The organism is Pseudomonas sp. 21615526, from assembly GCF_013386245.1.
Classification (GTDB): Bacteria; Pseudomonadota; Gammaproteobacteria; order Pseudomonadales; family Pseudomonadaceae; genus Aquipseudomonas.
Window position 1 is genome coordinate 1 of sequence record NZ_JACAOM010000070.1, and the last position, 55806, is coordinate 55806.

Here is a 55806-nt window from a genome sequence, read left to right on the forward strand (position 1 = left end):
GGTCAGCTCATAGTTGGGGGTGTCGTCGCTGAACGGGATTGGCGGGAACAGCATCCAGCCGCCGTCCTTCTTGATCAGGTTCTGCACGTATTCACTGCGGTAATCCGCCTGGAACGGCAGTTGCCCGCCGAACTCCTGCTCGGTGTAGCGCTTGAACACCGGGAAATACAGCTCATTCTGGTAGCTGAGCACCAGGGGTTTGTCATTGGCGATCAACTCGCCGCCGAGGGTCAGGATAAACAGGCCGATAAACAGCCACAGCGACCACCAGCCGCGGCGGTTTTTCTTGAAGCGTTCAAAGCGCCGACGGGCCACGGGAGAGAGCTTGAGCATCAGGCGTTCCTCGCGGCGAAGTCGATACGCGGGTCCACCAGGGTGTAGCAGAGGTCACCGATGAGTTTTATCAAAAGGCCAAACAGCGTGAAGATAAACAACGAACCGAACACCACCGGATAATCCCGTGAAACTGCAGCTTCGTAGCTCATGCGACCGAGGCCGTCGAGGGAGAAGATCACCTCGATCAGCAGCGAGCCGGCAAAGAACACCGCGATAAATGCCTGGGGAATCCCCGAGATCACCAGCAGCATGGCATTGCGAAACACATGCCCGTAAAGCACCCGGCGTTCACTCAAGCCTTTGGCCCGGGCGGTGACCACGTACTGGCGGGTGATTTCATTGAGGAACGAGTTTTTCGTGAGGATGGTCAAGGTGGCGAAGCCGCCGATCACCAGGGCGCTGACCGGCAGTACCAGGTGCCAGAAGTAATCGGCGATCTTGCCGACGGTGCTCAACTGGTCGAAGTTTTCCGAGACCAGCCCGCGCACCGGAAACCAGTTCAACGAAGTGCCGCCGGCGAACACCACGATCAGGAACATCGCAAACAGGAACGCCGGCATCGCATAGCCAATCACGATCGCGGTGCTGCTCCACACATCAAAACTGCTGCCATGGCGCACCGCCTTGCGAATCCCCAGCGGGATCGACACCAGGTAGGTGATCAAGGTGGCCCACAGGCCGAGGGAAATGGTCACCGGCATCTTTTCGAGGATCAGGTCGGTCACGCTTTTGCCACGGAAGAAACTGTTGCCGAAGTCCAGCTGGGCGTAGCTCTTGAGCATCAGCCACAGGCGTTCCGGCGCGGGCTTGTCGAAGCCGTATTGTTTTTCGATGTCCTTGATCAGTTTCGGGTCCAGGCCACGGCTGGCCCGGGAGCCGCTGCTGAGGCTTTCGGCAGACGAGCCGCCGACGCCACCGCCGCCGATACCTTGCAGGTGGGCGATGGCCTGTTCCACCGGCCCGCCGGGCGCGGCCTGCACGATAACGAAATTCACCAGCAGGATAATCACCAGGGTGGGAATGATCAGCAGCAAGCGCCGCACGATATAGGCAAACATCAGCGGGCTCCCGGGCGTTTGGTCAGTTCGGCTTTCATCTGCTCGTTAGTGAGCGGTGTGGGGCTGATTTCCCACCAGGTTTCCAGGGCCTCATCGGTCTTGGCTTCCACGGCCGGGCGGCCGAAGCGGTTCCACCACGCGGCGGAGGTGCCCGGCGGGTAGTAGTTGGGGATCCACAGGTAATTCCATTGCAGCACGCGGTCCAGGGCGTGGGCGTAACTGAGCATCAGCGACTGGGTATCAGCCTTGACCAGGCCGTTGATCAGGCTGTCGACGGCCGGGTCTTTCAGCACCATGTAGTTGTTGGCGCCGGTATCAAACGCGGCGGCGGAACCGAAGTAGTTGTACAGCTCCATCCCCGGCGAGGTGGTAACCGGGAAGCCGGTGACGATCATGTCGTAGTCCCGGGCCATCAGGCGGTTGACGTATTGCGAGGAGTCAATGCGGCGGATGTTGAGGGTGATGCCGATCTGCGCCAGGTTGCGCTTGTACGGCAACAACAGGCGCTCAAGGCCGTTCTGGGCGTTGAGGAAGGTGAACTCCAGCGGCTCGCCCTCGGCATTCACCAGCTTGTCACCGTCGGGCTTCCAGCCGGCCTGTTCCAGCAGGGCCAGGGCTTGCAGCTGCTTGTCGCGGATCATCCCGGTGCCGTCAGTGGTGGGGGCCTTGAACACCTGGGTGAAGACTTCGTCGGGAATCTGCCCGCGCAAAGGTTCCAGGATCGCCAGTTCCTGGGCATCCGGCAGTTGGGTCGCCGCCAGCGGGCTGTTGGAGAAGAAGCTTTGCTGACGGATGTACATGTTGCGCATCATCTGCCGGTTGGCCCACTCGAAGTCCCACAGCATGGCCAGGGCCTGGCGCACGCGGCGGTCCTTGAACATCGGTTTTTGCACGTTGAACACGTAGCCCTGGGCCGGCTGCGGTGCCTCCTTGGCCAGGTGCGCGCGTTGCAGGCGGCCATCATCGAGGGCCGGGCCGTTGTAGCCGATGGAGTAGCCGGTGGCAGAGAATTCGCGGTTGAAGTCATAGGCACCGCCCCGCAGGACCTGGCGGGCGACTTCGGTGTCGCCGAAGTATTCCAGGCTCAGGTGATCGAAGTTGTACAGGCCACGGCTGATGGGCAGGTCCTTGCCCCACCAGTTCGGGTCACGCTTGAAGGTGATGGTGTTGCCGGCATCCACCTTACTGATGGTGTAGGGGCCGCTGCCGAGGGGAATCTCGTAGCCGCCGCCGTCGGCGAAGTTGCGGGTCTTCCACCAATGCTCGGGGAACACCGGCAGGGTCGCGACATCCAGGGGCAGGGTGCGGTTTTCGTTGCTGGAGAAATCGAAGCGCACCTGGCGCAGGCCTTCGACTTCGACGTGTTTGACGTCGGCGAACAGCGTGCGGTAGCGCAGGCTGCCCTGGGTCATCAGCAGGTCAAAGGAGTAACGCACGTCTTCGGCGGTGATCGGTTGGCCATCGGCGAAACGCGCCTTGGGGTTCAGGTAGAAACGCAGGGACAGACCGTCGTCTGACCGCTCCATCTTTTCCGCCACCAGGCCGTAGACCGTGTAGGGCTCGTCCAGCGAACGCAGGGCCAGGGGCGAATACAGCCAGCCGTCGACCTGGCTGACCCCGATGCCTTTGTCTCCATAAGGCAGTACATGGTCGTAGCGCCCGATTTCGATCGCCGAACGCCGCAGGCTGCCGCCCTTGGGGGCATTGGGGTTGGCGTAGTCGAAATGGGTGAAGCCGGGTTGGTATTTGGCCGGCTCGCCGTACACGGTCAATGCCGATTGCGGCGCGGCGATCACGGCGGTGCTGGCCAGCAACAGGGCCAGGGTGGAGCAAAACAGGGTAGAAAAAGCGACTCGCATTATCAGCCTTGGGCGCCGGGTGAAGAGGTAAAGGGATTTGTACGCTATGCGCGTACGCCTCGCCAGTCATCACACTGTCACAGATGCACAACGGCCCACCAAAGGGTGGGCCGTTGTTTAAACATTAGCGCGGACTGATCAGTCCTGACGGCTGGTTACTTCCAGCAGGTGATAACCGAACTGGGTTTTCACTGGGCCTTGCACGGTGTTGACCGGGGCGCTGAATACGACGGTGTCGAATTCCTTGACCATTTGGCCCGGGCCGAACGAACCGAGGTCGCCGCCTTGACGGCTGGACGGGCAGGACGAGTTGGCTTTGGCAACTTCGGCGAAGTCGGCGCCGCCTTCGATTTGCGCTTTCAGTTCGTTGCACTTGTCTTCGGTGGCAACGAGGATGTGACGGGCGGTGGCTTTGGCCATGAGGGGTATCTCCTTGGGTAAAAATGCTGAGCGTACCGGATTCAGGTGGTTATTTCCTGGCAAAGTTCCCCTGGGTTGCCTGGACGGTCAGGATCGGGCCATTACGCCGCTGTGGGTCAGCCAATCGATAAACAGCGCAAACAGCTCCGCCTGGGAGTTGATTTCAAGCTTGGTATACAAATGCTTGCGGTGCATGCGCACGGTTTCCGGGGAAATGCCCAGCACCTGCGCGGTGGATTTCACCGAGTGCCCGCGCAATATCAGGTGGGCGATTTCCCGTTCGCGCACGGTCAATACGCCGCTGCCAAAATGCATGAACGCCGCTTCAATCTGCTGATGCACCTGGGTCTGGGTGAAGGCCTCGTCGCTGATCACCTTGCACAGCCCGCCCGTGGTGCCGAAGCGGCGCAGCAGTTCGCGCACGATGGGTTGGGCGGTTCGTTGCAGTGCCAGTTGTTCGTCGCTGAACTGGCCGGCACTCAGCCCCTGGAACATGCACAACGAAATCTTGCTGTTGGGGCACAGGTCGACGATGTAGTAGCTCTCCTGGGCGCCGCCGCTGCGCAGGTAGTAGGTTTTGTAGTACTCGCTGTTGAAGAAATCGTCCGGGGCGATCTGCGCCAGGTGGTAGAAACCTTCGGCCAGGCCCTTGTCTACCGCGAGGCAGAACGGGTCCAGCAGGTAGCCCCGGGAGAAGTAACGGTTGATGATCTCTTCGTAGTGCGGCCGGGGGATGCCTTGCTGGTAGAGCAAGTGTGGCGCCTGGCCCTGGCGCTCCAGGCTGATCATCATCGATTCGATAGGGGTCAGCGCACTGAGGGCGCAGGCCAGGTGTTCAAGGAATGACGCTTCGTCGACGCTGGCGAAGGCGTGGGCCAACGCACCATTCCAGGCGTCAAGCACCTGGAAGGACGGGGCAGGGCAGTGATCGGCATGCTCGTTCATGCCGGCCAGTCTACCCGCCGGCCAGGGCCCCGGCAAAAGCACCGGGGCGCCCAGGCTCATCGGCCTTGATACTCGCCGCTCTGGCGCAGCTCTTCGGCGGTGTCGAGGATGCACTGGCGCAGGATTTCCACCACTTGATCCACCTGGGCATGGGTGATGATCAGCGGCGGCGACATCACATTCAGGTGGCCAATGGGCCGTACCAGCAAGCCTTTGGCCTGGGCCCGCAGGTGGATCTTCTCGCCGATGTTCACCGCGTCCGGCAGCAGCGCCTTGGTGTGTTTGTCGGCGACGAACTCAATGCAGGCCATCAGCCGCTGGCAGCGCACATCGCCCACCAGCGGCAGGTTGGCCAGGGTTTGCAGGCGCTGTTCGAGGTACACGCCGACGTCTTCGACATGGGCCAGCAGGTTCTCCCGCTCGATGATCTCGATGTTCTTCAGCGCCGCCACGCAACTCACCGGGTGGCCGCTGTAGGTGAAGCCGTGGGTAAAGCAGCGGCCCTTGCCCGGCTCGCCGATCACTTGCCAGATGCGATCCGAGAAAATACACGCGCCCAACGGCAGGTAGCCGGACGTCAGGCCCTTGGCGGTGGTGATGATGTCCGGTTGCATGTCGAACACTTCCTGGGAGGCGAAGAATTTTCCCAGCCGGCCGAAGGACGTCACCACTTCATCCGCCACGTAGAGCAGGTCATAACGTTGGCAGACTTCCCACATGCGGCGGTGGTAACCCTTGGGCGGAATGATCACGCCGCCCGAGCCCATGATCGGTTCGGCAAAGAACGCGGCCACTTTGTCGGCGCCGATGGTCAGGATCTTGTCTTCGAACTCATCCACCAGGAAATCGAGGAACTGCGCCTCGCTCATGCCCTGCGGCGCCCGGTAGTAGTTGGGGCACGAAATGTGGTGGAACAAGTCGCTCATGAAATCGAATTCCGGCGCGCGGTCGGCGGCCTTGTTGCCGATGGACATCGTGAGGAACGTCGAGCCGTGATACGCACTGAAGCGCGAGATGATGTGTTTCTTCTCATGCTTGCCGCGACTGTTCTGATAGAACTGCACCAGACGATAGGCGGTATCGACAGCCGTGGAACCGCCGGTGGTCAGGAACACATGATCAAGATCGCCGGGAGCCAGGCTGGCAAGCTTGGCGCACAGTTCGATAGCGGTGACGTTGGCCATGTCGCAGAACGGGTTGGAGTACGCCAGCTGGCGAACCTGGTTGGCGATGGCGTCTGCCATTTCCTCGCGGCCCAGGCCGATATTCGTACACCACATGCCGCCGACCGCATCCAGGTAGCGGTTGCCGGCGGTGTCGTAGATGTAGGCGCCGTCACCCGCCGCGATATTCAGTGAGCCTTGTTCACGGTGTTCGTCGAACATATGAAAACCGTGCATGTAATGGGCCTTGTCGGCGGCGTCCAGTTGGTCGTGGTCGAACTGGGCGAAAAAGTCAGGATTTGGCAGGGTCATGGCGTTTACCTTCAATGGCTGGGTTTCACTTGCCGGTCTTCACGGCATTCCAGGTACGGGTGATCAGGCGCACGGCGGCTTGGGACTGGCTTTTCTGGGTGAACAAGCGTTGCATCGTCGCCGAGTCCGGGTAGATGGCCGGGTTGTCGCGTATATCGGCATTTACAAAGGGCTTGGAGGCCAGGTTGCTGTTGGCGTAGTGAATGGTGTTGCTGACGCCGGCGATAACCTCGGGTTGCAGGAGGAACTCGATGAACTTGTGGGCATTCGCCACATGGGGCGCGTCGGCCGGGATGTAAAAGTTGTCGAACCAGATCAGCGAGCCTTCCCTGGGGATGAAGTAACTCAGGTTGACCTTGGCCCCGGCTTCCGCCGCCCGGGCCTGGGACGTGGCGTAGTCGCCGGACCAGGTGGTGGCCATGCACAGCTCGCCATTGGCCAGGCCGTTGATAAAGCCGCTGGAGTCGAATTTGCGGATGTACGGGCGCACGGCCATCAGCACGTCCTGAGCGGCCTTGAGGTCTTTGGGCACCACGCTGTTGGGGTCCAGGCCGAGGTAGGTCAGGGCCAGCGGGATCATGTCGGTAGGGGAGTCCATGAAGGTGATGCCACAGTCGGCGAAGCGCGAAATGATCTTGGGATCGAAGATCATCGCCAGGGAGCCGATGGGCGCATCCGGCATGCGTTCCTTGATCTTGTCGATGTTGTAGGTCACGCCATTGCTGCCCCAGGTGTAAGGCGCGGAATAGGTCACGCCCGGATCATGGGTTTCCAGGCTTTTCAGCACTTGCGGGTCGAGGTTGTTCCAGTCCGGCAGCAGCGCTTTGTTGAGGGGCCGGAAGGCCTTGGCCTTGATCAGCAGCGGCACCAGGGACGCGTTGAGCACCACCAGGTCATAACCCGAGCGCCCGGACAGCAGCTTGCCCTGCACGGTTTCGTAGGAGTCGTAGGTGTCGTAGATCACCTTGATGCCGGTGGCTTTCTCGAAGTCGGCGAGGGTGTGTTCCCCGATGTAATCGGCCCAGTTGTAGATGCGCAAGGTGTTGCCCGGGTCGTCAGCGGCCTGGCTGACGGACGTTGATGCAAGCAAGACAGCGCTGAACAGGGCGATAACGGCTTTATGCATGGCGAACCCACCTTGATGTTGTGCTTGTTGTCAGGCCGAGGGGCTGATTGCACTTTCAGGCAGGTGGCGGGTGGGGCGCCATACCCCGTTCGGGTAGGAGGCGGTCAGGGCAGTACGATGTAGTCGTTTCGCGTGACGACCGGGCGGTGTACGCCGGGTTCCAGGTGGATGTAGCGCCCGTCTACCAGGTCGATGGGCAGGCAGTCGTCGATATCCAGTACGCCGTCGGTGTGGGATTGCGTCCAGTGCGTGAGCATCTGCTGTTTGCCTTGGGCTGCCGCCTCCCTGGCCGTGCGCGCAACCACCAGCAGGTAGTGGTGTGCCTCGCCAAAGACGTTCGATTCATACCCGCCCAGGTTGATGAAATACAGGCGCGGCGCCCCGGCGTTCGGCGCCAGGTGGCTGAGCTGGACTTTCCAGCCGTCAACGCCATCCACCGTCATCCAGGAGTCGATATGCACACCTTTCTGGCTGCCGAACCAGCCCTCGCGCAGTTGCGGGTAGGCGGCTTCCAGGGTGTCGGCGACGGCGAACACCACATCATGCACTTCGATTTTCGCCCGGGGGTGCTTACCCCCCAACATGACCACAAACAGCATTGCAGGCCCTTTCTATGGCTGGGATGGAAAGGGCCACCTTCCTTCGATTGAACCCTTTTGTCCAGTCGGTGCCACACTGTTAATTCGCAAATTCATCAGGAGGTTGTCATGCGCACCATTGATCTGGCCGGCGTACCCGTCCCTGTCATCGGCCAGGGGACCTGGCGCATGGGCGAGGATCCCGGCAAGCGCAGCGCCGAAGTGGCCGCGTTGCAACTGGGTATCGATGAGGGCATGACCCTGATCGATACCGCTGAAATGTATGGCGAAGGCGGTGCCGAAGAAGTCGTTGGCGAGGCGATTCGCGGCAAGCGCGACCAGGTGTTCCTGGTCAGCAAGGTGTACCCGCACAATGCCAGCCACAAGGGCATTCCACGTGCATGTGAGGCCAGCCTCCAGCGCCTGGGCTCCGACTACATTGATCTGTATCTGTTGCATTGGCGTGGGCAATACCCCCTTGAAGAAACGGTAGAAGCCTTCGAGCGCTTGCGTGAGGCAGGCAAGATCGGTCGTTGGGGTGTGTCCAACTTTGATGTGGCAGACCTGCAGGAGCTGGCTTCCCCGGCCTGTGCCACCAATCAGGTGCTCTACAACATCGAGGAGCGCGGCATCGAGTTCGACCTGCTGCCATGGTGGCAGCAACACAATTTACCCTTGATGGCCTACTGTCCCATCGCCCAGGGTGGCGAGCTGTTGGCCAGCCCGACCCTCAAGCAAATTGCCCGTCGCCACGAGGTCACACCCGCCCAGGTTTCCCTGGCCTGGGTCTTGCGCCAGGACGGTGTGATCGCGATTCCCAAGGCGGTTACGCCAGAGCATGTCCGGCTCAATGCCGCAGCGGCGAAGCTGGTGCTGGATGAGCACGACCTGGACGCGATTGACCGGGTTTTTGGGGCGCCGAAGCGCAAGCATCCGCTGGCGATGGTCTAGTGGCCGACAGAAACGGTGCCGTCCATGGCGATGCCGTTTCTGTTTCGGTGGCTGCTTAGCCGGCTACCGGGCTGCGCCAGTCATCAGAGCCAGAGGTACCGGAGACCTCATGGGTCCAGACGATTTTCCGGTAAGTGAAATACACATCCTCCAGGTGCGTGAAGTGTGCGTTGTTCGGGTCCTGGCAGTTGGGCATCCGTGATTGGATGTCCACCAGGATCGCGTCTTCCAACTCGATGGTGAAGTAGTGTTCCTGGGTTCCGGCTGAAGAGGTTCGGTACCACTCAAGGCGGCACTTGACCATTTCCCCGGAGGTCAATGCGCTGAACAGCAATGGCGACGATTTATCGAATACCTTGCTGATCATCAGGGGCTTGTGCACACGCTGGCCGGTGGGCTGGCCGGATTGCGGGTCACGGGGAATGATCACCTGATGCTGGAATGCTTCCACCAGGATCTGGTCTTCATGGCCTTCCTGGTAAATGTTGCCGACCGAGTCCTGGGTGAACGTGCCTGCCGTGATCAAGCCTTGCTTGGTGCCGGTGATGGATAGATACGCGGGTGTTGGCATGACGGTTTTCCTTGCCTGATAAATGAGGTCGTCCCGGCCGACGGACTTGCCGGCCGGGTAATGCTCGATATCAAGAAGCGTGCCGGAAAGTTCGAGCGTCAATGAAAGCAGGGGGTTAAGGTTTTATTGGTTTTAATTTTGAACGGCATTAAAGGTTTTAATTCGATTTAGTTGTATTTGTTTGCGCAGGGGTGTGCAGTTAGTTGCTCATGTTGATGGGCGTTGTTATTCGCAGAGTTCACCTCATTCATGATGATGCCTGGCGCCTTGGCTGCGCAAATTCTTGCGCGTCGGCGATTTTTCTATTCTTGTAGGAAACTCCTTAACTGCTATTTGGTGGCTTGAACAATGCTTTTTGCATGGATAAGGTTCGTGCTCTTCTCGTAGGGAAGGCAAACTTTAATCAATGTCCTGATGTGCGCTTGAATGGCCATTAGTTCACTGAACATGTTCAGGAAAGTAAAGTGCGGCCCATAATGGTTTACTCAGACAGGCTTTCCGATTATTACCTCGAACTTGCGCAGGCACCCAACTCGAAAACGAGTTATGCGGGGGCCGATATGCGTTTTTCGACCGAGTATGAGGCGCTTGAAACTGAACTGGGCAAGGCGCACTCCATTCACGGAAACAGTCAGCCTGACTGGCAATGGGTCGTGGAAAAAAGCGAGGCGCTGTTACGCCACCAGTCCAAGGACTTGCGGGTCGCTGTCTGGTTGACCTGGGCCTTGCATCAGCGCGAGTCCTTCCCCGGGCTACTCGCAGGCCTCGGATTGCTGCGCTACCTCTGTGAGCATCATTGGGCGGTCGTTTATCCGGGCAAGCTGCGTACCCGCAGTGCCGCCTTTGGCTGGCTGGTCCCGCGCCTCGAGCAGGTGCTTGCACAACCTGTTTCGCTCAAGGATCAGCGGCCCTTGTTCCACTGCATGCTCGAACACCTGGCGCGGCTGGACGAGTTGTGGACCGAACACCTTCTCGAAGATGCGCCACTGTTACTGCCGGTTCGCAGGCAGCTGTCGGACCGATTGCAACAGTCCACCGAAAGCGAACCTCCAGCAGGCGGTAGCACAGGGGTGATCGCCCATATCAGGCAGGTCGCGACTCAGTTGATGGCGCCCGAGCCCATTGTGGAAAACGAAAAGGACGCCCACAAGCTGCTGCGCACGCTGCAGGAACATGCCCGGCCCTTGTCGGCCTGGTGGCAGCGCCAGAATGCCACTGACCTGCGCGCACTGCGTCTGAACCGAACGTTGACCTGGCTGACGATCACCAGTCTTCCGGACTGTGACAGCGAACAGGTAACGCCTTTGCGCGGGCCGGCGCCCGACAAGCTCAAGCGGTACCAGGAGCGCTTTGCCCAAGGGCAGCATACCGACCTGCTGCTGGAGCTTGAGGGCAGCCTGGCCGGAGCACCTTTCTGGTTCGACGGCTTGTACCGGGTGTGGGAGTGCCTGCAGGCACTCCAGGCCGACCTGGCCATGACCGAGCTGGAAGTGCACTTCGCGCTGTTGCTCCAGCGCTTGCCGGGGCTTGCACAGCTGCGCTTCCACGACGGAACACCCTTCGCCGACGACGTCACCCGTGGCTGGATCAACACCCAGGTTGCCCGCCATTTGCAAGCCCCAGTTCCACTCAGGTCGGCACCTGATGCCCCGGCTGCGCCTTGGGACAAAGCGTTGCACGACGTCATGCCCGTGCTGCGCAAGGACGGGTTCAAGGTGGCTGTGCGGTCCCTCAAGCAGGGCATGCAAACCGCAACAGGTGATCGTGCCCGGTTTCATTGGCGGCTTGGCCTGGCCAGGTTGTGTTTGCTGGCAGGCAAGCATGACCTGGCCAAAGTCCAGCTCGATCACCTGGACCACGAGCTGCAGCACTCAGGCCTGCAGCGCTGGGAGCCCGAGTTGGCGGTTGAAGTGCTGCAGCTCTTGCATGGCTGCTGTGACGTATTGCCCCAAAGCCATTCCGTGCGTGAGCGCAAGGAAGATGTCCATCGCAGGCTGTGCCACTTCGATCTCGAAGCGGTACTTGAATAGGCTTTCGAGCCCCCCGAAAAAGGAGAAACACCATGGCGAAAGAAGGTTCGGTAGCCCCCAGGGAACGCATCAATATCACGTTCAAACCCGCCGTCGGCACTGCGCAGGAAGAGGTCGAGCTGCCGTTGAAATTGCTGGTGCTTGGTGACTTCACCCAGCGTGAAGACCTGCGCAAGCTCGAAGACCGCAAGCCCGTCGGCATCGACAAGAACAGCCTCGACGAGGTGCTGGCCAAGCAGGCCTTGGGCCTGGCCTTGAGCGTCCCCAACCGGCTGCAGGATTCAGCCGAACCTGATGAGTTGGCGATCCGGGTCAGGATCAATTCGATGAAGGACTTCAATCCTGCACAGCTGGTTGAGCAGATACCCGAGCTGAAAACGCTCATGGACCTGCGCGATGCACTTGTGGCGCTCAAGGGGCCGCTGGGCAACACGCCGAGCTTTCGAAAGGCCATTGAAAATGCCCTCGCCGATGACGATTCGCGCAAGCGGGTATTGGCTGAATTGGGGCTGGACAGCTCCGCCGTATGACTCTCTCAGTTAAAAGGACACTGACACCATGACTACCAGCCAAAGCCCGTCGCATGCGCCCGTCACGGACGAGTACAGCATTCTCGACAACATCATTGCCCAGACCCGCCTCAGCGCCGACGACGAGGCCTACAGCATTGCAAAGCGTGGAGTCTCGGCATTTATCGAGGAGCTGATCAAGCCGCAAAACAAGGGCGAGCCGGTCAAGAAGCGCCTGGTTGACCGGATGATTGCCGAGATTGACGCAAGGCTCAGCCAGCAAATGGATGAAATCCTGCACCATCCCGACTTCCAGGCACTGGAGTCTTCCTGGCGTGGCCTGCAGTTGCTGGTTGATCGCACCAATTTTCGTGAAAACATCAAGATCGAACTGCTCAGCGTCTCCCGCCAGGACCTGCTGGATGACTTCGAGGACTCACCGGAGGTGACTCAGTCGGGACTCTACAAGCACATCTACAGTGCCGAATACGGTCAGTTCGGCGGCCAGCCCGTAGGGGCAATCATCGCCAATTATTTCCTTTCCCCCAGTGCTCCCGATGTCAGGCTGATGCAGTATGTTTCCAGCGTGGCCTGCATGGCCCATGCACCGTTCATTGCGGCGGCCGGCCCTGGCTTCTTCGGCCTGGAGAGCTTTACCGGCCTGCCTGACCTCAAGGACCTGAAGGACCATTTTGAAGGGCCGCAGTTTGCCAAATGGCAGAGTTTTCGCCAGAGCGAAGATGCCCGCTACATCGGCCTCACCGTACCGCGCTTTCTATTGCGTACGCCGTACGATCCCGTTGATTGTCCGGTCAAGACGTTCGCCTACCAGGAACATGTGGCCAGCAGCCACGAACACTATCTGTGGGGTAACACGGCCTATGCCTTTGCTACCCGCTTGACGGACAGTTTCGCCCGGTATCGCTGGTGCCCGAACATTATCGGCCCGCAGAGTGGTGGTGCAGTGGAGGACTTGCCGCTGCATCACTTTCACAGCATGGGCGAGATCGAAACCAAGATTCCTACCGAGGTGCTGGTATCCGACCGACGCGAATACGAGCTGGCGCAAGAGGGCTTCATTGCTCTGACCATGCGCAAGGGCAGTGACAATGCAGCTTTCTTTTCCGCCAGTTCGGTGCAAAAACCCAAGTCTTTTGGAATCAGTGCCGAAGGCAAGGCTGCCGAGCTGAATTACCGGCTCGGTACCCAATTGCCGTACATGATGATCGTCAATCGCCTGGCCCACTATCTCAAGGTCCTGCAGCGTGAACAGCTGGGGTCGTGGAAGGAGCGCACCGACCTTGAGCTGGAACTCAACAAATGGATTCGCCAATACGTCGCCGACCAGGACAACCCCAGCACCGAAGTGCGTGGACGGCGCCCGCTTCGGGCTGCGCGCATTGTTGTCAGTGATGTCGACGGGGAGCCCGGCTGGTATCGCGTCAACCTGAGCGTTCGCCCGCACTTCAAGTACATGGGGGCAGACTTCACTCTGTCGCTCGTCGGCAAGCTCGATAAAGAATGAGCCGCCGCCACGTGATTAGCCAGAACCGCAGCCTTTTCGAGCGCCTGGAGTCCGGCGTAGGGCGCAGCCCGCAAGGTTGCGTCGTGGAATCCGTGGCGGGTCATCTGGCGAAAATGCTCAGCACCCGTGCGGGCAGTGTCCAGACGCTACCTGATTACGGGTTACCTGATCTGAATGACATGCGCCTCAGCCTGCATGACGCGTTGAGCCAGGCTCGGTTCCTGATTGAGCGCTTTATCCAGGCCTACGAACCCCGTCTGAAGGATGTCCGTGTCAAGGCATTGCCACAGGACCGTGACCCGATGGTGCTGGCTTTTTCCATCGAGGGGGCCATGGAAGTCAATGGCATGACGCAAGCGGTCGCCTTTTGCGCCAGCCTGGCTCACGGCGCACGGGTCGAGGTCAAACCGAATGTCGTTTAACCGCTACTACCAGGGCGAGCTGAGCGCACTGCGACAGTTGGGGCGACGCTTCTGCGAGCGCAACCCGGCACTCGCGCCGTTTCTTGGGGACGCTGGCCAGGACCCGGACGTAGAACGGTTGCTTGAGGGTTTTGCATTCCTCACCGGTCGCCTGCGGCAGAAGCTTGATGATCAATTGCCGGAGTTGAGTCACTCGTTGATGCATCTGCTGTGGCCCAACTATATGCGGCCGCTGCCGTCGTTCAGCATGCTGCAGTTTGATCCGCTCAAGCGCACAGGGCCGGCCATCAGGGTCGAGCGGGATACACCGGTGGAAAGCATTGCGATCGACGGTGAATGCTGCCGTTTTCGTACCTGTTACCCGACGCAGGTCTTGCCGCTGCAACTGGCCGCCATGGAGTACTCGGTACAGGGCGAGGGCGCTTTGCTCTGCCTGCGTCTGGAGATGACGGCCGAGGGCAACTTCAGTGAGCTGGAACTGAACTGCCTGCGTTTGCATCTCGCGGGGGAGCAGCCCGTCAGCCAGGCGCTTTACCTGGGGCTTTTGCGTCACCTGGACGGGTTCGAGTTGCAGCCTTTCGGGCGCGACGGGCTGCCGGTCATCGGCGCCGACGGCAAGCCTGTTTCATTGCGTCTGTCCAGCAACGATATCAGTCCTGTGGGCTTTTCCGAGGATGAGGCACTGATCCCTTATCCGTTGAATACCTTTCGTGGCTATCGCCATTTGCAGGAGTACTTCGCCTTTCCCGACAAATACCTGTTTGTCGATGTGAGTGGCCTTGGCGCGCTGAGCAGGTTGCCTATTGACGTACTCAAGCAGGTACATGGCGTGACGTTACGCTTCGACATGCGTGGTCGCGGTATTGAGCGAATGGCGCCTACCCTGGACAACGTGAAGCTGTACTGCACGCCCATCGTCAATCTGTTCAAGCACGACGGCGTACCGATTCGCCTGGACGGCAAGCAGGACGAATACCTGTTGTTGCCTGGCGAATACGCCAGGGGGAACTGCGGTGTATTTTCCGTCGACAAGGTCACGGGATGGCGGCCGGGAGGCCTCGGGTACCAGGAATATGTTCCGTTCGAATCGTTTGAGCACGATTTTGGCAGCGCCGCGCCCAGCTATGGCGTTCGCCAGCGGCCATCCCTGCAACATGCCGGCCTGGATACCTGGCTGAGTTTCGACCGGTGTCCAGTGCATGAACAGGAAACCCTGTCGATTGAACTGACCTGCACCAACCACAACCTGCCACGCCTGCTGCAGGTGGGCGATATCAATCAGGCGTGCGAACAGACGCCCGAGTTTCTCTCGTTTCGCAACATCACCGCGGCAACCCCCAGCTTTGCGCCACCCCTGGACAGCGACTTCCTGTGGCGACTGATCAGCAATATGTCGCTCAACTATCTGTCATTGACCGATATCAACGCCTTGAGGGTGATCCTCGAAACCTACGACCTGCCGCGTTATCACGACCGCCAGGTGGAAAAGGTCAGCAGGCGAAGGCTGGGCGCCCTCCGTTCGATCAGTCACCAGCCCGTAGACCGGCTGCACCGAGGCCTGCCATTTCGCGGCTTGCGGGTTGACCTCACCATCGATCCTGAAGGCTACCTGGGGGAGGGCGACGTGTTCGTCTTTGCCTCGGTGCTCAACGAGTTCTTCGCGCTTTACGCCAGCCTCAACTCGTACCACGAACTGCGAGTCATCAGCACACAAGGAGACGTGTACCTATGGCCACCCCGGATGGGCCAGCAGCCCCTGCTTTAACCGCACTGTCCCGAGTGATTCGCGAGTACTCGGTGTTTCAGGCGGTCGCGCAGATTATCGAGCGCCTGCGCGAGGCGCATCCCTCGCTGGACGAGGATGCGCTCTACGATCAATTGGAGTTCCAAGCCAACCCAGGCTTTGGCTTTCCCGGCAACGACATTGATCGTGTGGAGTTTTTTGTCGAGCACGGCCATTTGCGGGCACGGCTTCGCCTCAATGTGCTGGGCCTGTTTGGTACAGGGTCACCGCTGCCGGCGTTCTATGGCGAGCAAGCCTTTGCCGAGGTAGCGGGCGGTAATCCGACGCGGGAATTTCTTGATCTTTTTCACCATCGCCTGCACCGGCTGATAGTGCCGATCTGGCGAAAATATCGTTATCAGGCGAGTTTTCAAACGGGCGCCCGCGATCCCTTTTCCGAGCAGATGTTTGCATGGGTGGGCCTGGGTGGCAGCGCGATTCGCAGCGCGGCTCAACTGAACTGGAAACGCCTGTTGCCCTACCTGGGGCTGCTGAGCCTGCGCGTGCACTCCGCCGCGCTGATCGAGACCGTGCTGCGTTATTACTTCAAGCACAACCGGCTGGTCATCGAGCAGTGGGTCGAGCGCAGGGTAGTGATCGACCATGAGCAGCGCAATGACCTTGGTCGCGCCTATAGCTCGTTGGGTTCGGACCTGGTGCTGGGGGAGTGCCTTATCGACCGCAGTGGCATGTTCAGGGTTCATGTATTGGCACTCGACTGGCAGCGTTTTCACGAGTTTTTGCCCACCGGGGCGGGTTACGAGCCGCTGTGTGCGCTGGTGCGTTTTGCCGCCCGGGACCCCTTGGAATACGACGTGCGACTGGTGTTGGCGGCGGGCGAGGTCCGGCCGTTGCACCTTGGCGAGCACAACGTCTGCCGCCTGGGCTGGACCAGTTGGCTGGGGCATGAGCGGGCAGACGGCGTGGTCATCCTGGCCAGTAAAAATCATTAGGGATTGATGGATATGATGAATGTGGATCTGCAACAACTTATCCAGGCATTGACGGCGTCCACACGGCGCGACCTGGAACGCAGCGCCGAGCGTTGTGTCACCCGGGGCGGCGGCGAGGTCCTGGTGGAAGACTTGCTGCTGACGCTCCTGGAGCATCCCGAGGGTGTTCTTATGCGAGCGCTGCAGGATGCGGGCGTGGATGCCGGGGAATTGCAGGCCGTGCTGCAACCTCGGGTCGACCAGAGCGCGTCCCGCAATCCGGTGTTTTCGCCCGCCCTGGTGCAATGGCTGCAGCAGGCGTTGCTGGTTGCCCATCTGGAGCTGGGCCGACGGGAAGTGGACCATGGCGCCTTGCTGCTCGCCTTGTTGCGCAACCCGATGCAGCACGCTGGCAGCCGTTACCAGGCGGTGATGAGCACGCTTGATGCACCGCGTGTGCTCGGATTTCTCTTGAGTGAAAACGCGCAGGCGGCTCCAGCTGAGGCGGGGAGTTCCTTGCTGGAGCGCTTTACCCATGACCTGACTCGCCAGGCCCGGGACGGGAAACTCGACCCCGTGCTCTGTCGCGATAACGAAGTCCGGCAAATGATCGATACGCTCGCGCGGCGGCGCAAGAACAACCCCATTCTGGTGGGCGAGGCGGGTGTCGGGAAAACCGCGATAGTCGAGGGCCTGGCCCTGCGGATCGTCAGCGCGCAAGTGCCAGAGGTGCTCAGGAAGGTGCGCCTGCTGACCCTGGACATGGGCCTGCTGCAAGCCGGTGCCAGTATCAAGGGTGAGTTCGAGCGCCGCCTCAAAGGCTTGATCGATGAGGTCAACGCCTCGCCGCAACCGGTCATCCTGTTCATCGATGAGGCCCATACCCTGGTCGGCGCAGGCGGCTCGGCCGGCAGCTCCGATGCCGCCAACCTGCTCAAGCCAGCGCTGGCACGAGGTGAGTTGCGTACCATCGCCGCGACGACCTGGTCGGAGTACAAGAAGTACTTCGAGAAAGACCCGGCGTTGGCGCGGCGTTTTCAGCCGGTGCAGGTGCACGAGCCGACGGTTGACGATGCCGTGACGATTTTGCGTGGGTTGGTCCCGGTGTATGAGGCCAGCCACGGAGTCTACGTGCGCGATGACGCCGTGGTCGCCGCCGCGCAGTTGAGTGCCCGCTACCTGGCCGGCCGCCAGTTGCCGGACAAGGCTGTGGACGTGCTGGACACCGCTTGTGCCCGGGTGCGGATCAGCCTGGTCACGGCGCCGGACGAACTGCAGCAGTTGCGCGCCGAACTGGCCGAGGGCACGCGCCAGCAACGTGCCGTGCGCAGGGATGCCGACGCGGGGTTGGCCATCGATGAACAGGTGCTGCAGCACCTCACCCGGAGACTGGATGAAGTAGAAGTTGCACAGTTCCAGCTTGAACAACGCTGGACCCACCAGCGCGAACTGGCCGAGAAGGTGCTCTCGCTGCGCCAGCAACTGGCCGACGCCGGTAACCTTGGCGAAAGCACTGAGGCTCTCGCTCCGCTCCTGGCCCAGAACCATCAGGCGTTGCAGGCCATACAGCACGAACAGCGATTGGTCAGCTTCGAAGTATGCCCACGGTTGGTGGCACAGGTTATCAGCGCCTGGACGGGTATTCCCCTGGAGCAGCTTGCCCGCGAACACAGCGCGAAGGTCCTGAACTTTGCGGATGATCTGCGTGGTCGCATCCTCGGCCAGGAAGGTGCCGTGCAGGTCCTGGATCGTTGCCTGCGGGCTGTCGCGGCCGGCGTGAACAGGCCTGATGCCCCCGTGGGGGTATTTCTGTTGGTGGGCCCCAGTGGTGTCGGCAAAACTGAAACAGCCCACGCCCTGGCCGACCTGTTGTATGGCGGCGAGCGCTTTGTCACCACGATCAACATGTCTGAATACCAGGAGAAACACTCACTGTCCCGGCTGATCGGCGCACCACCGGGTTATGTCGGTTACGGGGAGGGCGGGGTGCTGACTGAGGCGGTGCGGCAAAAGCCCTATTCAGTGGTGCTGCTCGATGAGGTGGAAAAGGCCGATCCGGATGTCCTGAACCTGTTTTACCAGGTGTTCGACAAAGGGGTAGCCATTGATGGAGAAGGACGTGAAATCGACTTTCGCAATACCCTGATCCTGATGACTTCCAACCTGAGCAGCGATCTTGTCACCGGGCTGTGCGCCGACAGTCAACGACCGGCTGTCGAAGTACTGCACGCCGCGATCCGGCCGGTACTGACAGCTCATTTCAAGCCGGCGCTGCTGGCCCGTATGCGAGTCGTGCCGTATTACCCGGTGGCAGGCGCGGTGCTGCACCAACTGATTGAACACAAACTTCAGCGACTGGGCCAGCGTCTGCTTCAGCGCAAGCTCGCATTCACTCACGCAGGGGATCTTGTCGCATACATGGCCGAGCACTGTAGTCACAGTGGGAGTGGCGCGCGGTTTGTCGACCAATGGATCGAGGAAAACCTGTTGCCGCAGGTGGTGGATCGCCTGCTGGATGCGATGGCCGTTGGCAAGTCCCTGCAGTTCGTCCATGCCAGGCTGGATGCCAATGGCACCGTAATCTGTGAGTTCAGCTGATGGCGGACAATCCGTTTACCCAGTTGCCAAGCCCGCTGGACTACGCCGCTGCCTTGTTGGGATGGTTTACCCGGTTGGGCATCAATAGCGACGAATCGACATTGGCCGATGACTTTGCGACGGGCGCCGCGCAACTGAGCGGCTGCGAGCTTGGCCAAGTGTACCTGCTCGACCAGGCCACCGGCCGCCTCGAACTGGCTGCCCAGCATTTGCCGGGCCTGTCGCCGCCAGGGGCGGTTGTGAGCTCGGGCGCGGATTTCCGGAACGAGCAACTGTTGCAGTACGTGCTGCAACAGAACCGGGTGTTTAACCTCACCGAGGCAGGCAGCAGTGTGTATGACACGGGGTTTCTGCCAGCGGGCGCGGCGTCCTGGCAATCACTCCTGTGCGTGCCGTTACCGGGGCCGAGCAAGCAGGTATCCGGGATGGTGTTGTGTGCCAGCCTGCGAGCGACGGAGCTGGCTGGCTATGGTGCGTCCCTGGGCCAATTGGGCAGTTTTGTCTTGAGCCAGTTGGCCCTGTTGCGGCGAATGCGCCGGGCTCCCGGTGCGTTGAAGGTGGTTCGCAGCACCCGCAGCACCAGCGCCTACGGCTTGATCGGAAACAGCACGGCCATGGACGAGACGTGCCGCCTGATCGGCAAGGTGGTGCATAGCCCCTACACCGTGCTGCTCCGGGGCGAGACCGGCACCGGTAAAGAGGTGGTCGCCCGGGCCATTCATGCTGCCGGCCCGCGCAGCAGCAAGGCATTTGTGGTGCAAAACTGCGCAGCGTTTCCCGAAGGCTTGCTCGAAAGTGAGTTGTTCGGTTACCGCAAAGGCGCGTTCACCGGGGCCGAAAGAGACCATGCCGGCCTGTTTGACACCGCCCACGGCGGCACGCTGCTGCTCGACGAAATCGGTGATATGCCGCTGTCACTGCAGGCCAAGTTGTTGCGGGTCCTGCAGGAGGGCGAGATTCGGCCGTTGGGTGCCAACACGTCCCACAAGGTCGACGTGCGAATCGTCGCGGCGACCCACCGGGACCTCACCAGCATGGTGGCTGAAGGAAGCTTTCGCGAGGACCTTTATTACCGGCTGGCGCAGTTTCCTATCGAGTTGCCGGCGCTGCGCCAGCGGGACGGGGACGTGCTGCAACTGGCCCGGCATTTCGCCGACAAGGCCTGTGCACTGTTGGGGCGAGCCACGGTGGGCTGGTCGAGTGCGGCCCTGGATCAACTGTCCAGCCACCACTTTCCCGGCAACGTTCGTGAGCTCAAATGCATGGTGGAGCGGGCGGTTCTGCTGTGCGACGACGAGGTGATCCTGCCTGCGCATTTATCGCTGCCATCAACCCTGTCCGCGCCCGCTGTCGACGCAACGCTGCGCCAGCGCATGGAGCGAGTCGAGCGGGTAGTGCTGATCGACTGCCTGCGCAAGAACCGTGGCAATCGAACCCGCACCGCCCGTGAACTGGGCCTCGCCCGGCGCACGTTGTTGTACCGCCTTGCACGCCTGGACATTCCGTTTGGCGAAGTCCAGGGAGAGTGCTGAATGGCACACCCTTTCAATTCCGGGAGATACCTGATGCCTGTTAGTCAGTGGCAAGCCCTGGTGCTTGTGTTGTTTTTGCTGAGTGGCTGTAACACCAATCATGTCTTTGACGACGATGACTACCGTCCGCTGGGTGATCCACGGTCCACCGGTCGTGGCCTGTGAGCGCGGAGGAGTCCTGCCATGCAGCTAGTGTTTGAGGTGTGCCCTGCGGGGCCAGCAGAGTCCGCGCCGGCGCTGCGCAAAGTCTTTGACGGTGTGGGGGGCGTCATCGGCCGGGGGGGCGGTTGCGACTGGACCCTGCCTGACACCAGTCGCCAGGTTTCCGGTCGTCACGCGGTGATCAGTTATCGTGACGGCCGGTATTTCCTGACGGATATCAGCAGCAATGGAACCCGCCTGGCAGGCAGCAGTGAGCGTCTGCATGAGGGGCAGCAGCAACCGATAGATGACGGCGCGGTATTTCAGCTGGGGCCGCTGAGTATTCGCGCACGACTGGTCAGCCCACCGCTGGGACAGGGCCAGGACGGATTACACAGGCTGATTCCCGATGATGCATTCCTTGAGCTGGACCCACTGCGGGCACTGGCCAGCGAACTGCAGCGCGAGGACGGGTCGCAAGAGCTGGCGGCCCTGAACATGACCACCTACGAGACATTGCGCTGGACGGACCACGCGGCGGCGGACCGGGATCACCTGACGGTTCCCGAGCTTGTGAAGCCTGCGCGCCAGGTTGCCCCAAGTCCGCAATCGCCCGTTCCAGGTCACGGCTCAGGGCCATTCTGGTTGGGGTTTGCGCAGGCACTCGGTATTGATCTGGGCGACCTCGATGAGTCGGCAAGAGAAGTCCTGGCGATCAAGGCCGCGAGCTTGCTCCGGCAAATGACTGAAGGGTTGCAACAGAGCCTGGGCACCCGTAACGAGCTCAGGCAAGAGCTGAAACTGGCACTCACCCAGACACCGCTCCAAAGCCCCAACCCACTTAGAGACAGCGCAGACGCCAGTGCGGCCTTGGGGTCGCTGCTGGGTGTCGGGCAGCTGGGGCAGGTTTCCGCCGAGATGCTTGTCATGCGGGCGTACCGCGACATGCAGGCTCACGAGGTGGCCTTGCTGGCGGCCTGCCGCGCGGCAGTACGCGGCGCTCTGGCAGCCTTTGCGCCCGGCCATTTGCTGCTGTGCTTCGAACGCCAGGCAAGGCCGCCGCTGATCCCCCGGTGTGGCGCCCGCTGGCGCGCGTATCAGCGCCATTACCAGACACTGATCGAGGACGAGCACTTGAGCGAGCGCCTGCTGGGCAGCGACTTCGCCAAGGCGTACGAGGAACAGATTCGTCTGATCTCAACCCTTCACCGTTATCCAGGATGATCTTCATGTCCCGAGTCACCGTTGCATTGTTGTGCGCTGTAATGGGTTTGCTGGGTGGTTGCTCCCTGTCGCCCTTTTCGAAGTTGACCAAGCTGGACCTGACACTGACCGCCAGCGAACGGGTCAACCCTGATCTCCATGGTCGCCCGTCGCCGATCGTGGTGCACCTGATGGAGCTGCGACACCCCGTGGCTTTTGAAAATGCGGACTTTTTCAGCCTTTATGCTCATGCCGAGCACACGTTGCCCAAGGACCTGGTGAACCTCGAAGAGCTGGAGTTGCGCCCCGGCGATCACTCCGCGCTCAAACTCAGCCTCGAGCCAGGCAGTCGTTATGTCGGCGTGCTGGCGGCGTACCGTGATTTGCCTCACTCGCAATGGCGCTATGTGTTGCCGGTGACCGCGCAGCGATTGACCGGCGCTGAACTGATCCTTGATCAGGCCGGCATTCGGTTGGTCAACCCGCAACCCGCGAAGGTGGGCGACTGACATGTACAGCCAAAAAGTCATCTGGCAGGAAGGCATGTTGTTGCGCCCTCAGCATTTCCAGCAAAACGATCGGTACCACGATCAGCAACTCACGCGCCGCACCCAACTGTTGTGCCGTCACGCCTGGGGCTTCCTGGCCCTGGAAATCGATGTGCAATACCTCAATATGGGCAAGGTCGTTATCAGCCAGGCCAGCGGCATATTGCCGGATGGCAGCCTGTTCGAACTGGGCGGCGCGATGGAGTCGCTGGTGCTGGACGTTCCGGTAAATACCGGGAAGCAGTCGATCTACCTGGCCTTGCCGCTGGCCACAGGTAACTGTGTTGAAGCCCGTCGACCCGAGCAGATTGATGTGTTGGCGCGCTACAAGACTCTTGCGGTAGACGTCAGCGACTCCAACGCCGGGGAAGAAGCTCGTCGTCAGGTCAATTGCGGGCAGCTGGATTTTCGCCTGTTGCTGGGGGAGCAACACAGCGACCCGCATTACGTGAAGCTCAAGGTTGCCCAGGTGCTCAGTTGCACCGAGGAGGGCGTCAGCCTGGACCCCGATTTTATCCCGAGCTTCATTCACCTGCATGGCTCCGGCTACCTGCTGTCTTGCCTCAAGGAAGTGATCAGCCTGCTCGCTTACCGGGGGGATGCCATCGCCGAGCGGATTCGCGCCAACGGTACCGCCGCCGGCGCGGAGGTTGGCGACTTCCTGATGTTGCAATTGATCAATCGCACCGAACTGGTCTTGCGTCACTACCTGGGCCTGAGCCAGGTCAGCCCTGAAACGCTGTATCGAACATTGCTGTCGATCCTGGGTGAACTCGCGACGTTTGCCAGCGACAGCAAGCGTGCGCACTTCGAGGGGCATTACCGGCACAGCGACCAGGGCGCCAGCTTTCGTGGATTGATGGAGCCGATTCGCAGCCTGCTGTCGATGGTGCTTGAGCAGCATGCCATTGAGCTGGCGCTGCAGCCTCGCCAGTACGGGGTGCTGGTGTGCCCGGTGAGCGATCTCAACCTGCTGGGTTCGGCGACCTTCATTCTGGCCGCCAGCGCCCATTGTGACGCCGAGGAGCTTCGACACCGGCTTCCGGCGCACCTCAAGGTCGGCCCCGTGGAGCGGATTCGCGAGTTGGTCAACCTGCAGTTGGCGGGCATCAAGGTCAAGCCGCTGCCGGTGGCTCCCCGGCAGATACCGTTTCATGCCGCCAACACCTATTTCATCCTTGAACTCGGTGCCCGGGACATTGAGCAGTTGAAGCAGTCGGGAGGATTTGCCTTCCACGTCAGCGGTGAATTTGCCGAACTGGAACTGAAATTCTGGGCTATCAGGAACTGAGACCATGGACAGGGAATACCCGCAGGACGAGAAAACCGTCCTGCTTGATCGACAGGGACGCGGACCGGCGCAGGGACCGATGACCGACTTCGCATCGCCGCCGCGTTTCGAACAACTGGAAGACCGGATGATCTACGCGGCCCGCTTGCAGGGCGCGGAGCATTTCGACATTGGCCTGAACAGTTTGGTGGCGCCTGCCTGGGAGCTGTTGTCCGAGGTGGTCCGCCTCAAGCGCAGTACCGCCGAGGAAAGCCTGCGCGCCCTGAATGAACGACTCTCGGCGGCAGTCACGCTGTTCGAGACGCGGGCCCGGCATGACGGGGCCCAGGCCAGCGAGGTCATGGCGGCGCGGTATGTGCTGTGCAGCGTGATCGACGAGGCAGTGGTCACCACCTCATGGGGCAGCCAGAGCGATTGGTCGAAGATGAGCCTGCTGAGCAGTTTTCACAACGAAACCTTCGGCGGCGAGAAGTTTTTCCAGTTGCTTGAGCGCATGTCGAGGGACCCCTTCAAGCACCTGGCGATGCTGGAGTTGATGTACCTGTGCCTGTCCCTCGGGTTTGAGGGCAAGTACCGGGTCATGGAGCGTGGGTTGTTGCAGCTTGAACAGGTTCGGGACGCGCTGTATCGGCAGATCCGGCATGTGCGGGGTGATACGCCTGCGGCGTGCGCGCCGTCGCCCAGGCCGGAACAGCCGCGCCGGAAACGGCTTAGGGTCCTGTCGCTCACCTGGATTGCAGTGTTTGTCGCCGCCAGCCTGTTGAGCCTGTATGCAGGATTTGCCTGGGTGCTGGGCCAGCAGCGTGAAGCGGTGTTGCAACCGTATCAACTCGTGGCGCCGGATATGTTCCGGGCGCCGCTCTAACGCAGGGAGCAACGCATGAACGCATTCTTCAGGAGCGCGGGCGCCGTGCTGGGCAGGGTTTGGGTCTGGAGCCTGCTGCTGGTGCTCGCGGTCGCAATGGCCGTGTGGTTCTTCGGGCCACTGCTGGCTGTCGACGACTATCGATTCTGGCAAGCGGCGGCATCGCGCTTGCTGACAATCAGCGGGCTGTTTTTGTTGTGGGGCCTGGCGATGGTGTATGCCAATTGGCGCAGTATGGCCCGGCAATCAACCGTCGATGACGGCGAGCCACGCCCGCGCAAAGGCCAGATTGAAAACGAGCAGCGGCACCTGCGCGGTCGCTTCAAGGACGCTTTGTACACCCTGAAACACTCCCGGATTTATGGTGAACGCAGCCCGCGTTGGCGTAATGCATTGCCCTGGTATTTGCTGATCGGCAAGGAAGGCAGTGGCAAGTCCCGGATGTTGGCCGCCAGTGGCTTGCAGTTGCTCCAGGATCAGAGCGCGTCGGTAGCGACGCAGGGCGGTGCCACGCGGGACTGTGACTGGCATTTCGTCGAGGACGGCGTGTTGCTCGACGTCGCCGGCCGCTACCTTACCCAGCCTGACAGCCAGGTGGATGGCGCGGGTTGGTCGACGCTGCTGGAGCTGCTCAAGGTGCGGCGCCGGACACGCCCGCTCAACGGTGTGGTGGTGGCGCTGTCCACGGACACATTGCTCCATGGCAGCGAGCGTCAGCTGGAGAATGAGGCGCGGGCAGTCCAGAGTCGGTTGCTGGAGATCCGCCAGACGTTGCATGTGGAGGTGCCGGTCTACCTGGTGGTGACCCAGGCCGACCACCTGCCGGGGTTTGCGGAGTTCTTCGAGCGGCCGTTGGGCGAAGGCAGTGATGCGGTGTTGGGCGAATCTATCGTCCCAGGCAAAGCGGGTATTGGCATTGCCCAGGTACGACAGGCGTTTGAAGCACTGCTGCAGCGCTTGAGCGGTGAGCTTGTGCAGCGCCTGCACCAGGAACGCAACAGTGATCTGCGCGGACGGATGCTCGACTTCCCCCATCAGGCGGCCCGGATTGGCGAGCGCCTGAGCCTCTATATCGACGTTGCTTTTTGCGGCCCGCGTTATCAGCACACCAACGGCTTTCGTGGTTTCTACTTGACCAGCGCCGGCGGTGGCCCACAGGCACTTGAACCACGTGCGTACTTTATCCAGGGCTTGTTCAGCCGGGTGATTCTGGCGCAAGCCGACCTGGCGGACCTCGATAGCCAGGAGCGCCGTCGAATCCGCCGGCACCAGGGGGGGCTGGCCCTGGGCGCGCTAGTGGTCGTCGTGGCGGCGGGCTTGCTGTGGACCCACAGTTACTCCTCCAATCATCAACGTCTGGAGCAACTGCAGGCGCTGGCACGACAGCCCGCACCCGTGCAGCCTGGGTCAGACGCTACCCAGGCACTCCTGCCGCTGCTGGACAGCCGCCTGGCGGCCACGCGGATTTTCCCCTTGCCGGGCGAAGCCAGGCTGGTTGAGCGGATGGGGTTGTATCAGGGCAGTATCAGCCGTCCGGTGCTGGAGCAGGCCTACGAGCGTGCCTTGGGGCGGCTGTTGCTGTCCCAGGTCAGCGAGGTGCTGCAGGAGCAGGTTCGCGGCAGCCTGGAAGATCGTGAGCGGCTGCTGGATAACCTCCGGGCATACCTGATGCTCAACCTGCGGGAGCGGCGGGATGTCGGCTGGCTGCGTGAGCGGGTGGCGGGGCATTGGTCTGTACGGTTTGCCGGTGAGCCCTCCGTGCAAAACCGGTTGAATGAACATTTCGCGCGCTTGCTTGAGCAGCCGTTCGTGCAGCCGCTCGATGATGAGCTGGTGGCTCGCGCGCGCCACGTGTTGCGCGGCGAATCGCTGGTTGACGTGGTGTACCGGGTGCTGCGCGAACAAGCTCGCGGCCTTGAACCGTTGCGCCTTGCACACGGGCGGGTGTTTGAGGGGGGCGAGCGTTCCATTCCGGGGTTTTATACCCGCACGTACCAGCGGCATTTTGAAGCGCAGGGCGCGCGGCTGGTGAACACCATCGTCCAGGACAACTGGGTGCTGGGAGAGGGCGCCGACCTGAGCGCCATGGATTTGCAACGGTTGATGGTGGAGCTTGAACAACGCTACTTCAGCGAGTATGCCGATGCCTGGAGCGAGGCACTTGGGCAGGTTGGCCTGCGTGAAACTGAAAACTCCAGGCAAGGCGCCGAGCAGCTCGCCAGCTTGACGTCGGCCCAGTCGCCGTTGTTGCAGTTGTTGCAGCAGGTTCGTGACCACACGCGCCTGCCGTCGGCGAGTGAGCGCCTCGACGAGCTGGCTGCCAAGCTGCCTGGGCCAGCGGCAGAGCGGTTGCCGACCGCCGCCGGGCTGGTCAATGCCTTGCCCGACAGCGCACGGCGAGCCATGCAGCGCCGCTTCGAGCCCTTGCACCAGTTGCTGGACAACCATGAGAACCCGGGGGCCGAGTTGACCGGCGTGTTACAGGCGCTCAACGACTTGCACCTGCAGTTGGCGAGCTTGAATCGCGAAGGCGCGCCGGAGCCGGTCGCGTTCGAGATGGTCAAGCGGCGGATCCAGGGGCAACAGGATGCGCTGAGTAACCTGCGCAACGTGGCCGCTCGTTTGCCGCTGCCGCTGGCGGGCTGGTTCGAAAGCCTGGCCGACGAGCATTGGCGCCTCATGCTCGACCAGGCCTATCGGCATGTGAACCAGCGTTATCAGAGCGAGGTATATGGTTTCTACAGCAGGGCGATCAAGCTGCGTTTCCCGTTCAATGCCCACGCCAGCAGCGACGTTTCCCTCAACGACTTCCAGGAGTTTTTCAAGCCTGAGGGGATCATGGCGCGATTCTTTGACAGCTATCTGAAGCCTTTTGTCAGCGGTGATTCCGGGCGCTACAGGCTGCGTAGCCTGGATGGGCGCAGCTTGCCGATGTCTCGGGCGTTGCTCGACCAGCAGGCGAAGGTGCAGGTGATCAGGCGCGGTTTTTTTGCGGATGAGCCGGGGGACTTGCAGGTTCGTTTCACGCTCGCACCCTATAGCCTGGACCCGTCGGTGAGTCGCGCGGTCTTGCGTTTGGGTGGCCAGCAGATGGAGTACCGGCACGGGCCGATTGTCCCCATGGCGATGCAATGGCCAGCCGAGGCTGAGAATGGTCGCAGCAGCCTGGTACTGGAGCGTGGCAGCGAGCGGGCGTTGGGGCTCGAAAAAAATACCGGGGCCTGGTCCCTGTTTCGCTTGTTCGACTTGATGCAGAACGAACCCTCCAGCGGGCAGGATGAGCTGATCCTCAAGGCTGACCTGGCAGGCCTGCGCGCCAACTACCTGCTGACCAGCCGACGCACCCCCAATCCATTTCAGATGGCGCAGTGGCGAACTTTTCGCCTGCCGGAGCAGTTGTGAGCCAACCTCGCGACCGCTGGCACAGCGCCGGTCGCACAGACCGTGGAAAGGTCCGTTTACGCAACGAGGATGCCTTTCTCGATTGCCCCGGGACGGGCTGCTGGGCCGTGGCGGACGGGATGGGCGGGCATCAGGCGGGGGATATCGCCAGCCAGCTGGTGGTCGATGGCCTGGCGTCATTGCCCGGCCAGGGCAGCCTGGATGAACGCGTCGAGGCGACCCGTCGTTGCCTGCAATGGCTCAACCGGCGGCTGGGCGATGAATTGACGCTGGCCTCCCATGGCGCCGAGGCCATCATGGGAAGCACGGTCGTGGCGTTGTTGCTTCAGGGCGATCGCGCTGCGTGTGTCTGGGCCGGTGACAGTCGTTGCTATCTGTGGCGCGGGCAGACGCTGTACCAGCTGTCGCGAGACCATTCGCTGTGTGAGCAATTGATTGACCAGCAGGTGAGCCCGGAACAGGCCAGGGCCCATCCAGACGCACGGGCCTTGACCCGGGCCATCGGCTCGCGGGCACCACTGAGCCCGCAGGTCCTGGAACTCGGTACCTTGGCAGGGGATGTGTTTCTGTTGTGCAGCGACGGCCTGTACCAGGCGCTTAGCCACTCTGAGTTGGGCCAGGCCTTGAGCCAGGGAAATCCGCAACGTGTCCTGGACCAGCTGTTTGCAGGTGTCTTGCGCGGCACGGCCGGCGACAACCTGACCGCTGTGGTGGTGCAGTCATGCGCGACCTGACCCACTTTGCCTTTGCCAAGGCCCCGATAAACCCACCGCGCGACGGAGCCCCCGAGTTGCTGGCCGGGCGGTACCTGATCGAGCGCGTGTTGGGCGCAGGCGGCATGGGCGTGGTCTATCGTGCGCGGGACCTGCTGCACGAACAGTTTGGCGAGCCCTGTTCCAGTGTCGCGATCAAGGTGTTGGGGGAAGCCATTCGCGAATCTGCGGATGCCCACGTGTTGCTGTACAACGAGTTTGCCCTGACCCGCAGCCTGCGGCATGAGCAGGTGGTGCGTGTGTATTCATTTGAAGTGGATGCTCCCGGCCAGATCGCATTCTTTACCATGGAACTGCTCCAGGGCATGACCCTGGACCGGTTGCTGCTGGAGTGCCCCGGCGGTTTACCCTGGCAAGCGCTGCAAGGCATCGCCTTGCAATTGCTCGACGCGTTGCGCCATAGCCATCAGCAGGGTGTGTTGCACGGGGATGTGAAACCCGCCAATGTCATGGTGGGAGACGGCGGCTTGCGCTTGTTCGATTTCGGTCTGGGCGAGGCTTGCGGACAGGCCCCGGCGGGTTCTCCAGGCTTGAGTCGCAGCCGCTTCAATGCCTGGACGCCCGCGTACGCCGCGCCGGAGTTGCTGGCTGGCGGAGCACTGTCGGCCAGCGCCGACCTGTATGCAGTGGCCTGTGTGTTGTACGAATTGGCACAAGGCCGGCGCCACGCCAGTGACAGGCCGACCCGGCCCAGGCAACTGCCTCGCCATTGCTGGCCTGTATTGCGTATGGCGTTGACGGCTGACCCTGAACGCAGGGCCGTTACTCTTGATGAATTACGCGCGGTGCTCGCTGATCGCAGGAAGGGCCTGGGCCGCTGGTTCTAGACGGGCAAGTCGTGCAGCTGGCAATACTCGAACCAACTCAGGCCTGCCATTTGCGCCACCTCCTTGTGCACCTCAAGGCGTTGCGCCTCGAACTCCGCCGGGGAATGCGCCGTCAATTTCAGCGTCAGTTCCCAGGCGAACAAGCCCTGTTGCTCGGCTTCTGCCTCGAAGGCTTCATGCAGGCGCTCGGCGCGGTACTGCTCCATGGTTTCCCCTTTGGCCTGGGCCGCCAGGGGGTTCAATGTATTCAGTTCCGCGGCCAGGGCCGGGTGTTCACTCAAGAATCGGTCCAGGGCTAGCTGGTGGTTTTCGCCGGGTTGGGACAAAGGTTTACTCCACGGTAAGAGAGACGGTCAGTGTGGCTTGGACATTAAAAAAGCCGCCATGGCTGCATAGGCGGGCAAGGTCACCCCATCATTGGCGGCGTTGCCGGCCACCGGGTGGGAGGCATAGCGAACAATCACCATTTCGGCCTTGGGGTCGATGTAGATGCTCTGGCCATGCACCCCACGCGCCATGAACGCCCCGTCGGGATTGTGGGTTACCCACCACATGTTGCGATAGCTCCAGCCCTTCAATTGAGCGTAGCCGGCCTGGGCGAACGCCTGCTTGTCGCCGCCCTGGCGAATATCCGTCACCACGCTTTCGGGCACGATCTGCTGGCCATTGAAGCGCCCGCCGTTGCGCAGCATCTCGGCAAACCGGGCCAGGTCCCGCAGCCCGGTGTTCAGGCCGCCACCGGCGAAGGGTGTGCCGATGGAGTCGACGGTGAAGTAGGCGTCCTGTTCGGCGCCAAGCCGACTCCAGATGCGTTCGCTGAGCAGTTGCGCGACATTGCGTCCGGTCGCGCGGGCAATCACCCAGCCGAGTACGTCGGTATTGACGGTCTTGTAGCCGAAGGCACGCCCGTGTTCGCCACGCTGCTTAACCGTTTGCAGGAACTCGTAGTAGCTGCGCGGCCCGGTGTAGTCCTTGGGTTTGGGCAGCGGGTTGCCGGCCTGGGCGTGGGCCCAGACTTCGGCGTTGGGGTCGGCATAATCTTCGCTGTAGTCCAGGGCGGTGGTCATGTCCAGCACCTGGCGCAAGGTGGCGCTGCCAAAGGCCGAGCGGCCGAGTTCGGGTACATAGTCGACGATCTTTTTCTGTGGGTCCAGGGTGCCATCGGCCACCAGCATCGCGCCCAGGGTACCGATCACCGATTTGGTGACCGACATGGCCGCGTGTTGCCCATCCTCCTTGAGCACCCCGAAATAACGCTCATAAACCACCGTGCCGCGATGCATCACCACGATGCCATCGGTGTAGGTGGCGTCCAGGGCCTGGCGCCAGGTCAGCGGCTGGGCTGCACCCACTGGCTGCACGGGGATTGCATCGAGTGCCGGGTCGAGTTTGCGTGGCAATGCCAGCGGTGCGCCGAGCCCGCGGGAGACGTTCACCGTGGGCATCAATTGGCGAAAGTTGGCGACACTCCAGCGCATCGCCGGGAAGCGGAAATAGCTGCCGTCTTCAAAGCGTACGGTGCGGTCGGCCGGCGGCGGTGCGCCGACCATCCATTGCAGCCTGGCCGGGTCGCTGGCCTGGGCATCGGCGAAGGTCGGGGTGGCGGCGCCGGCCAACGGGCTGGTCAGCCCAAGCAGCGCACAGGCCATGAGGGGAGTGAATCGCAGCATCAGTCGAGTCCGTTCGAGGGGTGCGTCGTTTTTTACGACAACCAGTGCGCCAAAGGATGGGCCAACCCGAGCCAATCGACAAGCAGCAAGCCCCTGCGGTGATTCTGAATAAATGCGCCAGGGGCGGCAAAAGCCTTTCGCTTGCGGTGTCAGGGCGTGTAGCGTTACCCCGTGATAAGGCGACAGCCAGGTGTTATTTTGCGACCCTGGCATCAGGGACCGAGGGACAGGTGATGGCGCAAACGCTGTTCAAGCTTTTCTTCACCCAGCGGCTGGCGGCCCTCGCCAGTACCGAGTCGTTGCGGGCCATACGCGAGGGGCTGTTGTGGATCCTGCCGTGCCTGCTGGTATCGGCCGGTTTCCTGATCCTGTCCGAATGCGCCCGAGTGCTGGGTTTCGACCCTCAGGTGGTGGCCTTCCTGGCGGGGTTGCACAACCAGATCAGCTCGGTGATCCCGCTGCTGGTGGCAGCCTCCATCGGTTACATGCTCGCGATCCAGCACCGCCTGCCGCAACTTCCGGTAGCGTTCCTGTGCCTGGCCCATGTAGTGATCGCCACGTTTGTGCTGCGGGATTTTCCCCGAGCCTCGGCGACCTTCGTGTTGTTCATCGCCATCGCCTCACCGCTGATCAATGTGCCCGCCATCGCCTGGCTGCATCGGCGTCGCTGGACGCGGTTGATCAACGAAGACCTGGTGGGGCACAACCTCAAGGGCACCCTCAATATGGTGGTGCCGGGGGCGATCACGGCGCTCGGGCTGGTGCTCGTGCTGTCGTTGCTGTTGCAGATTCCGCAGGTGGCACAGCTTCAGGGGCCGCAGGTGCTCGATGCACTGGAGACGCCCTATGGCAGCGGCCTGTTTGTGACCCTGATGAATTCGCTGCTGTGGTTTTTCGGGATCCATGGGGTCTACGCCATGCAGCCGTTTTTTGATGTGCTGGACCAGGCGGTCGGGCTCAATAATGCGGCGGTGGCCGCGGGCGAGCCGGTCAAATATCTACTGAATGGCGGCTTGCTGGGCAGTTTCGCGTTTATCGGCGGTTCGGGTGGTGCCCTGTGCCTGCTGCTGGCGATCCTGCTGTTTTCCAAAAGCCGGTCCATGCGATTGGTGGCGATGGCGAGCCTGCCGTTGTCATTGTTCAATGTCAGTGAAGTGCTGTTGTTTGGCTTGCCGATCATTCTTAACCCGCGGCTGTTCATTCCCTTTCTGGTGGTCCCGGCGTTCAACGTGATACTGGCGTTGATGGTGGTGCAGATTGGCTGGGTGTCGCCTGCGGTGGTGAGCGTGCCATTTACCGCGCCGGTGTTGCTCAACGCCTACCTGAGCACCCACGGCGATCTCGCGGCAGTGTTGCTGCAGGTGGTGTTGCTGGGGGTTGGCACGCTGATCTATGCGCCCTATGTGCGCGCGATCAACCGCCAGGCCACGGAGGGCGGTACGGTGTATTTGAAGTCGCTGGACATGACCTTTCGCGGCCTGGAAGAAAAAGGCCGCTTGCTGGAGCTGGACCCGGTGATGGCGTCCCACAAGGCCCAGGCGCGCCAGGTCAGCGAGTTGAGCCATATCCAGCAGATCAGCGACTACGAGTTCTACCTCGAATTCCAGCCGCAGATTTCCACCCGGACCGGGCTATGCACCGGTTGCGAAGCGTTGATGCGGGCCCGGGACGCCGAAGGTACGGTGCATTCACCCTGGGAGTTCCTGCAATGGCTGGCCCATGCCAGGTTGATGCCCGACGTGGATGTGTGGGTGGCATCCCAGGCTGTGCGCCAGTACCAGAAGTGGCAGAAGGTCGGGTTTACGTTGCCGATGACGATCAATATCTCCAGCGCCACGCTGACTACCCCGGCGTATGGTGATCGGCTGGTGGAGATACTGGCCCAGGCCCACGGGCAGGTTTCGGTGGAGATCACCGAGGATGCGCTGGTGGGCGATATCCAGGGCACGCGGCAGATGATCGAGAAGCTCCAGGCGATTGGTGCCAAGGTGTATATCGACGACTTCGGCACCGGATTTTCAGCGCTGAGTTACCTGCACCAGTTCCCCGTGGATTTCATCAAGATCGATCGCAGTTTCGTGGTCGCCCAGCATGATCCAAAGGGCGCCCAGGTGTTGACCGGGATGCTGCGGTTCTGTGAGGCGTTGAACCTCGGGGTGGTGGTGGAGGGCGTGGAAACCGCCGAGCAACTGGCGTTTTTGCAGTCGGGCTCGGAGCTGATCATCCAGGGCTGGTATTTCAGCAAGGCGCTGCCGGGCGATGAACTGGAGCGGTTCGTGCGCGGGCGGTATACCCAGATGCAATCTAACGCTCCAGAACCCCTCTGAAGGTTGCGCTCAACGCCCGCAATGTCTCGCGGGAGCGGCCGTCGCTGATGCGGCTGTGCAGCACGATTTCACTGACGGGCAACGCCGGTAATCCGTACTGTTCGCTGACGTCCACGGCGCCCGCCGGAGCCACTCGCCGGGCCAGCGCCGCCACACCCAGGCCGGCGCTGACTGCCGCACCCACCGCCATTACGCCGCCGCCGACAAACACCTCGGTCCAGTCAATCCGCGCCTCATCCAGCGCGCGCACCGCCAGGTGTCGCACGCCGCAGGGCGAGGCCATGGTTGCCATGCGCAGGGGCGTGCCGGGCGTGTGCTGCCAGGTAGGCGCGGCGAACCAGCCAAAGCGCTCCACCACCAATACCTCACCGTCCTGGCGATCGCCTTCGTTGCGCACGATCACCGCGTCCAGTTCGTTGCGGTCGAACGCCGCCACCAGGTCGCGGGACGAAGCGATCCGCACCTCCAGGATCACCAGCGGGTCATAGGCGGCCAGGCGGCTGAGCCACAGTGGCAGGTCCGGCCCGGCCACGTGGTCGCTGATGCCGATCACCAACCGTCGCGGGGCGCCATTGCCCATGTCACCCAACGCCCGTTCGTGGGCATTGAGCAATGCGCGGGCGGCGACGATGAACTGCTCGCCTTGGGGCGACAGCCGCACATGCCGCGGTGTGCGCACCAGCAGGCGATAACCGAGGCGTTCTTCCAGGCGCTTGAGCTTGAGGCTGATGGCTGCCTGCGAGGTGTCCAGTGCCTGGGCCGCGCGGGTGAAGCTGGCGAAATCGGCGACCAGGACAAAGGCGTGCACGGTGTCGATATCCAGCGGCTTGAGCGCGTCGGTCATTTCAGTTCCTTATCACACCTATATCCGGTGATATCTTGCTGAAATCATGGGCACTGCGCAAGCTGGGCACTCATCTGAACAGGAGCGCCATGATGTTTGCCAAACAGTATTCACACCGCTTGCCAGCCGATTACGACATGGGTGTCATCCGTGAGCGGGCCGCTCGCCTGGGGCCGTTGTGGGATCATGCAGAGGGTTTGCTGTTCAAGGCGTTTATCGCCCAGGAGCGAGGGCAGGGGCCGGGGGTGGGTAACCTGTATTCGTCGGTTTATCTGTGGTCGGATCCTTTGCAGGCTGCGGATTTCTTGCTCGGCGAGCGCTTCCAGAAGGTCCTCGACAGTTTTGGCCAGCCGCACATTGAGTCCTGGTTACCGCTGGACGTGCAGCGAGGTCCGGCGCAAGACGCCTTGAGCCTGTATCGGGAGGAGTGGGCGCTGGCGCCGGGGGCGGACCGCGGGCAAATCCTCGCCGCAGAAAAGGCCCGCAACCAGCAGCTCGCGGACAGCAGCGATAACTTCGCGGTGTTTCTGGCGCTGGATGTGCAGGCGTGGAAGCTGGTGCGAATTACCTTGTCGGGCAAGGCGCTGGATGTGAACCATCCGGGCAATGGCTACGAGGTGTTTTACCTGGCGCGGCCCGGGGTGTGAATGCAGGTAGCCGCCGATTCGTCGGCGGCTACCTGTACCGTCAGGAATTGAGACGCGCCTGAGGCTGGCTCAGCTTGCGCTCGGCCACGGCGCCGAACACCAGGCCCAGGGTGGTCCACAGCACCAGTTGAATCCCCAGGGAGGCCACGCGGAATTTCCACAGCAACACTGCCGAGAACTGTTCCGGCACTTCGTTGATGGTCGGGAACAAGCTGCCGGCCACCGACACGATCACGATGTACAGCGCCACACCGAGGATCGCGCCTGTCCAAAGGCCACGGCTGGCAATCAGCTTGCGCGCCGCGTTGATCGCAATCACCGCAGCCGCCACCGACACCAGCAGCATCAGGAAGAACAGCTTGGTGCGTTGCGCGATGGTGGCGGGGTCGCCCACCGATGGTGGGTTGGCCGGATACTTCAGCCCCGGCACCACGATGATCGTCACAAACGCCGCCAATGCCAGCAGCGCTGCCAAGCCACGGGGGCCGACCTTGCCGATGCGGCCCAGGGAGTAGGCGAACACCAGGGCGAAAATGCCACCCAGGGAGACGCTGTACACCACCACGCCGGTGAACAGGCCGAAGGTACTTTGTACTTCGCGGCTCACCAGTTCTTCTTCCGGCGCGTCGCCGTGCATCTGTGCCATCTGATCTTCGAAGGCGATGGCCTTGTCGATCTGCGGCTCACCAAAAGTCTTGGCGAAGCCGAAGGCCAGGATGCCGGCGAGCAGGCCCACCAGCATCCCGCGAACGAGTAAATGCCCTGTCATGTCGTCACGCTCCAATCAATGGCAGGGGAAACCCAGCAGGTGGCGACCGTCATGCACAAACTCATGCACGTACATGCCTTTGAACACGGCCGTCGCGCCTTGCTCGGCGCCGACGAAGTAAATCGCGAGCAATAGCAGCAGGCCGCCGAAGATCGCCCAGGGCAGGATTTCGCCCAGGGGAATGGACGGTATTGAAACGTCGGAGCCAGTTGCAGCGGTATAAGCCATGAGAACCTCCAGGGATGACGCGTCCCGAAATGGATAGCGAGTTGGCTGAAACAGGGTCTGGCTTACGGCTAAAAGGCCGAATACAGTGGCGCGACCGCGCCGGCATTGAACCGGCTTCCTGTTGCAGAATAGTTGAAACATGTTGAAACAACTTCGCAAGTCTACGCTGACTGCACCTTAAAACCAGAGCGATTTGTCATGCAGGCCACCCGTTTGACCCTTGTTGCCCACGCCAGCACCCGTGCCCAGAAACAGGCACGCTTTGCGCTGGATGAGTCGGTGGAGATGGACTGGCAGCAGGCGGCGCTTTCCCAGGGGCAACGCTTCAAGCGTGCACCCCGGGTGCTGTGCGGCCCGGAGGCGCGGACCCGGCAGACGGCGGCGCTGTTTGCCGACGATGCTTTGGTTGAAACAGCCCTGCGCGATTGTGATTTTGGCCGCTGGCAAGGGTTGGCGATCGAGGAGGTTCAGCAGGCCGAACCCGAAGCGCTTCAGGCCTGGTTGACCGACAGCACCTCTGCGCCCCACGGCGGCGAGTCGGTAGTGCAACTGTGTGAGCGGATAGGGCAGTGGTTGCAGTCCCTCGAGCAATCCCCGGGGCATGTCGTGGCGGTGACGCATCCATTTGTGATCCGCGCAGCGCTGCTGCATGTCATGCAATGCCCACCCGCCATGTTCAACCTGATCGACGTGGAACCGCTGTCATCCACCGAGTTGCGCTTCAATGGGCGTTGGCGCCTGCGCCTGGAAACTCACGCCTGACGTCCCGAACATGGCAAAATTCGTTCCCCGCACCGAGACCCCCCATGAAGACTTTCCCATGAAACGCATCCTGATCATCGGCATTGGCGCCGGCAACCCTGACTACATCACGATGCAGGCGGTCAAGGCGCTCAACCGCACCGACGTGTTTTTCCTGATGGACAAGGGCCAGAGCAAGGACAAGCTGATCGACCTGCGCCGGGAAATCTGCGAGACCTACATCACCGATCACGCCTACCGCTTTGTCGAGGCCGATTGCCCCGAGCGGGTGCGTGGCGATATCGACTACACCACCGCCGTGAAGGACCTGAACCGCGACAAGCAGCAGACCTTCGAACGGATGATCAATGAAGAAATGGCCGACGGCGAAGTGGGCGCATTCCTGGCCTGGGGCGACCCGGCACTGTACGACAGCACCATTCGTATCCTGCAGGCGATCCTCGCCAGCGGCAGCTGCGAATTCGAGTTTGAAGTGATCCCCGGGATCACCAGCGTCCAGGCCTTGGCGGCGCAGCATAAAGTGCCGCTGAACCGCATCGGTCGCTCCATCGAAATCACCACCGGGCGCCGGTTGGCGGCGGGGCAGGCGAGTGATGCCGACACCCTGGTTGTCATGCTCGATGCCGAAGATTCCTACCGCACCGTGGCCGATCAGGACCTGGATATCTACTGGGGCGCCTACCTGGGCACACCGGATGAAATCCTGATCAGCGGCAAAGTGGCCGAGGTTGCCGAAGAGATTGAACGTGTGCGCAAGGCGGCGCGCCAGGCCAATGGCTGGATCATGGATACCTATTTGTTGCGCAAACCCTAGAGGTTGATGCTCATGCTCAAACTGATTGCCCTGACGGTGGCGCTATTTACCGGCGCCGCACAGGCCGAAGACGTATTGCACACCGACCTGCCGCTGCCTTACCTGGAACAGACCCAAAGCGATGCGCGCAACGAGCCGCTGGTGATCTTCCTGCACGGTTATGGCAGTGACGAGGCCGACCTGTTCGGGCTCAAGGACCGCTTGCCGTCGACCTGGACCTACCTGTCTGCACGGGCACCGATGCCGGTGGAGGGCGGTGGTTATCGCTGGTTTCGCAAGAAGCCGGGCGATGGCGATTTTGATGGCGAGACCGCCGACCTGCAGAGCAGCGCCAAGCTGATCGAAGCCTTCGTCGCCCAGGCCACCACCAAGTACCACACCCAACCTGAGCGGGTGTTTCTGGTGGGGTTCAGCCAGGGTGCGATCATGTCGTATGAAGTCGGGTTAAGACATCCCGAAACCCTGCGCGGGATTGCGGCGTTGAGCGGCAGCCTGCTGCCGGTACTCAAGGCCGAACTCAAGCCGGATGCGCCACTGGGCAAGCTGGCGATTTTCATCGGTCACGGGACGCTGGACCAGGCGCTGCCGTACTACTCGGCAACGCGGGCCAACGAGGTATTGCAGGGGATTGGCCTCACGCCGGAATTCCACGGCTACCCGGGGATGATTCATACCGTCGGTGAGGCGGAGTTGCTGGACTTGAAGCAGTGGCTGGAAAAGAGCCTGCGTTGAATCCTGCGATGTGAACGCGATCAAAAATGTGGGAGCGGGCTTGCTCGCGAAGACGGTGTTGCAGTCAGCACATGTATTAACTGACCCACCGCATTCGCGAGCAAGCCCGCTCCCACATTGGATTTTCACTGCCAGATAAAACCGGTTATTTACCGCCGACAATCTGCTTCACCAACAGTGCATGACCGGCTTCATCATCCGCCCGGGAAATGGCCTGCACCACCAATTGGTGGCTGCCGGAGCCCGTCAGGAAGGTGGAACTCAGTGTCTTGCCACCGCCCATGGTCGCGGTGCTGTCGACCTGGCGCAGGGCCAGGCCTTTCACGGTGAGTTTCTTCTCGGCGCCTTTCTTGAAGTCCGGCAGGGCGGCGCTTTGTTCCTTGACGAAATCCGCCACGGCACCGTCGAGGAACTGCGGGTCGTTGTCCTTGATCAGGCCGGCGACACTCGGTTTTTCGACGACGAAGATCACGCTTTTGCTGGCCTGGTCACTGTACATCGTGCCGCTGGCGCCTGCGGTGCCGTGCTCGGCATCACCGGCCGGCAGTGGGTCGGCCAGGTAGGACTTGGGCAGGTTGAAGCTGAACTTGCCATCCAGGGTGGAGATGGTCTGGGTGGCGGTCTTCTGCGCCGCTGGCTTGCTGGCGGCGAGGACTTGGCTGGCGCCGAACCCGGCGGCCAGCGCGAGGGCCAAGAGGGCTGCGGTCTTGCTGAGGGTGGCCATGAAGCTCTCCAGGGATGAACGAAATTGCGCCGTATTCTGTCAGAAAATTCGCAAGATCGTTCATCTCCATCCCTACACCTTGTCGGACTCTTCCTCGATCCGGTCCATCTCAAACAGCCGTGCCAGTTCCGTCCGGGCTTCCTGGGCAGACTGCATCACCTTGGCCGCGTCGTCATACACGGCGTGTTGGGCCGCCAGCAATTGCAGGTCATGGTTTTTGAAGCGGCTGATGCGCGCGTCGGCCTGGGCCTGGGTCAAGCCAAGGCCCACCAGGGTGCGGCGGCTCATTTCCAGGCTGGAGTAAAACGTCTCGCGCACCGGTGACGCGTCGAGGTCCACCAGGCGGTGCACATGCTGGCGGTTACGGGCGCGGGCGATGATCTTCATGTGCGGGTAGAGGCTGCGCACCAGCGCGGCGGTCTTGATGTTGATCTCGGGGTCGTCCATGGCGATCACGAAAAACTCGGCCTGGTCGACTTTCGCTGCGTGAAGGATTTCCGGGCGCTGCGGGTCGCCGTAGAACACCGGCATGCCGCCGAAACTGCGGGTCAGTTCGATGGTTTCCACCGAGGTGTCGAGGGCAATGAACGAGATGTCCTGTGCCCGCAGGATCCGCGCCACGATCTGCCCCATGCGGCCCATCCCGGCGATCACCACCCGTGGCGCATCGCCTTCGATGGCACGGTATTCCTCGGGCACTTCCACCGGCTTGGCCTTGGGCTTGAACAGCTTCGGGCAGAGCAACAGCAGCAATGGCGTCACGGCCATGGACAGGGTGATGGTCAACACCAGGATGTCGTAGAGGTGCGGCTCGAACAGGCCTTGGTCGCGGCCGATCTTGAACACCACGAATGCGAACTCACCACCGGCTGCCAGCACCACGCCCAGGCGCAGCGCGCTTTCAGGGTTCAGGCCGCCTGCCAGGCGACCCACGCAAAACAGCAGCGGCAACTTGATGGCGATCAGCAGCAGGGTCAGCCCCAGCACGATCACCGGCGCGCTGAACAGCAGGCTGATATTGGCGCCCATGCCCACGCTGATAAAAAACAGACCCAGCAGCAGGCCCTTGAACGGTTCGATCTGCGATTCCAGCTCATGCCGGTATTCGGAGTCTGCCAGCAGCAACCCGGCGAGGAAGGCGCCGAGGGCCATGGACACGCCCACCAGCTCCATCAGCCATGCGGTGCCGATCACCACCAGCAACGCGGTGGCGGTGGAGACCTCCCGCAGGCCGGTCTTGGCGACGATGCGAAACACCGGCCGCAACAGATAGCGCCCGCCGATGATCACCACGGCGATGCTGCCCAGTACTTCCAGGCCGTGTCGCAGGCCCTGGGAGGTGGTGGCGGGATGATCGCTGCCCGCGAGCAGCGGCACCATGGCGATCAACGGGATGGCGGCGATGTCCTGGAACAACAGAATCGCAAAGGCCAGTCGCCCGTGGGGCTGGTTGAGTTCCTTGCGCTCGGCGAGGCTTTGCAGGCCAAACGCGGTGGAGGAGAGCGCCAGGCCAAGGCCCAGCACAATCGCGCTGTTCCATGATTGGCCAAACACGAACAGCGCGACCACGCCGATCACGGTGCCCGTCAGCAACACCTGCGCCAGGCCTACACCGAACACTGCCTTGCGCATCACCCACAGACGCTTCGGTGACAACTCCAGGCCAATGATGAACAGCAGCAATACCACCCCAAGTTCGGAAAACTGGCTGACGCTTTGCGGGTTGCCCACCAGGCCCAGCACCGATGGGCCGATGATCACTCCGGCCAGCAAGTAACCCAGTACGGCACCCAGTTGCAGGCGCTTGGCCAGGGGCACGGTCAGGACGGCAGCGAGCAGGAATACAACGGCCGCTTGTAACAGGTTGCCTTCATGGGGCATTGGGGACTCCGGGATCGTTTTGCTGAATCAACAGGTTTTACTGTAGGAGCGAGCTTGCTTTGCAGGTCCCAAGGCCTTCGCCTCCGGGTTCATTGGATGTCGTCCGGTTCTTTCGCGGCACTCTCCAAACTATTAATACCATTTATTTCAATGAGTTTTATGCACGTGGCGGTCGGGATCATCCGTGGTGCCGGCGCTATGGTCGTGTCTTCAGCCGCGCGAAAGGGTGGTTTTTTATGGGCTGAGCATTGTGCGGGAATAATCTACAAACACTTTTCCGGGACAAACGGAAGCCTGTACACGCCAGGAACTCCTACAGTTATGCCCTTGAGTTTATATTCCATGGATGGCATATTTGCATGAGTTGGGACGTTGAATACACGGACGAGTTTGGAATCTGGTGGGGCGGTCTGGATGCAAAGGAGCAATCCTCAGTATCGGCCAGTGTGGATTTACTGGGCCTTCTGGGGCCAGGCCTTGGCTTCCCCCACAGCAGTGACATCAAGGGCTCCAGGCATGGCTGCCTGCGAGAGTTGCGGGTGCAACATGCCGGGCGGCCTTACCGCGTCCTGTATGCATTTGATCCGCGCCGGTGTGCCTTGTTGCTGATTGGCGGGGATAAAACCGGTCGAGGCCGGTGGTATGACGAATACGTCCCGCTGGCTGAGAAGTTGTATGACGAACATTTGGAAACACTGCTTAAAGAGGGCCGTCACCATGGCTAAAAAATTCAGTGAGCTGCAGGCTCGCATGACACCGCAAGCCCGGGCCGATGCAGAGCGCATCTTCCAGCAACACCTGAAAGAAATGCCCCTGCATGAACTGCGCAAGGCGCAACAGATGAGCCAGGATACGCTGGCCAAGGCGCTGAATATCAATCAGGCGGCAGTGTCCAAAATGGAGCGGCGTACCGACATGTATATCAGCACGCTGCGTAACTATATCCGCGCCATGGGAGGAGAACTGGAGATTGTCGCTACGTTTCCTGATGGCCAGGTAAAGATCGAGAACTTTGCCCACTGAGTCATCCGCTCCGTCAAAGCCCGGCCATGCGCCGGGTTTTCTGTTCGCTGAATGCCTGTCGTCATTGTGCAGCTTAATGGACAATACTCGCCATTCTCGCCCATCGGACATCAACGTGAACCAACTTCTCGCCATGCGTGCCTTCGTCCGTGTCGTCGAAACCGGCTCCTTCAGCCGCGCGTCCGACCAGTTGGCACTGCCGCGTTCCACCGTCAGTAAACTCATCACGGACCTGGAGAAGCACCTTGGCGTCAAGTTGATGCATCGCACCACCCGTGCGCTGGCGGCGACGCCGGAGGGGTTGGAGTACTACAGCCACGCGCTGTGCCTGGTGGCGGAACTCGATGAACTGGACAATGCCCTGCGCGGGCAGAAGCTCAAGCCCGGCGGCCACCTGAAAGTGGATGCGCCGGCGTCCTTTGCCAATTGCCTGCTGATCCCGGCGCTGGTGGATTTTCATCGTGAGTACCCTGAGATCACCATCGCCCTGGGCATCAGCGACCGCGCCGTGAATATCGTGGGGGAGGGTGTGGATTGCGTACTGCGCGCTGGCAAGCTCGATGACATGGCAATGATCGCCCGCAAGGTTGTCGACCTCGAGTACGTCACTTGTGCGGCCCCCGGCTACCTGGAGCGCATGGGTACGCCCGTGTCTCCCGAGGACCTCGAGAAGAACCACCTCAAGGCGGGGTATTTCTTTGCCGGGTCGGGTAAGCCGGAGCCGTTGATTTTCGAGAAGGGCGCGACTCGGTATGAGGTAGGCAACTGCGCGTTTTCCACCAACGAAGGCAACGGCCTCAAGGAAATGCTGCTCGCCGGCCTGGGCGTCGGGCAGCATTTCAAGACCATCGTTGACTACTACGTAGAGGCAGGCCAGTTAGTCCCGGTACTCGAAGACTGGACCCGGCCCGCCACGCCGTTGCACATCATCTATCCACCCAATCGCCATCAGAACGCCCGGCTGAAGGTATTTATCGACTGGGTGATCGAGCGGTTCGGCGTCAGGCAATAATCGCTGTCACGCGGATTTCAATGCGCATTGCCGGCAGCCCCAGGGCTTCTACTCCCAGCTCAGTCCAGATGGGGGCGTGATTGGGCATGTAATGGCGGTACCACTTGACCATCTGCTCGTTCACCTCCGGCGGGAAACCTCCCACGTGGTAGGAATTGACGTGTACCACATGCTCCCAGCCGGCGCCGGCTGCCGCCAGGGTGCGTTCGAGGTTTTGAAAGGCCAGGGCGATCTCGTCGGTGAGGGATTCGGGAATCTGGAACTCGTCATCCCAGCCGCCCTGGCCCGAGGTTTCGACGCGGTTGCCGATTTTGACCGCCTGGGTGTAATGCAGGGTCTCGCGTGCAATGTCGCCGTAACCGGGTGTGATGAAAAACTCGGGCTTGCTCATGGTGTTCCTCGGTTTCAGTGGTTGACCCGACAAAGGTTAATGGACTGAATCTGCGAACAAAATCCGCGTTTCTTGTCATCACTGTGCAGGGATGTGGATAGTCCGAGTATCAGTTTTTCACATTCCCGTAGCCCGCCCTTTGTTACTATCGCCCTCCGTCGTCGCCAGGAGTCACCGTCACATGCAACACCAGTGGGATGAAATGCACCGCACCCGCAAGCCCACGTTTGTGTTGTGTGGCGAGCCCCAGGGGGATGTGCTCAATCTCTACGTGCATGGTTATTCGGCGTTCTTCAACCAGCAACAACTGGGTAGTTTCTCCCGGCAACTGGCAACCATCGAAGGCTCCACCAACCTGATGCTGTTCTGGCCGGCAGGGCATTTCCTGGAAAACCTGTTTGCGCCGTTCAAGGATGTGATTACCTCGATGCTGGGTGGCGGTAGCCTGGGTGCCGCAACCATCGGGGTGGGCAAGGCGATTGCCTATTTCCTCGACCACTACAAAAGCGTCGAGGCGCGGGTGGATGAGGTCGCCAAAAGCCTGCTGCCCGAATTGGCCAACTACCTCCATGGCGAGTCGATCAAGGTGCGGCAGATCAACCTGATCGGCCACTCCCTGGGCGCGCGCATCCTGGTCAAGAGCCTGCTGGCCAGCCCTGAGGTGGCCCGTGAGTTGCCGCTGAACAACCTGCTGCTGATGGGCGGTGCGATTTGTACCTCCAGCCCCTGGGACCTGGTCTCGGCGCCGCTCAGCGGTCGGGTGATCAACTGCCACTCGAGCAAGGATTGGGCGCTGGCGCTCAAGCCGGACACCGAGCGCTGCATCGGTCGTTATGCGATCCCGCTGACACCGGCGCTCAAGGCCAAGGTCGCCAACGTGCACCTGGCCACGTTCGACCACGCCGCGTATTGGCCGCAACTGAAGACGGTGGTGCAGTACACCGACCTGCTGCAGGAACGCCGGGGCATGATCCGCGCCGATCAACGCAGCAGCGAAGTGCGCTTTGCGGAAGAGGATGTCGAGCTGTTCCCGCTGCTGGTGCAGGCGCGGCCGGAGGAGTTGCAGTTTTTCGCCGAGCTGATGGCGCAAAAGCGCAGTGCCTCTATCGACGCCACCGTGCGCGAGCCCTTGAAGCTGGCCATCGAGTTGCAGCGCATGGGCGGCGACACCTTTATGAACCTGGCCCGTGGTCATGGCGTGAGCTATCGCGAAATCGCCCAGGACGTGGCGCAGCGGGTGGGTATCAAGTTTGATCAACCGATCGAGAAAGTGGCCCTTGCTGATCTGGAACTGCAGGTTGCCGAGCGGCTGATCGAGCAATACAAGGACAAGCTCAGCCAGGCTGATCGCCAAGTGTTCGAGGCAGAGTTGAAGGCTGCGGCACAAAAGGAACAGGGTTTTTTCAATCGTTTCGATGTCGGGCGCTCAGCCACCACTGCCCTCAGCGGGACCGCGCTGGCCGGGTTGACCGGGTTTATCCTGCGCCGGGGCGCGGCCACGGCCATTCCGGTGGTGGGGCAGGCGCTCGCGGCGGCGATGTTGCTGGTGACCGGCGTGCGGGCGTTTTCCGGCCCCGCGTATTCCATCACCACCCTGGCGGTGCTGGTGATCGGGGTGATTCGCGAGCGCCTGGAGCGTGAAGCACTGAACCAGGAGATGGATCTGGTGGTCCAGGTGGTAGAGGCATTTGATCTGCCCCGGGAGACGGTGATGCGTACCGTTGCGTCTGACTGATAAGCTGCGTTCACGTCTTGTGTGAAAGCCTGGTACCCCGCGTGAAATTCAGCCTGCCCAAAATCGCTACCGCCCCGTTCTGCCCGCCGGAAGTCGCCGGCTCCATCGTCGTTGATCCCCGTGCCTCGTTTTTCAAACGTGCGCTGATGTTTGCCGGCCCTGGCTTGCTGATTTCCATCGGCTATATGGACCCGGGCAACTGGGCCACCGCCATCGAGGCCGGTTCGCGCTACGGCTACAACCTGTTGTTCGTGGTGCTGCTGGCGAGCCTGGCGGGGATGGCGGTGCAGTGCCTGTGCTCACGGCTGGGTATCGCCACCGGCAAGGACCTGGCGCAACTGAGCCGCGAGCGCTACAGCCGGCGCTCGTCGTTCGTGCAGTGGATCCTTGCGGAAATCTCGATCATCGCCACCGACCTCGCCGAAGTCCTCGGCTGCGCCCTGGCGTTTCACCTGTTGCTGGGCGTGTCACTGACCACCGGGATTGTCATCACTGCCTTCGATACCTTGCTGATCCTGGCCCTGCAAAATCGAGGCTTCCGCCGGCTGGAAGCGATCATGCTGGCACTGGTGGCGACTATCGGCGTGTGTTTCTTCATCGAGCTGGTGCTGATCAAGCCTTACTGGCCCGACGTGTTTCGTGGTTTCACCCCGTCGTTGTCCGCCATCAGTGATGCCGCACCGTTGTACCTGGCCATTGGCATACTGGGGGCCACGGTGATGCCCCATAACCTCTACCTGCACAGCTCCATCGTGCAAACCCGGCTGGTCGGCAAGGACCTGGCCAGCCGCCAGGACGCGGTGAAATTGGCGCGTATCGATACCATCGGTTCCCTGTCACTGGCACTGCTGGTCAACGCGGCAATCCTGATACTGGCCGCCGCTGCGTTCCACCAGACCGGCCACACTGATGTGGTGGAAATCCAGGACGCCTATCACTTGCTCGACCCGCTGGTGGGTGGCGCGTTCGCCAGCGTGCTGTTCGGTGTTGCGCTGTTGGCTTCGGGCCAGAGCTCCACGTTCACCGGCACCATTGCCGGGCAAGTGATCATGGAAGGCTACCTCAACCTGCGCATTCCCTGCTGGCAGCGACGCCTGATCACCCGTGGCCTGGCGCTGATCCCGGCGTTCCTCGGGGTGTGGCTGATGGGGGATGATGCCATCGGCAAGCTGCTGATCCTCAGCCAGGTGGTGTTGAGCCTGCAGTTGCCGTTTGCGTTGTTTCCGCTGATCCGCATGACGGGTGACAAGCGCCTGATGGGGCCGTTCGTCAACAGCTTGCCTACGCGGCTGCTGGCCTGGAGCTTGTTTGTGGTGATCAGCGGGGCGAATGCCTGGCTGATCGGGCAGTGGTTGTTTTGAGCGAAGTGAATTAAGTCAAAACGGCCAATGATGTGTATTTCGCCACCATCGGGTCGGCTGTCACTAACTTCATCGGCTCAATGATAGCCGTTGCAATGATGAGCCGATCAAACGGGTCCCTGTGATGGTGTTCAAGGTCCTTGACCGCGATGGCGTGCTCCGAGGTGATGGGCAGTTCCACGTAGCCGCTTTCCAGGCAGTATTCGCGAATTTCGTCCAGGTTTACGTTGAGCTTCCCGAGCCCGACCTTTATCGCCAGCTCCCAGAATGTGGCGGCACTGACGTAAATTTCAGCCGCGTTCTCGATCAGCTTTCTGGCCTTCGCTGGCAGTTTTGGATCATCGCTCAGGGCCCAAAGCAGGATGTGGGTATCCAGCAGTATTCTCATGGGTGGTTTCCCTCAAACGCATCCAGCATGTCGTCTGGCAATGGCGCATCGAAGTCATCCGGCACCACCAGTTTGCCCTTCATCGCGCCGATTCGCCGGCCTGTCGGTTTCCCGACAGGAACAAGGCGAGCCATCGCGCGCCCATGCTTGGCTATGGTGATGATTTGGCCGGCGGCGGCATCATCGACCAGTTTTGATAAATTATTTTTTGCTTCACCCAACGGTACGGTAATCATTTGGTCTTCTCGAGGTTTTGGCCAAATATAGCCAAAATTTCGTAAGCAGGCAAAGATCAACCGACTGCTGGCGGAGGGTGATTTTTGCGGGGACGATTGCAGGTTTCCGAACGGGTAATGACTGGCATCCATGACGTCTCTCCTGAAGGAATTCCTCGAAGTCTGCCCGAGTGCAAGCGGTTTTTGACCCGTGTTGTGGAAAATCAGAGCGGACTTACTTGAAGGGGGATTTTTCCCGACAGTGTGGGCCGAATAGTTTCCCATAGTTGCTCAACGGTCCCAGTAAGGCACTGCCCCAAAACACTCAACGAAGTAATCAATCACGGTCCGCACCTTCAACGACAGCCGCCGGCTACCCGGCCACAGCGCAGCAATCTGTTGCGGCTCCAGGGTCGTCGCCACTTCATAGTCGCTGAGCACCGCCTGCAGCGTGCCGGCGCGCAGGCCTTCACCGATCAACCATGACGGGAACACCACCAGCCCCAGGCCTTGTTCGGCAGCGTGGGTCAGGGTGTCGGCGTGGTTGCCGGTGATCGGGCCCTTGACGCTGTAGGACGTCCAGTCGCCCTGGTCCCGGCGGAAGAACCAGCGCTGCTGGCCGGTGACGCCCTTGTAGGCCAGGCACTGGTGGTTCACCAGTTCGTCCGGATGCCGGGGCGTACCGAAACGCTCCAGATAGCCGGGGCTGGCAGCGAGACGAAAGCGCTGGGGGGCGAAGATTCGCGCCTGCATGCCGGAATCGTTCAGCACGCCGATGCGAAACAGCAGGTCTGTGCCGTCTTGCAACGGGTCGACGTAGGTGTCGGTTTGCTGGATATCCAGTTGCAGCTTCGGGTAACGCCGACACAGCTCCCCAAGCCACGGCGAGAGGTGGCGTTGGCCAAACACCATCGGCGCATTGATGCGCACCAGGCCGCTGGGTTCGCTTTCCTGTTCCTGCAACGCCTGGCCGGCGGCTTCCAGTTGCTCCAGCATCAATCGCGCATGCCGGCCCAGCAGGCGACCGGCTTCGGTAGGGCTGACCGCACGGGTATGGCGGTACAGCAACTGTTGGCCCAGGGCCTGCTCCATCAACTGCACCTGCCGGGAAATGGAGGAGGGCGCCAGGCCTTCGCGGCGTGCGACTTCGGAGAAGCTGCCGTAGTCCAATACCGCGACAAACAGGCGAAGCGCCTTGAAGCTCAGTTCGTTCAAACCCTGCATCATCACTCCATGCTGTGCGTATTGCGCAAAGGTGTTGTCGGTATGCTCCCATTTATCGCACAGCAGTGCCACCGGATAATACGCGCCATTGTTCCTCTCTCTAACGCGCAGGTGATGTATGCAGGCTTCTTCAGTGGCGGGTGTGGCTCAGGCCAAGCCCAAGACGTTTCTTCGGTTGTTGCTATTGCCGCTGGTGATCTTCGCCGGCATGGGCTTGTCGGTGGAGGCCGGCTTGCTGGGCCCGCTGGGTGTGCAGGTCGGCCACTTGTGGGCGACCTTGAGCATCTTCGGCGTCGGCTCGGCGATCCTGTTCCTGCTGTTGCTGTTCAGCGGCCCGCAAAAGGGTCCGGCGTTGACCGACCTGCCGCGCTGGCAATTGATCGGTGGCTTCCTGGGGCCGATGTACGTGGTGGTGCTGACCCTGGCGACCCCGCATATCGGGATCGCGATGACCATGATTGCGATCTTGTCGGGCCAGGTGGGCAAGAGCGTGCTGATCGACCACTTCGGCTGGTTTGGCACTGCCCGCAAGCGGGTCAACGTGGAGCGCTGGATTGCATTGGCGTTGATCGTGGTAGCACTTGTTTTGATTGCGCGAGGTTAAGGCGATGAACCTGATTCTGTTGTTGGTATTGGTAGTGGCCGCCGGTGCGGTATTGAGTGTGCAGGCCGCCATCAATGGCCGCCTCGGGCAGGCGGTGGGCGTATTGCGCAGCAGCCTGCTGACCTTTGTCGTGGGCGCGATCAGTACCGGATTGCTGATTCTGTTCTTTGAGCCCGCCCACGCGGTCAGCCTGCTGGACGTGCCGAAGTGGCAACTGACCGGGGCGTTGTTCGGGGTGGTGTACATGATGGTGATGGTCGGCGCGGTCCCGATTGTCGGTACGGCAGTGGCGACGGTGGCGGTGATTGTCGGGCAGTTGGGCATGGGCATGCTGATCGATAACTTCGGCTGGCTCGGCAACCCGGCGATCGAACTGTCCGGCAGCCGCATCGTGGCGATGCTGTGCCTCGCGCTGGCCCTGGTGTTCATGTACCGCAGCAACGCTCGTCGGGGCTGACTGACGGGCCTATGAACCTTGAATCGTTGCCTATAGTCATTGCTTGAGGTGTCGGCGTTCGCCGCATCTGGACGACCACGAAAAAGGAGTCTGACCATGCAAGAGAAAACATGTGCCTGCCCCCACTGCAACTGCCAGTTGGGGAAAAACGCGGTGATGAAGGATGGCAAGGGCTATTGCTGCCAAGGCTGCGCCGAGCATCATGCCCATGGCGAGCCTTGTGCTTCGGCGACCGGGTGCGAGTGTGCCAAGTCGGCGCACGGCTAACGCCGGCTGCCTCCTGTAGGAGCGAGCTTGCTCGCGAAACACCCGAGAGCGACGCGGGGCACCAGGTGCCCCGCGTCATCGTTAACGACCTTCGCGAGCAAGCTCGCTCCTACTGTTTCACGCGCTGGGGCGCGCATCCGAGCGGCGCCATTGCACGTTTTCGATGCCGAATTTCTCGGCCTGGGGCTGGCTCGTCTTCTTCACCTGCTCACGGGCAAAGCGCCCGATGCGGCCTACGCCCGCGTCGCAGCTCGCCCAATGCCAGGCTTCGGCGTTGTCGAGTTTTTCCAGGCGGATGATGAATGACTTGGGCTGGCCATGCAGCGTGTAGTCGATCACGAAAAGTTTTGCGTTAGTCATGGATCCGTAAACCCTCCTTGTGTCTTTAAGTGACCCTGCGCAGGTGGTAAAAATTCACTCGGATCATCCGGTTCACGTCTTATCATGGCGCTCCATACTTGAACGATGTGTCTTCCATGGCCCTTGCCGCGCCTCCCGACCTCAGTGATCACGCCGTCCCCGTGCAACCCTTGGCGCGCACCTATCCGCGCGGATTGTATGTCGAGCCCCATCAACACGATTGGGGCCAGTTGCTGTATGCCATGAGCGGCGTGATGTGGGTCGAGACACCCCAGGAAGCGCTGGTAGTACCGCCCCAGCGCGCGGTGTGGCTGCCGCCGGGTGTCGAGCATGGGATTCGCGTGGTGTCGGACTTGCAGATGCGCAACATCTACCTGCGCCCGGCGCTGGCAGCGACCCTGGACAGCCAGGTGCAAGTGATCGAGGTCGGCGGGCTGCTGCGCGAACTGATCGTGGCGCTGGTGGAGCAGGGCGACAAGGGGGACCAGGCCTACTACGAGGCCGTGGTCGGCCTGGCCCTGCTGGAATTGCAACGGGCCCGGCGCTCGCCGATCCGCATTGCCTTGCCCGTGGGCGCCGACCGACGCCTGACCAGCGCCTGCCAGGCGGTGATGGCGTCACCGTCCCTGGACATTCCCTTTGAACAGCACGCCGAAGCCGCCGGCGCCAGCGTACGCACCCTGGCCCGGCTGTTCCAGAACAGCCTGGGCATGGGCTTTGCCGAGTGGCGCCGCCAGGTGCAGTTGGCCACCGCCGTGGCCGAGTTGATCCAGGGCCAGTCGGTCAGCGCGATCGCCCGTTCCCTGGGTTATTCGCCGAGCAGTTTCAGCGACATGTTTCGCCGTGAACTGGGGATGGCGCCGTCGCAGTATCCCGTCTGAGGCTTGGCCGAAATCCTGAAGCACTTGGCCGATGCTTCGGTTTCAGCCCCCCTACACTGACCGCATCAACCCTTGCTGCGGAGTGTTTCATGAATTACCTGATTTCCTTGGCCATCGGCCTGTTGGTCGGCGTGATTTACGGTGCCCTGGACTTTCGCTCGCCTGCGCCTCCTGCCATCGCCCTGATCGGGCTGATGGGCATGCTGATGGGCGAGAAGCTCTGGCCCATGGGCCGGCAAATGGTCAGCGCCTGGTTCTCCTGAAACCCTTTTTAACCTCGATGGATATTGGTCATGAAAGCACTGCAATTTTCCGCCACCGGCGATCTCGCTGCCCTTGCTTACGTTGATGTCGCCACGCCGGTGCCGGCGGCCGGTGAAGTCCTGGTGCAGATCAAGGCTGCCGGGCTGAACCCCAGCGACGTGAAGAACGTGCTCGGGCGTTTCCCCTACACCACGTTGCCACGCATTCCCGGCCGTGATTTTGCCGGGGTGGTGGTGGAAGGTCCGCAGGAACTCGTTGGCCAGGAAGTCTGGGGCACCGGTCGCGACCTGGGTTTTTTCGCTGACGGTTCCCACGCCCAGTACCTCACCGTGTCGGCCAAGGGCGTGGCGCACAAGCCCAGCCATCTGAGCTTTGCCCAGGCCGCCAGTCTCGGCGTACCGTACACCACGGCGTGGGATGCCCTTGAGCGCAGCGGTGTAACCAAAGGCACGCGCTTGCTGGTGATTGGTGCCAATGGGGCTGTAGGCAGTGCGGCACTGGCCCTGGCGAAGATTCGTGGGGCCCAGGTGCTCGGGGCCGTGCGTCGGCCGGAACAGGTCGAGGCCTTGCGCGAGCAGGGTTTCGAGGGCTTGTTACTGGGCCAGCCGGAAGCGCTGGGAGGGCAGGTTAATGCGCTGTTCGGTACGGGCGCCGATGTGATCTTTGACACCACCGGCTTCTGGTTGCCGGCAGCGGTGGCGGCGCTGGCGCCTTTTGGCCGTATCGCGATCATCGCCGCGCCGGTGGACGGGCACGTGCAACTGCCGGCCCTGGCGTTGTATCGCAAGGGTGGTTCGGTGGTGGGGATCAATTCGCTGCTCTACAACTGCGAGCAATGCGCCGTGATGCTGGAGCAGTTCGGGCGGTTCTTCGATGAGGACTTGTTGCCGCTGCCGACCGGTTTGCGGGAAGTGTCGCTGGCCGACGGTGTGAAGTGCTTTGAGCAAGTGAACCAGGGCAGTGCCGACAAGATTATCTTCCTGCCCTGACCCGCTTATTGTGGGCGCGGGCTTGTGTGGGAGCGGGCTTGCTCGCGAATACGGTGTGTCAGCCAATACATTCGGCACTGATCCACCGCTTTCGCGAGCAAGCCCGCTCCCACATTTGATCTTTATTCAGGCTTCGGGAACGCCTTTTTCCCACGCCGACCAGTTCTTCAGAATCGCTTGTACCAGCGGATTACCAGTGCGATACAGGTTCTCCAGCGCCGGTACAAATCCGCCCTGGTCCGCATACTTCAGCAGGTTGTCCACTTCGCTGTAGCCCGGGTACGGCCGATCAAAGTCGGAACCGGCCCGCACCACCGCCAGGCGATTGATATCCACCAACCCTTCACGGCTGGCCCGCAGCAACGCTTCATAGGTGGAGTTGTCTTCCTGCTGGGTGGTGCAGTACGCGCCTTTATTGTCCGTCAGCAATTTGGTCCAGACCTCGGCGCGCTCACTCAGGCGCGTCCCGGAGAACCAGGTATTGCCCGCCAGGGTGTCGCACTGGGTGACCTGCGGCGGCTGATTGGCCGGCGCGTACGGATAGTGTTTGCGCCAGGCCGTGGACTCCTTGCTTTCACTGAGCTCGACTTTTTGCGACAGCGCAAACGCCCTGGCTTGCAGCTTGGGATTGAGCTCGAACACTTCGGTCTTGTAGTCCAGCGGCGGCTTCTCGTTCGGCCCCTTGGTATTGATGCCGATATAGCCGGTCGGCCAGTCCTTCGGCGCGTCCCGTGAATCCAGCTCCCACTGGGTACCGAATTCCACCAGGTAATGCGCCCACGCGGCGGTGCCGATGGTGCCGTGGTGCGGGTTGATCCCGGCAATCCCGGCGATCAGGAAGTAGCTCTGGCGCAGGTCGAACTTGGGCGACAACGCCAGTGCCAGGGTCGAGGCGGCGGCGTTGGTCTGGCCCATGCCGGTCACCAGCAGGCACACGTCCTGGGTGTTGCAGCGAATCACCGGATACTCGGCCGACAAGCCCGGCACGCGCACTTCCTGCTTGAGCTCCAGACGGTCGATCCAGTTCTGCGCCTCGGGGGCAAACATGGTGATCAGCATCACCTTGGGCTTGATCGGGGCCGGTGTATCGGCCAGCACGACCTGCGGCAACAGCGCCCCGGCGGCCAGGCCGATGGCGATTGAAAGGCGGGTAAAGGTCTTCATCTACTGCTCCTTGTTCACACTCAGAATTGATAGCCCACGCCGGCGTAGTAACCCCAGCCGTTGGAGCGGGCGCGGAAATTACCGTCGCCAAAGTTCAGCTCGCTGCCGTCTTCCCAGTTGCCGCCGTTGTGGAAGTAACGGCCTACCAGGGTGAAACGCAGGTGAGTGAACGAATACAACAGCACGTTTGTTGCAACCAGGGAGTTGGCGGTGCGCGCGGGGTTGTCTTTGTGCAGATCCGAGCCGAAATCGTAGTTGGTGAAGCCGATATAGGTCAGCGACGCACCATTGTCGAAGCTGCCGATGGGCACGATGTATTTCATCTGCGCACGGTAGCCGTCCCATGAGTATTCGTTGCTGGCGCCGTAGTTTTCCCACTGGTAACGGCCATAGAAGTTGGCCGACAGGTTGACCCGCGAGTGGGTCTCGATGTCGGTGCCCAGGCCGCTGTACAAGGTGTTGGCACGGTTGTCCTTGTTGCTGCCGTGGTCGTAGATCCAGTCAAACGCTACATACCATTCCTTGAACGGGCCGATGGCCAGGCTGCGACCGGCCAGGTAGTCGATGGAGATGCGCGGTTCGTGCTCCATGAACACCGGCGAGCCGTGGTCCCACGCGCCTTTGTCGTTGCTGTTGCCGATCCCGAAGATCTTCGGGATGTCGACGTAGCCATACAGTTCGAACGGGCCCTTGCGGCCGAAGTATTCGTACTCCAGGTACACGTCATCGGCGGGTTTGGGGCCGAAGCTGATGTCTTTGCTGCCGATCACCGTCAGGTCCTGGTTGAACCAGTCCGACAGGTACACGCCTTTTTTCGACGGGCTGGCTTCCGGGGCCAGGGCTTCGCCCTGTGCTGAGTCATCGGTGGGTTTTTCCTGCGCCAAAATGGGTCCGCTGAGTACTCCCGTAACGGCAGCCAGTAGCAGGGAAACAGCAAAAGGGGTAGCCGACGCGGATCGTCTGGAAGTGGGTTGCATTGAAAATCCCTGTTCGTACGCGGTTGGGGCCCGATTCTTCGGGTTGAGGTGAACCTGGTTGCCAAGTTCGTTCCGCAAACGTTTGCACAGGTTGTACCAATTTGTGTCAATTGCATGAAGGAATTGAGAAAAGTGGGAAATAGTCGGCCTTTTGGTCAGAAATGCGCCTTGGTAAACGGCAGAGCCTGATCGCCATTGCGGTTAAACAGGTACATCGCGGTTTCCCGGCGATATTCGCTGGGCGTCTGGTTCATCTCGATGCGAAAGTGCCGGTTGAAGTTGGAGAGGTTGGCGTAACCCACTTCAAAGCAGATATCGGCGACTGACATCTCGCTTTGCAGCAACAGGCGGCAGGCGCGCTGCACCCGGAACTTGCGCATCAGGTCGATAAAGCCGTGACCGGTGACGCGCTTGAAAAAACGCGAGAAGCCCGGTTCGCTCATGTCCAGCCGTTGGGCGATCACCGACAGCCGCAGGTCGCCGGTCAATTCCGTCATCAGGTATTCGAAGGCCTTGTGGATACGCTCCGAGCTGCGCGCATCCAGGCTTGGCGTGTAGCAGGCACTGGCCAGGCAATGGGCTTCCCCGGAGGGTGCCTGCCCCAAGGTATGCAGTAACTGGATGAACAGAATCAGGCGCGCCAGGCCCTCGGCGGGGCCGATGGACTCCAGCAGGTGCGCAGCCTTCAGGGCGGTTTCACCGGTGAATTCCAGGCCGCGCCGGGCCCGGTCAAACAGGCCTTGCAGGTCGCCCAGCTCAGGCAGCGTGGTGCGCAGGGCCAGCAATGCGGCGCCGTCGAACTGCAACACCACATCGCGCCCCGTCAGGTACTCGCCGGGGGCCAGGTCGCCGATCCAGTCGTGGGGCAGGTCGGGGCCGATCAGTGCGACATGGCCGGCGCCAAACGCACCGATATAGTCGCCCGCCACCAGCTTGCCGCTGCCGTGGCGGATCAGGTGGATTTCGAATTCGGGGTGATGGTTCCAGCGGGCGAGCTCGAACGGATAGTCATGTTCGTACCAGCGAAAGCCATGCTCGGGCTCGGCAAGAATCACTTCCAGCTCGGCGGGACGCTGCTCGAAAAGGGCGGATCGGCTTGCAGGCATGGGCTTGGCCCTTCTGGGCTTTTTGGAATGGGACCAAAATACGCCCTTTGCCCGGGCAGCCGCTACCCTGGGTTTTGTCGGTCACTGATACTTTTTTGATCCTGGCTGCGGGGTTAAAAAAGTATCAGCCAGGCATCCGCCATTCGTTTGTTCGGCTCCGGGCAAGCTGCTGTAATCGGGCCGTCAACAACAAAAACAATAAGTGGAAACCGCCATGCTCAAGATTCCGAAAGCGCTGTTCCTGCTCTCCGGCCTCACGCTCGCGATGGCCGCCCATGCTGCCGAAACCG

57 protein-coding genes, 1 pseudogene and 1 riboswitch (1 of these 59 only partly in view) are annotated in these 55806 nt (G+C 61.4%); of the genes and pseudogenes, 34 read left to right on the forward strand and 24 right to left on the reverse strand.

The features are described from left to right. The 8 genes and pseudogenes from HX786_RS20055 to HX786_RS20090 all read right to left on the reverse strand — a co-directional run. Positions 1–333: pseudogene (locus HX786_RS20055) on the reverse strand (ABC transporter permease); the annotation flags it as partial. Next, positions 333–1394 (reverse strand): microcin C ABC transporter permease YejB, encoded by a 1062-nt coding sequence (locus tag HX786_RS20060; RefSeq protein WP_003208021.1) that lies wholly within the window; start codon positions 1392–1394, stop codon positions 333–335. The gene HX786_RS20060 and the pseudogene HX786_RS20055, both read right to left, overlap by 1 nt. Next, positions 1394–3253 (reverse strand): extracellular solute-binding protein, encoded by a 1860-nt coding sequence (locus tag HX786_RS20065; RefSeq protein WP_177117180.1) that lies wholly within the window; start codon positions 3251–3253, stop codon positions 1394–1396. The genes HX786_RS20060 and HX786_RS20065 overlap by 1 nt, the downstream gene beginning before the upstream one ends. A gap of 138 nt (positions 3254–3391) precedes the next feature. Further along, complete coding sequence (locus tag HX786_RS20070) at positions 3392–3673, reverse strand: peptidylprolyl isomerase (RefSeq protein WP_003208024.1); 282 nt, start codon at positions 3671–3673, stop codon at positions 3392–3394. A gap of 87 nt (positions 3674–3760) precedes the next feature. Continuing rightward, positions 3761–4678, reverse strand: a complete 918-nt coding sequence (locus HX786_RS20075) for a response regulator transcription factor (RefSeq protein ID WP_250884643.1) — start codon at positions 4676–4678, stop codon at positions 3761–3763. Next, positions 4675–6093, reverse strand: a complete 1419-nt coding sequence (locus HX786_RS20080) for an aminotransferase (protein ID WP_102369334.1) — start codon at positions 6091–6093, stop codon at positions 4675–4677. The genes HX786_RS20075 and HX786_RS20080 overlap by 4 nt, the downstream gene beginning before the upstream one ends. Before the next feature lie 25 nt (positions 6094–6118). Next, positions 6119–7219, reverse strand: a complete 1101-nt coding sequence (locus HX786_RS20085; protein ID WP_178912505.1) for a polyamine ABC transporter substrate-binding protein — start codon at positions 7217–7219, stop codon at positions 6119–6121. 104 nt (positions 7220–7323) lie between these two features. Beyond that, a complete protein-coding gene (locus tag HX786_RS20090) occupies positions 7324–7818 on the reverse strand; it encodes a DUF1543 domain-containing protein (RefSeq protein WP_008437003.1) in 495 nt (164 codons plus the stop codon). Between the two features lie 108 nt (positions 7819–7926). On the opposite strand from HX786_RS20090, the gene HX786_RS20095 reads away from it, so the two are divergent. Further along, positions 7927–8748, forward strand: coding sequence for an aldo/keto reductase (locus tag HX786_RS20095; protein ID WP_178912506.1), 822 nt, complete (start codon positions 7927–7929; stop codon positions 8746–8748). A 55-nt stretch (positions 8749–8803) separates the two neighbouring features. On the opposite strand, the gene HX786_RS20100 is transcribed toward HX786_RS20095, so the two are convergent. After that, the gene (locus HX786_RS20100) at positions 8804–9319 is read right to left on the reverse strand and encodes an Hcp family type VI secretion system effector (protein ID WP_003208034.1); all 516 of its coding nucleotides are present in this window, start codon (positions 9317–9319) and stop codon (positions 8804–8806) included. Positions 9320–9795: 476 nt separating this feature from the next. Between HX786_RS20100 and tssA the strand changes: the two genes are divergently transcribed. Genes tssA through HX786_RS20180 form a run of 16 tightly spaced genes read left to right on the forward strand, consistent with a single transcriptional unit; the run spans position 9796 to position 29700 of the window. Then, positions 9796–11349: a type VI secretion system protein TssA gene (tssA, locus tag HX786_RS20105; protein ID WP_178912507.1), complete on the forward strand. Its 1554-nt coding sequence runs from the start codon at positions 9796–9798 to the stop codon at positions 11347–11349. A gap of 32 nt (positions 11350–11381) precedes the next feature. Beyond that, complete coding sequence (gene tssB / locus HX786_RS20110; RefSeq protein WP_177008256.1) at positions 11382–11879, forward strand: type VI secretion system contractile sheath small subunit; 498 nt, start codon at positions 11382–11384, stop codon at positions 11877–11879. A 28-nt stretch (positions 11880–11907) separates the two neighbouring features. Then, positions 11908–13383, forward strand: a complete 1476-nt coding sequence (tssC, locus tag HX786_RS20115) for a type VI secretion system contractile sheath large subunit (RefSeq protein ID WP_177123064.1) — start codon at positions 11908–11910, stop codon at positions 13381–13383. After that, positions 13380–13805 (forward strand): type VI secretion system baseplate subunit TssE, encoded by a 426-nt coding sequence (tssE, locus tag HX786_RS20120; protein WP_178912508.1) that lies wholly within the window; start codon positions 13380–13382, stop codon positions 13803–13805. The genes tssC and tssE overlap by 4 nt, the downstream gene beginning before the upstream one ends. Then, positions 13795–15570 (forward strand): type VI secretion system baseplate subunit TssF, encoded by a 1776-nt coding sequence (gene tssF, locus HX786_RS20125; protein WP_177066577.1) that lies wholly within the window; start codon positions 13795–13797, stop codon positions 15568–15570. The genes tssE and tssF overlap by 11 nt, the downstream gene beginning before the upstream one ends. Then, a complete protein-coding gene (gene tssG, locus HX786_RS20130; RefSeq protein ID WP_087694180.1) occupies positions 15534–16541 on the forward strand; it encodes a type VI secretion system baseplate subunit TssG in 1008 nt (335 codons plus the stop codon). Before tssF ends, tssG begins: the two co-directional genes overlap by 37 nt. A 12-nt stretch (positions 16542–16553) precedes the next feature. Continuing rightward, positions 16554–19118 (forward strand): type VI secretion system ATPase TssH, encoded by a 2565-nt coding sequence (gene tssH, locus HX786_RS20135; protein WP_178912509.1) that lies wholly within the window; start codon positions 16554–16556, stop codon positions 19116–19118. Further along, positions 19118–20650 carry a sigma-54-dependent Fis family transcriptional regulator gene (locus tag HX786_RS20140; RefSeq protein WP_178912510.1) on the forward strand — a complete coding sequence of 511 codons (1533 nt, stop codon included), beginning with the start codon at positions 19118–19120 and terminating at the stop codon, positions 20648–20650. Before tssH ends, HX786_RS20140 begins: the two co-directional genes overlap by 1 nt. Positions 20651–20683: 33 nt before the next feature. Further along, entirely contained in the window at positions 20684–20815 is a 132-nt protein-coding gene (locus HX786_RS20145; protein WP_003208049.1) for a hypothetical protein, read from the forward strand. An 18-nt stretch (positions 20816–20833) separates the two neighbouring features. After that, positions 20834–22015 (forward strand): type VI secretion system-associated FHA domain protein TagH, encoded by a 1182-nt coding sequence (gene tagH, locus HX786_RS20150; protein WP_178912511.1) that lies wholly within the window; start codon positions 20834–20836, stop codon positions 22013–22015. 5 nt (positions 22016–22020) lie between these two features. After that, positions 22021–22503, forward strand: coding sequence for a type VI secretion system lipoprotein TssJ (tssJ, locus tag HX786_RS20155; RefSeq protein ID WP_177123070.1), 483 nt, complete (start codon positions 22021–22023; stop codon positions 22501–22503). Position 22504: 1 nt separating this feature from the next. After that, positions 22505–23833 carry a type VI secretion system baseplate subunit TssK gene (tssK, locus tag HX786_RS20160; protein ID WP_178912512.1) on the forward strand — a complete coding sequence of 443 codons (1329 nt, stop codon included), beginning with the start codon at positions 22505–22507 and terminating at the stop codon, positions 23831–23833. A gap of 4 nt (positions 23834–23837) precedes the next feature. Next, positions 23838–24698, forward strand: a complete 861-nt coding sequence (gene icmH / locus HX786_RS20165) for a type IVB secretion system protein IcmH/DotU (protein ID WP_178912513.1) — start codon at positions 23838–23840, stop codon at positions 24696–24698. A gap of 15 nt (positions 24699–24713) precedes the next feature. Then, positions 24714–28100 (forward strand): type VI secretion system membrane subunit TssM, encoded by a 3387-nt coding sequence (gene tssM, locus HX786_RS20170; RefSeq protein WP_178912514.1) that lies wholly within the window; start codon positions 24714–24716, stop codon positions 28098–28100. Continuing rightward, positions 28097–28834: a PP2C family serine/threonine-protein phosphatase gene (locus HX786_RS20175; RefSeq protein WP_087694172.1), complete on the forward strand. Its 738-nt coding sequence runs from the start codon at positions 28097–28099 to the stop codon at positions 28832–28834. Before tssM ends, HX786_RS20175 begins: the two co-directional genes overlap by 4 nt. Continuing rightward, complete coding sequence (locus tag HX786_RS20180) at positions 28822–29700, forward strand: serine/threonine-protein kinase (RefSeq protein WP_178912515.1); 879 nt, start codon at positions 28822–28824, stop codon at positions 29698–29700. The genes HX786_RS20175 and HX786_RS20180 overlap by 13 nt, the downstream gene beginning before the upstream one ends. Here HX786_RS20180 and HX786_RS20185 read toward each other — a convergent pair. Both HX786_RS20185 and HX786_RS20190 read right to left on the reverse strand, forming a co-directional pair. After that, entirely contained in the window at positions 29697–30026 is a 330-nt protein-coding gene (locus HX786_RS20185) for a DUF6388 family protein (protein ID WP_087694170.1), read from the reverse strand. The genes HX786_RS20180 and HX786_RS20185 overlap by 4 nt on opposite strands. A 27-nt stretch (positions 30027–30053) precedes the next feature. Beyond that, positions 30054–31349: a serine hydrolase domain-containing protein gene (locus tag HX786_RS20190; RefSeq protein ID WP_372847164.1), complete on the reverse strand. Its 1296-nt coding sequence runs from the start codon at positions 31347–31349 to the stop codon at positions 30054–30056. 254 nt (positions 31350–31603) lie between these two features. Here HX786_RS20190 and HX786_RS20195 point away from each other — a divergent pair, with 254 nt between their 5' ends. Then, the gene (locus HX786_RS20195) at positions 31604–33697 is read left to right on the forward strand and encodes an EAL domain-containing protein (protein ID WP_087694168.1); all 2094 of its coding nucleotides are present in this window, start codon (positions 31604–31606) and stop codon (positions 33695–33697) included. Here HX786_RS20195 and HX786_RS20200 read toward each other — a convergent pair. Then, entirely contained in the window at positions 33675–34541 is an 867-nt protein-coding gene (locus HX786_RS20200; protein ID WP_087694167.1) for a LysR family transcriptional regulator, read from the reverse strand. The genes HX786_RS20195 and HX786_RS20200 overlap by 23 nt on opposite strands. Before the next feature lie 92 nt (positions 34542–34633). Here HX786_RS20200 and HX786_RS20205 point away from each other — a divergent pair, with 92 nt between their 5' ends. Beyond that, on the forward strand, positions 34634–35188 hold the full coding sequence (locus tag HX786_RS20205) for a DUF4865 family protein (RefSeq protein WP_177008281.1): 555 nt from the start codon (positions 34634–34636) through the stop codon (positions 35186–35188). A 40-nt stretch (positions 35189–35228) separates the two neighbouring features. Here the strand turns inward: HX786_RS20205 and HX786_RS20210 are convergent, their stop codons facing one another. Beyond that, on the reverse strand, positions 35229–35957 hold the full coding sequence (locus HX786_RS20210; RefSeq protein WP_087694165.1) for a CbtA family protein: 729 nt from the start codon (positions 35955–35957) through the stop codon (positions 35229–35231). Positions 35958–35972: 15 nt separating this feature from the next. Beyond that, positions 35973–36185 carry a CbtB domain-containing protein gene (locus tag HX786_RS20215; RefSeq protein WP_003208073.1) on the reverse strand — a complete coding sequence of 71 codons (213 nt, stop codon included), beginning with the start codon at positions 36183–36185 and terminating at the stop codon, positions 35973–35975. Between the two features lie 31 nt (positions 36186–36216). Beyond that, positions 36217–36356, reverse strand: a riboswitch (cobalamin riboswitch). Positions 36357–36383: 27 nt separating this feature from the next. On the opposite strand from HX786_RS20215, the gene HX786_RS20220 reads away from it, so the two are divergent. The 3 genes from HX786_RS20220 to HX786_RS20230 are packed head-to-tail and all read left to right on the forward strand — an operon-like array spanning position 36384 to position 38493. Next, positions 36384–36947: a histidine phosphatase family protein gene (locus HX786_RS20220; protein ID WP_003208075.1), complete on the forward strand. Its 564-nt coding sequence runs from the start codon at positions 36384–36386 to the stop codon at positions 36945–36947. A gap of 58 nt (positions 36948–37005) precedes the next feature. Continuing rightward, positions 37006–37761, forward strand: coding sequence for a precorrin-6A synthase (deacetylating) (gene cobF / locus HX786_RS20225; protein ID WP_003208076.1), 756 nt, complete (start codon positions 37006–37008; stop codon positions 37759–37761). 12 nt (positions 37762–37773) lie between these two features. After that, complete coding sequence (locus HX786_RS20230; RefSeq protein WP_003208077.1) at positions 37774–38493, forward strand: alpha/beta hydrolase; 720 nt, start codon at positions 37774–37776, stop codon at positions 38491–38493. 145 nt (positions 38494–38638) lie between these two features. Here the strand turns inward: HX786_RS20230 and HX786_RS20235 are convergent, their stop codons facing one another. Beyond that, positions 38639–39217, reverse strand: coding sequence for a hypothetical protein (locus HX786_RS20235; protein WP_178912517.1), 579 nt, complete (start codon positions 39215–39217; stop codon positions 38639–38641). Between the two features lie 72 nt (positions 39218–39289). After that, positions 39290–41098, reverse strand: coding sequence for a monovalent cation:proton antiporter-2 (CPA2) family protein (locus tag HX786_RS20240; RefSeq protein ID WP_178912518.1), 1809 nt, complete (start codon positions 41096–41098; stop codon positions 39290–39292). A 359-nt stretch (positions 41099–41457) separates the two neighbouring features. On the opposite strand from HX786_RS20240, the gene HX786_RS20245 reads away from it, so the two are divergent. From HX786_RS20245 to HX786_RS20255, 3 genes are all read left to right on the forward strand, one after another. Continuing rightward, positions 41458–41823, forward strand: a complete 366-nt coding sequence (locus tag HX786_RS20245; RefSeq protein ID WP_003208083.1) for a type II toxin-antitoxin system RelE/ParE family toxin — start codon at positions 41458–41460, stop codon at positions 41821–41823. Continuing rightward, the gene (locus HX786_RS20250; RefSeq protein WP_003208085.1) at positions 41816–42121 is read left to right on the forward strand and encodes an XRE family transcriptional regulator; all 306 of its coding nucleotides are present in this window, start codon (positions 41816–41818) and stop codon (positions 42119–42121) included. Before HX786_RS20245 ends, HX786_RS20250 begins: the two co-directional genes overlap by 8 nt. 115 nt (positions 42122–42236) lie before the next feature. Then, positions 42237–43133: a LysR family transcriptional regulator gene (locus tag HX786_RS20255; protein WP_256579771.1), complete on the forward strand. Its 897-nt coding sequence runs from the start codon at positions 42237–42239 to the stop codon at positions 43131–43133. Here the strand turns inward: HX786_RS20255 and HX786_RS20260 are convergent. Beyond that, a complete protein-coding gene (locus HX786_RS20260; protein ID WP_003208087.1) occupies positions 43123–43524 on the reverse strand; it encodes a RidA family protein in 402 nt (133 codons plus the stop codon). The genes HX786_RS20255 and HX786_RS20260 overlap by 11 nt on opposite strands. Before the next feature lie 181 nt (positions 43525–43705). Between HX786_RS20260 and HX786_RS20265 the strand changes: the two genes are divergently transcribed. Together HX786_RS20265 and HX786_RS20270 are read left to right on the forward strand one after the other, a co-directional pair. Continuing rightward, the gene (locus HX786_RS20265) at positions 43706–45259 is read left to right on the forward strand and encodes a DUF726 domain-containing protein (protein WP_008437056.1); all 1554 of its coding nucleotides are present in this window, start codon (positions 43706–43708) and stop codon (positions 45257–45259) included. A gap of 41 nt (positions 45260–45300) precedes the next feature. Further along, positions 45301–46620 carry an Nramp family divalent metal transporter gene (locus HX786_RS20270; protein ID WP_087694160.1) on the forward strand — a complete coding sequence of 440 codons (1320 nt, stop codon included), beginning with the start codon at positions 45301–45303 and terminating at the stop codon, positions 46618–46620. A gap of 10 nt (positions 46621–46630) precedes the next feature. Here the strand turns inward: HX786_RS20270 and HX786_RS20275 are convergent, their stop codons facing one another. From HX786_RS20275 to HX786_RS20285, 3 genes are all read right to left on the reverse strand, one after another. Next, the gene (locus HX786_RS20275) at positions 46631–47008 is read right to left on the reverse strand and encodes a type II toxin-antitoxin system VapC family toxin (protein ID WP_003208092.1); all 378 of its coding nucleotides are present in this window, start codon (positions 47006–47008) and stop codon (positions 46631–46633) included. Then, positions 47005–47376: a type II toxin-antitoxin system Phd/YefM family antitoxin gene (locus HX786_RS31955; RefSeq protein ID WP_003208094.1), complete on the reverse strand. Its 372-nt coding sequence runs from the start codon at positions 47374–47376 to the stop codon at positions 47005–47007. The genes HX786_RS20275 and HX786_RS31955 overlap by 4 nt, the downstream gene beginning before the upstream one ends. Positions 47377–47514: 138 nt before the next feature. Continuing rightward, positions 47515–48447, reverse strand: coding sequence for a LysR family transcriptional regulator (locus tag HX786_RS20285; protein ID WP_023658922.1), 933 nt, complete (start codon positions 48445–48447; stop codon positions 47515–47517). 118 nt (positions 48448–48565) lie between these two features. Between HX786_RS20285 and HX786_RS20290 the strand changes: the two genes are divergently transcribed. From HX786_RS20290 to HX786_RS20300, 3 genes are all read left to right on the forward strand, one after another. Continuing rightward, complete coding sequence (locus HX786_RS20290) at positions 48566–49051, forward strand: DMT family transporter (RefSeq protein WP_008437061.1); 486 nt, start codon at positions 48566–48568, stop codon at positions 49049–49051. Positions 49052–49055: 4 nt separating this feature from the next. Continuing rightward, positions 49056–49508 (forward strand): DMT family transporter, encoded by a 453-nt coding sequence (locus tag HX786_RS20295; RefSeq protein WP_178912519.1) that lies wholly within the window; start codon positions 49056–49058, stop codon positions 49506–49508. A gap of 96 nt (positions 49509–49604) precedes the next feature. Then, a complete protein-coding gene (locus HX786_RS20300) occupies positions 49605–49775 on the forward strand; it encodes a metallothionein (RefSeq protein ID WP_008437063.1) in 171 nt (56 codons plus the stop codon). 117 nt (positions 49776–49892) lie between these two features. Here the strand turns inward: HX786_RS20300 and HX786_RS20305 are convergent, their stop codons facing one another. Further along, complete coding sequence (locus HX786_RS20305) at positions 49893–50135, reverse strand: DUF6555 family protein (protein ID WP_003208104.1); 243 nt, start codon at positions 50133–50135, stop codon at positions 49893–49895. Between the two features lie 116 nt (positions 50136–50251). On the opposite strand from HX786_RS20305, the gene HX786_RS20310 reads away from it, so the two are divergent. From HX786_RS20310 to HX786_RS20320, 3 genes are all read left to right on the forward strand, one after another. After that, positions 50252–51016 carry a helix-turn-helix domain-containing protein gene (locus HX786_RS20310; RefSeq protein WP_008437064.1) on the forward strand — a complete coding sequence of 255 codons (765 nt, stop codon included), beginning with the start codon at positions 50252–50254 and terminating at the stop codon, positions 51014–51016. Positions 51017–51105: 89 nt separating this feature from the next. Further along, a complete protein-coding gene (locus tag HX786_RS20315; RefSeq protein WP_003208108.1) occupies positions 51106–51279 on the forward strand; it encodes a DUF1427 family protein in 174 nt (57 codons plus the stop codon). 30 nt (positions 51280–51309) lie between these two features. Next, entirely contained in the window at positions 51310–52269 is a 960-nt protein-coding gene (locus HX786_RS20320; RefSeq protein ID WP_177022769.1) for a zinc-binding alcohol dehydrogenase family protein, read from the forward strand. Positions 52270–52395: 126 nt separating this feature from the next. Here the strand turns inward: HX786_RS20320 and HX786_RS20325 are convergent, their stop codons facing one another. From HX786_RS20325 to HX786_RS20335, 3 genes are all read right to left on the reverse strand, one after another. Then, entirely contained in the window at positions 52396–53433 is a 1038-nt protein-coding gene (locus HX786_RS20325; protein WP_178912520.1) for a purine nucleoside permease, read from the reverse strand. Positions 53434–53453: 20 nt separating this feature from the next. Next, complete coding sequence (locus HX786_RS20330) at positions 53454–54410, reverse strand: nucleoside-specific channel-forming protein Tsx (protein ID WP_032899590.1); 957 nt, start codon at positions 54408–54410, stop codon at positions 53454–53456. A 155-nt stretch (positions 54411–54565) separates the two neighbouring features. Then, complete coding sequence (locus tag HX786_RS20335; RefSeq protein ID WP_178912521.1) at positions 54566–55516, reverse strand: AraC family transcriptional regulator; 951 nt, start codon at positions 55514–55516, stop codon at positions 54566–54568. Positions 55517–55730: 214 nt separating this feature from the next. On the opposite strand from HX786_RS20335, the gene HX786_RS20340 reads away from it, so the two are divergent. Further along, positions 55731–55806: the beginning of a sugar ABC transporter substrate-binding protein gene (locus HX786_RS20340; protein WP_178912522.1), read on the forward strand. Its footprint extends 1235 nt past the window's final position; 76 of the gene's 1311 nt are visible here — the first part of the coding sequence; it begins with the start codon at positions 55731–55733; the stop codon falls past the right edge of the window.

Bases quoted from the DNA above. Each gene is read 5' to 3' on its own strand.
- HX786_RS20060 (WP_003208021.1), bottom strand. From the start codon at position 1,394: ATGTTTGCCTATATCGTGCGGCGCTTGCTGCTGATCATTCCCACCCTG.
- HX786_RS20070 (WP_003208024.1), bottom strand. From the start codon at position 3,673: ATGGCCAAAGCCACCGCCCGTCACATCCTCGTTGCCACCGAAGACAAG.
- HX786_RS20230 (WP_003208077.1), top strand. From the start codon at position 37,774: ATGCTCAAACTGATTGCCCTGACGGTGGCGCTATTTACCGGCGCCGCA.
- HX786_RS20195 (WP_087694168.1), top strand. From the start codon at position 31,604: ATGGCGCAAACGCTGTTCAAGCTTTTCTTCACCCAGCGGCTGGCGGCC.
- tssF (WP_177066577.1), top strand. From the start codon at position 13,795: ATGTCGTTTAACCGCTACTACCAGGGCGAGCTGAGCGCACTGCGACAG.
- HX786_RS20140 (WP_178912510.1), top strand. From the start codon at position 19,118: ATGGCGGACAATCCGTTTACCCAGTTGCCAAGCCCGCTGGACTACGCC.
- HX786_RS20220 (WP_003208075.1), top strand. From the start codon at position 36,384: ATGCAGGCCACCCGTTTGACCCTTGTTGCCCACGCCAGCACCCGTGCC.
- HX786_RS20300 (WP_008437063.1), top strand. From the start codon at position 49,605: ATGCAAGAGAAAACATGTGCCTGCCCCCACTGCAACTGCCAGTTGGGG.
- HX786_RS20080 (WP_102369334.1), bottom strand. From the start codon at position 6,093: ATGACCCTGCCAAATCCTGACTTTTTCGCCCAGTTCGACCACGACCAA.
- tssB (WP_177008256.1), top strand. From the start codon at position 11,382: ATGGCGAAAGAAGGTTCGGTAGCCCCCAGGGAACGCATCAATATCACG.
- HX786_RS20235 (WP_178912517.1), bottom strand. From the start codon at position 39,217: ATGGCCACCCTCAGCAAGACCGCAGCCCTCTTGGCCCTCGCGCTGGCC.
- HX786_RS20180 (WP_178912515.1), top strand. From the start codon at position 28,822: ATGCGCGACCTGACCCACTTTGCCTTTGCCAAGGCCCCGATAAACCCA.
- tssE (WP_178912508.1), top strand. From the start codon at position 13,380: ATGAGCCGCCGCCACGTGATTAGCCAGAACCGCAGCCTTTTCGAGCGC.
- HX786_RS20260 (WP_003208087.1), bottom strand. From the start codon at position 43,524: ATGAGCAAGCCCGAGTTTTTCATCACACCCGGTTACGGCGACATTGCA.
- icmH (WP_178912513.1), top strand. From the start codon at position 23,838: ATGGACAGGGAATACCCGCAGGACGAGAAAACCGTCCTGCTTGATCGA.
- HX786_RS20250 (WP_003208085.1), top strand. From the start codon at position 41,816: ATGGCTAAAAAATTCAGTGAGCTGCAGGCTCGCATGACACCGCAAGCC.
- HX786_RS20325 (WP_178912520.1), bottom strand. From the start codon at position 53,433: ATGAAGACCTTTACCCGCCTTTCAATCGCCATCGGCCTGGCCGCCGGG.
- HX786_RS20275 (WP_003208092.1), bottom strand. From the start codon at position 47,008: ATGAGAATACTGCTGGATACCCACATCCTGCTTTGGGCCCTGAGCGAT.
- HX786_RS20245 (WP_003208083.1), top strand. From the start codon at position 41,458: ATGAGTTGGGACGTTGAATACACGGACGAGTTTGGAATCTGGTGGGGC.
- tssG (WP_087694180.1), top strand. From the start codon at position 15,534: ATGGCCACCCCGGATGGGCCAGCAGCCCCTGCTTTAACCGCACTGTCC.
- HX786_RS20085 (WP_178912505.1), bottom strand. From the start codon at position 7,219: ATGCATAAAGCCGTTATCGCCCTGTTCAGCGCTGTCTTGCTTGCATCA.
- HX786_RS20330 (WP_032899590.1), bottom strand. From the start codon at position 54,410: ATGCAACCCACTTCCAGACGATCCGCGTCGGCTACCCCTTTTGCTGTT.
- HX786_RS20095 (WP_178912506.1), top strand. From the start codon at position 7,927: ATGCGCACCATTGATCTGGCCGGCGTACCCGTCCCTGTCATCGGCCAG.
- HX786_RS20210 (WP_087694165.1), bottom strand. From the start codon at position 35,957: ATGACAGGGCATTTACTCGTTCGCGGGATGCTGGTGGGCCTGCTCGCC.
- HX786_RS20205 (WP_177008281.1), top strand. From the start codon at position 34,634: ATGTTTGCCAAACAGTATTCACACCGCTTGCCAGCCGATTACGACATG.
- HX786_RS31955 (WP_003208094.1), bottom strand. From the start codon at position 47,376: ATGGATGCCAGTCATTACCCGTTCGGAAACCTGCAATCGTCCCCGCAA.
- HX786_RS20065 (WP_177117180.1), bottom strand. From the start codon at position 3,253: ATGCGAGTCGCTTTTTCTACCCTGTTTTGCTCCACCCTGGCCCTGTTG.
- HX786_RS20305 (WP_003208104.1), bottom strand. From the start codon at position 50,135: ATGACTAACGCAAAACTTTTCGTGATCGACTACACGCTGCATGGCCAG.
- HX786_RS20240 (WP_178912518.1), bottom strand. From the start codon at position 41,098: ATGCCCCATGAAGGCAACCTGTTACAAGCGGCCGTTGTATTCCTGCTC.
- HX786_RS20290 (WP_008437061.1), top strand. From the start codon at position 48,566: ATGCAGGCTTCTTCAGTGGCGGGTGTGGCTCAGGCCAAGCCCAAGACG.
- tssH (WP_178912509.1), top strand. From the start codon at position 16,554: ATGATGAATGTGGATCTGCAACAACTTATCCAGGCATTGACGGCGTCC.
- HX786_RS20090 (WP_008437003.1), bottom strand. From the start codon at position 7,818: ATGCTGTTTGTGGTCATGTTGGGGGGTAAGCACCCCCGGGCGAAAATC.
- tssC (WP_177123064.1), top strand. From the start codon at position 11,908: ATGACTACCAGCCAAAGCCCGTCGCATGCGCCCGTCACGGACGAGTAC.
- cobF (WP_003208076.1), top strand. From the start codon at position 37,006: ATGAAACGCATCCTGATCATCGGCATTGGCGCCGGCAACCCTGACTAC.
- HX786_RS20285 (WP_023658922.1), bottom strand. From the start codon at position 48,447: ATGCAGGGTTTGAACGAACTGAGCTTCAAGGCGCTTCGCCTGTTTGTC.
- tssK (WP_178912512.1), top strand. From the start codon at position 22,505: ATGTACAGCCAAAAAGTCATCTGGCAGGAAGGCATGTTGTTGCGCCCT.
- HX786_RS20335 (WP_178912521.1), bottom strand. From the start codon at position 55,516: ATGCCTGCAAGCCGATCCGCCCTTTTCGAGCAGCGTCCCGCCGAGCTG.
- HX786_RS20145 (WP_003208049.1), top strand. From the start codon at position 20,684: ATGCCTGTTAGTCAGTGGCAAGCCCTGGTGCTTGTGTTGTTTTTGCTG.
- HX786_RS20315 (WP_003208108.1), top strand. From the start codon at position 51,106: ATGAATTACCTGATTTCCTTGGCCATCGGCCTGTTGGTCGGCGTGATT.
- tssM (WP_178912514.1), top strand. From the start codon at position 24,714: ATGAACGCATTCTTCAGGAGCGCGGGCGCCGTGCTGGGCAGGGTTTGG.
- tagH (WP_178912511.1), top strand. From the start codon at position 20,834: ATGCAGCTAGTGTTTGAGGTGTGCCCTGCGGGGCCAGCAGAGTCCGCG.
- HX786_RS20190 (WP_372847164.1), bottom strand. From the start codon at position 31,349: ATGGCCTGTGCGCTGCTTGGGCTGACCAGCCCGTTGGCCGGCGCCGCC.
- HX786_RS20320 (WP_177022769.1), top strand. From the start codon at position 51,310: ATGAAAGCACTGCAATTTTCCGCCACCGGCGATCTCGCTGCCCTTGCT.
- HX786_RS20075 (WP_250884643.1), bottom strand. From the start codon at position 4,678: ATGAGCCTGGGCGCCCCGGTGCTTTTGCCGGGGCCCTGGCCGGCGGGT.
- HX786_RS20100 (WP_003208034.1), bottom strand. From the start codon at position 9,319: ATGCCAACACCCGCGTATCTATCCATCACCGGCACCAAGCAAGGCTTG.
- HX786_RS20215 (WP_003208073.1), bottom strand. From the start codon at position 36,185: ATGGCTTATACCGCTGCAACTGGCTCCGACGTTTCAATACCGTCCATT.
- HX786_RS20310 (WP_008437064.1), top strand. From the start codon at position 50,252: ATGGCCCTTGCCGCGCCTCCCGACCTCAGTGATCACGCCGTCCCCGTG.
- HX786_RS20265 (WP_008437056.1), top strand. From the start codon at position 43,706: ATGCAACACCAGTGGGATGAAATGCACCGCACCCGCAAGCCCACGTTT.
- HX786_RS20200 (WP_087694167.1), bottom strand. From the start codon at position 34,541: ATGACCGACGCGCTCAAGCCGCTGGATATCGACACCGTGCACGCCTTT.
- HX786_RS20295 (WP_178912519.1), top strand. From the start codon at position 49,056: ATGAACCTGATTCTGTTGTTGGTATTGGTAGTGGCCGCCGGTGCGGTA.
- tssJ (WP_177123070.1), top strand. From the start codon at position 22,021: ATGTCCCGAGTCACCGTTGCATTGTTGTGCGCTGTAATGGGTTTGCTG.
- tssA (WP_178912507.1), top strand. From the start codon at position 9,796: ATGGTTTACTCAGACAGGCTTTCCGATTATTACCTCGAACTTGCGCAG.